Below are 55,718 nucleotides of genomic sequence, written 5' to 3' on the forward strand. Positions count from 1 at the left end.
GGGTGGGGGGGGGGGGGGTGGGCCCGGTGTAGCGGCGCGTGGGGGGGGCGCCGCCTTGAGGGGCGGCGACGCCTCACGGCCTCGGTCCGGTCAGTGGTTGACGAGCTCCGCGGGGAGCTGGTCGAACGTCATGAACTCGCGTAGCTGGGTGCCCCAGGGGGCCTGGTGGGCGAATCCCTGGGCGATACGGGTGCTGGTCTGGGAGGGCTGGGGGAGGTTCAGGGCGGAGTAGCCGAGCATGCCCGCGAAGGCGCGCCACACCCGGGCGTCGGGTACCGATCCGACCGCGGCGTGGTACGCGGCGAGCAGGTGGGCGGCGAGCGGGTCGCCGGCCCCGGCGGCGAAGCGCCACCAGTACAGGGCGCTCTCGCGGCGGTCGATCGTGTAGAGCAGGCACGCGAAGGTACGGGCGCCCGCCTGGTCGTAGTCCGTGTCGAAGGCCGTCAGCGCGTGCACGTCGTCCGAGCGCAGCACGGTGTCGCATAGCTGGCGGACATGGGCGAGGACCGCGCTGGGATGAGCGCTCGCGTCGCTGGTGACGATCGGGGTGGGACGCCGGCGCGGTTGCCGCCGGTATCGCGGGTGGGTGGAGCGCTGAGGCTGTGCGGTGAACGACGGTGGCGGTGCCGCCGGGCCGGACTCGCTGCGCACCCTGGGAGGGCGGGCCGCGTCCTGGGCGATACGGGTGGCCAGGCGGCTCATGAAGTCACCCGTGTCGTGGGTGCCGAGCATGTCGTGCAGGACCTGCGCTTCTGCGCGCAGGGTTTCTTCGAGCATCAGGAATCCCCTTCCTCGGTGAGATCCATGAAAGCCTGGAGTTTCTTCACTCCGAGATGAACGTTCGTTTTGGCCGCACCTTTGGTGATGTTGAGGTATTCGCCGATTTCTTCGAAACTCATGTCGGCGAGGTAGCGCAGCTGGACGCACTGGGCCTGCGTGGGGGCGCATTCGCCGAGGCTGGCCAGCGCCCGGTCGAGCCGGTCGTAGCCGCGCAGGGCGAGGATGTCGTCGACGGTCGGGATGTCGGTGTAGACAGGGTCCGCGACGGGGACCTCGTAGCCGGTACGGCGGGCGCGGGACCGGTAGAAGTCGATGATTGCCATGTTGACAATGCGGAAGGCGAGGGCCGCCGGGTTGGGGTGGGCCTTGATGCGGGGCCACTTACGGTGCATTTTTATGGCGGCGTCCATCAGCGCCTCGTCGGCGTCGTGCATGTTGCGGAGCTTGCTCATGGCGATACGCATGTATTCGCCTTTGTGTTCTGTGAAGAAGTCGGAGAATTCCCTGTCCAGCCCGGCTGGCCGCGTCAGGTCCTGCTCAGGGGAGTCGGTCACGACTGCGCCCCCTCGATCGGGGGACGGGCGAGCGCGGCGGCCCGGTCCGGCCCGCACGGAAGAACATGTCGCGGAGCCTGCGGCTGCTCGCGGACGGTACGGCGAGCGGTGGAACCGAAACCCGTCTCGGTCGTCCGGCAGGCGCCGGCTCGCGCCGGTGTGTGCCAGGCCCTGTGGAACCCCACGGACCCTCCTCGTTCCAAGTAGGTTCCCGGCGGGCTTCGTTGCGCGCCAGGTGCGCTGCGTTCTCACCCCTACACCGAGCAGGAACCCCGCCGGGGTTAACTCTGAGACATCCGTTCTTCGCGGAATGTGATCATCCAAACGTCCGCACGGTGCGTGACCTGCGATATCGAATCTGTGACGTGACCTTCATCACGCGTTCGGGAGAGAGGTCGTATAAATCTGGTCAACCACACCCGCATCACCCGTCACGCACACCCGTCGGCCAGCACCGCGCCGCCATACCCGCAACGAGACCTGCCGGGTCACGGCGGCGCCGTACACGCCGATGTGCGGGGACGGCCCAGCGGCCGGACGATGACAGGAGAGGTGATCTGCATGAGCAGGAACAGCAGAAGCGGCAGCGCGAAGAGCGGCGGAAGCAAGCACACCCCGATGACTCCGAAGGCCGCCTCGCGGGTCCAGTCCACAGTGAGTAAGAACGCGTCGAGCCGGTCCGCGAAGACGGGCTTCGGGCCACGGGCCCAGTCGTCCGGCGCGCGGAACGACAACGGGAAGCACGGCTCCTGACGTCACGTACGGATGAGTAGGAGACACGCGGAGCGAGCCCCGGACCGCGGATGGTCCGGGGCTCGCGGCTGTTCGGGGCGCGGCCTCTACAGCTGGAACTTCAGGTACGCACACCGCCTGGTCCAGGTGGGTCCGGCGGTGAAACGGCGAGCCTCCGAACGCGCGAGCGGGGACTCGGGGCGTACCTCTCGATCAGGCTCAGCGAGTCCGTGGTGAGTCCGGTAGCGCCCGAGACGCGTGAGCATCCGTCAAACAGCTTGCGCAATCTCGGGGTTGGTACGCCGCTAGCCTTGTCGTTCGGTTGCCTACTGGGTCGTACGAGGCCGGGAAGAGAATCATGGTGTCTGTTCTTATCGCCGGGGGAGCCGGTTACATCGGGAGCACCGTCGCGTCGGCCTGTCTGGACGCGGGCATCACTCCGGTGATCCTGGACAACCTCGTACGGGGCCGTCGGGAGTTCACCGATGGGCGGATCTTCTACGAGGGTGACATCTCGGACGGGGCCCTCGTCGACCGGATCTTCGCCGAGCACCCGGATATTTCCGCCGTGGTGCACTGTGCGGCGCTGATCGTGGTTCCGGAGTCGGTTGCGGACCCGATGGGCTACTACGAGGCGAACGTCGCCAAGAGCCTCGCGTTCGTCGGGCATCTTCACCGCAACGGCTGTGACCGTCTCATCTTCAGCAGTTCAGGCTCCATCTACCGGGCCGAGGACGGCTCCCCCGTCACCGAGGAGTCGCCGCTGGCGCCGCAGAGCCCCTACGCGCGGACGAAGGCGGTGTGTGAGGAGATGTTCGCCGACATCGCCGCGGCCGGGGCGATGCGGGTGCTGTCGCTGCGGTACTTCAATCCGGTCGGCTCCGATCCTCTGCTGCGTACGGGGCTCCAGCTCAAGAGGCCCAGCCACGCCCTGGGGAAGCTGATCCAGGCGCACCAGGAGGGCACGGCGTTCCCGGTGACCGGGGTGAACTACCCGACCCGTGACGGGTCGGGGATCCGGGACTACGTGCATGTCTGGGATCTCGCGGCGGCTCACATCGCGGCGGTCGACCGGTTCGACTCCGTTCTCACCGAGTCGAACCGGTCGGTCGCGATCAATTTGGGCACGGGTTCCGGCACCACCGTCCGGGAGCTGTGCGCGGCGTTCAACAACGTGGTGAGCGCGCCCTTGGCGACGGTCGACGCCGATCCGCGTCCCGGTGACGTCGCCGGCGGTTACACCCGCAGCGACCGGGCCGAGAAGCTGCTGGGGTGGACACCGAAGCTGTCCCTGGAGGAGGGCATCCGGTCCGCTCTGGACTGGATCCCGGTACGTGACGGGATGCTCAAGGACTGAGCCCCTCCCTCTTCCCGCCTTCACCTCTCGCCGGGCCGTGGTGGAGGCGGGTTTCGAGGGTGAGGAGGTGCCGCATGGCCGGAGCGAGCCATGCGGCGTCCCACCGGTGGTCGGCCGGAGCGTCCCGGTAGGCGTGGTGGGGAATGCCGAGCGAGTCGAGGAGACGGTGGCCGGCCGTCCAGTCGGCTTCCAGCGTGCCGATGCCCCCGAGCGCGATCCGGCAGGCCGCGCGCAGGGCCCCTCCGTGGCGGCGCAGGTTGAGCCGTACGTCGTATTCGTCGAGCCGTCCGGTGCTGCCGGCGGCGTCGGCGAGCTGCGGGTGGGGTGGCCGGTCGCTGAGGAGCGAGGGATCCCAGACGCTGGCGGCGGCGAAGAGGGCGGGGTGTCGTGTCAGCAGGTTGAGGGCTGCGAAGCCTCCCTTGCTGAACCCCAGCAGATGCACCGGCAGCCGGGCCGCCTGCGCGTCGAGCAGGGCGAGGACGGTGGGCACGACCACGCGGACCAGGTGGTCCTCCTGCCGCCGGTCGGTCCGGGTCGCGTGGTTGACCAGCCACGGCGATGCGCTGAAGGTCGGCGCGGCGAAAACGGTCCCCGCACGCAGAGCGGCGGGGAGCCGGCCGATTTCGGCGAGGGCGTGGCCGTACTTGTGCCCGTCGCCTTTCTCGACGGGCAGGGCGAGCACGATCCTGCGCGCGGGCTGCTCGGGCAGGATCACGGTGACCTGGGTGCCGGGCTCCTGGAACGGGCTCTCCAGCGGGACGGCGGTGCGTTCAGGCGGGGAGGGTGGCGACGGCATCGGTGTAAGTCTCCCAGTTGTCGCAGTTGAAGCGGAATTCGTCCGGCAGGAGAGGCAGTGCCCTGAGGCTGTGGCCTGTGCTGATCCAGTGCCGGACGGCGTCGATGAGGTACAGCTCCCCGCCCGGGCGCGGCGGGCATGCGCGCAGGGCGGGGAAGGCGAAGGGCCCGAGGACCCAGCGGGCGGCGCAGGCGTGGACCCAGCGGGCGCGGGTGTGGTCCAGGAGGTGGCTGCCGAAGTCGACGGCGCCCGGGCCGGGAGCCGTTGTGGGCGGGGTGGCCGCGCCCAGGAGGGTTTCGTGCGGGGGGATGCTGTCCGCGGGGAACAGCTGAGTCAGGACGGAGCACGGCGCCGCGGCGCTGCCGTGGACCAGGCGTCTGAGCGGCGTTTCGCCGCCGGTGGCCGAGCGGATCAGGTTGTCGCCGAAGGCGAGGACGAACGGCTCCCCCTGGGTCCAGGTTTCGGCGGTGAGGACCGGAGCGCCGGGGCCGGCGCCGTTGTCCTGGACGCGGTAGGAGAAGTCCATCCCGTACGCGGTGCCGCTGCCGAAGTAGGCGGGGATCTGGGTCTTGTGCGCGGGGATCACGAAGAGGACGTCGGTGATCGCGGCTGCCTGGAGTTCGTGGACGAGGTGTTCGAGGATCGGTGTCCGTGCGACGGGCAGCATCTCTTTGGGGATGATGCGGGTGATCGGGGCCATCTTGGTTCCTGCTCCACCGGCGGCCACGACCGCCCTGCTGATCGTGCGGGTCATGGGGTCCTCCCCGTGGGCCGGGCGCTCGGGTCGGTGAGCCAGTGGAGCCAGGTGCCGTAGACGTCGCAGTGGGCCACGACGTCGCAGCGGCTCACACCCCCGTCGTGGGTGGCCATGATCATGCGGGGGGTGTCGTGGCCGAAGTGGCCGATGGAGATTTCGTGGATCGGGCGGTGCCGGCTCAGTTCGGAGAGGGTGGCGGTGAGGCGGTCCCGGCCGCCGGGGGAACCGAAGATCTGGTAAATCGACCAGGAGAAGACGAGGCACAGGTGCTGGCCGGGCGGGGTCTGGGTGACGACGTCGGCGAGGTGGTCCTGAGCCCGGCCGGCCAGGATCGTCGGCGGGGTGCGCGCGGCGAGGGCCAGGGCACGGTTGAGGGTGTTCTTGCGGGTGGGCTGCTCCGGCCAGGTGAGGCTGAGCAGCCACTGGGTGGCCGCGGGGTCGGTGACGTCGACCGGGCTGGGCTCGATCCCGACCGGCCGGGCGAACCGCGTGGTGTCGAGGGACAGGGGCGGTGTTCCGCCCTTGATCTCGCAGGACAGGACCGTGTCCGGATCGCTGGCGGGCAGGGTGATCCGGTGTCCTGCGTAGTCGTAGGTGTAGCGGTCCCAGAGCAGGTTCAGTCCGGCGCTGGCGCCCACGTCCACGATCCTGACGGGGCGTTCGTCCAGCTGGCGCTGGAGCGTGGCGAAGGCGGGCAGGAGGACGGCGCAGCGGTTGACCTCGTTGGTCTGGACGGAGCGGGTCGAGATGATCCGGGTGATCTGTCCGGCGTGGCGTCGGCAGAAGTCGGTGAGCAGGATGTCGGCGCGGGCCGCGGTCAGGGTCTCGTGGCCGGTGAAGTACGTGGACAGCGGGTGGGGGACGCTGCGGCGCACGAGGTGGTGGATGGCCCCGAGCAGCAGGTTGGGGGCCGGTTGTCCCGGCCGGGCGCGGGCGGCGAGGTCGAGGAGCTCGGGCGTACGGGCGACGGTGCGCGAGAGGGTCTCGTACAGCGGGGAGGTGCCTGCGGCCTGCTGGGCGGCGAACTTCTCGAAGGTGCCGGCGAGCTGGGTGTGTCCGGTCATCGGCGGGGTGCTCCTCAGATGATCGTGTAGCCGGATTCGGTGAGCTGCTGGACGGCGCCGAGGCTCTTTCCGCGGCGGCTCCACCACTTGGCGGCCTCGGCGGTCAGGGCGGCCTGGGTGGTGGCGATGACGGCCGCGACCTGGTCGCGGGGGACGACCACGGTGCCGTCCTCGTCACCGACCACGACGTCCCCGGGGCTGATGAGGACGCCGTCGATGTCCACGGGAACGTTGACCGCGCCCTCCTGGCGGCCGGCGGGGTAGTCGTAGTTGAGCGGGGTGGTGCCGCGGGCGACCGTCGGGAAGGCGATGCGGCGCAGTTCGGCGGTGTCGCGGACCATGCCGTCGACCAGGACGCCGGTGATGCCCCGGCTGTGCATGTGCGCGGCGGTCACGCCCCCGAAGCAGGACCGTTCCTTGCCGCCGCCGGCCGCGACCACCACGATGTCGCCGGGCTGCGCGAGGTCGATGGCGGCGCGGCGCACGGTCACGTCCGGGCCGAGCGCGGTGACGGCGCTGCCGCACAGGATCAGGCCGGGGGTCTGCAGGCGCAGGCAGTGCGAGAGGGCGCCGGTCTTGCCCAGGGCGTCCACGATCGAGGCGACCGGGAGGCGGGACAAGGCGGCGATCTCACCCCGGGCGGGCCGGAGGAACTCGGTGTGGATCTCGCGTGCAGGCATGGTGGGGCCTTTCGTCCGGAGGGAGTTCGGAGTGGTGGAGAGTTCTCGCAGCGGCGCCAGGTCCTGCGCCATCAGGTCGTCGGGCGACAGCCCGGTGGCTGCTGGACGGCTGGGCTGCGCGGCGAGCGCGGCGCGGGTGGTCCGGCAGACCAGATGGGCGACCGACTGCACCAGAGCCGCCAGCGTGAAGTGACCAGCGGACGGCAGCACGAGGCGCGCGAGGCGGCGGTCTGGCCCGGCGGCCGGGCGGGCGGGACCGTGCGGGTGGAGGAGGAACAGCCGGGTGCCGGCCGCCGTGGCGGCGCTGACGGCTTCCCGGGTCGTGCGGCTGTCCCGGTCGTAGGACAGGAGGAAGACGACGTCGTGCGGGGAGGCGCTGCCCAGCTGGTGGCGGACGCCGTGCGCGGGGTCGGGGTGGTCGTTGTAGATCGCGCTCATGTCCGCGAGCGACGGATCACCGATGACGACCGGCGGCCGTACGCCCTCGACACCGAGCGGGGCGTCCCAGTTCAGGTTGTGGGCGAAGTGCTCGCCGGCGAGAGCCAGGGGCCCGCCGTCGGGGCACAGTACGTAGATATGGCGCCTGCCGCGGATCGCGTCGGCGACCGCCTCGGTGGCCTCCTCGAGGAAGCCCGCCAGCAGGACGGTGTCCACCGCGTGCAGGGTGTCCAGGTACCGCCCCCACCGGGTGGGCAGCGGCACCTCGTGCGGGTCGGGCACGGTGGCGGCCGCCAGGGTCAGCACGGCCAGCATGGCGTCCTCGCTGACCTGCTGGTCGGTGGTCCCCGTCGCCCAGACCATGCCGTCCACCAGCGCCATCTGGGTCCCGTCCCCGCCCACCAGCGCCAGCACCGGCACCGGTGGCCGGCCGGCCCCGCAGAGCCGCACGGCCTCCCGGACACTTTCGGACCGGCCGCTGACGCTGGCCACGACGACCAGGCCCGTCCGGTCAAGGTCCCTGCCCAGCGACCGGGCGAAGACCGTGCCGTAGCCATGGCGCTGAGCGCCGTAGGCCAGGGCCGCCGGGCTCATCATCGAGTCGTCGACCGCCTGCCCGGCGTGCTGGTGGAGCTGGAGAAGGGCGGACCGGACGATCGCCGAGGAGCCGCCGTTGCCGAACGCGCGGACCCTGCCCCCGCCGCCGGTGGCCTTCGTCAGCAGCTCGACGGCCTGGGCACCACCGGTGAGCATGCGCCGGACAGCGGCGGCCACCTCCGTCACATACGCGCGGGCGAAATCCTCGTACACCATGGACGTCACGCCCCCTCCCGGCTCGCGGCGGGCCGGGCGAGGAGCCAGGGCTCCACCACGGGCGGGAACTCCTCGCTGAACAGCCGGCGCCGGACCGGCCCCAGAACCTCGGGCAGACCCTGGCAGTCGAGGCGGCAGTCAACCGGCCGCTCCCCAGCTGCATCCGTCGCCCCGGCCCGTATGCGAGCGGACAGCCCGAACCTGCGCGCGATCAGCACACCCATCCGATACTTCGTAAAGCCCTGCTCCGCACTCCAGTGGACAACCGGCCCCAGCCGCCGCCCCTCCACCAGGGCCCCGGCGAGCCGGCGGCACACCTCGGCAGCCTCGTCCACGTGCGTCGGGTAGCGGACACACACATCGTCCAGCTCGACCGGGCCCCCCGCGCCCAGTCGGCGGGCGATCTCGGTCAGGTTCGTCTCGCCGGCGAACTGCACGGGACCGTAGAGCACGGGCAGCCGCAGGATCACCGCCCCCGGGCACGCGGCACGCACCGCCTGCTCGGCACGAAGTTTCCACCGGCCGTAGGCGTTCAGCGGATTCGGCAGGCTTCCCGGCCGGTAGGGCGCCGCCGTCCCGTCGAACACATAGTCGCTGGAGAGATGCAGAAGCCGGGCTCCGCACCGGGCCGCGCCCTCCGCGATCAGCCGGGCCGCCTCCACGTTCCTGCCCCGGGCGTCGCCGGGAGAGGCCGCCCACACATCAGGCCGGCGCTCCCCCACACAGTTGACGACGACATCCGGCCCATCCCGCCCGAGCAGACGCCCCACCCCGGCAGCGGACGTGGCGTCGACCCGGACCAGCCCACCGGCGGTCCGGCTCAACCCGGTACCCGTCACGGCCACATCGCCGAAGGCATGCAGCACGCTGCGCCCGAGCAGCCCGGAAGCGCCGAAGATCACTGCTCGCATAACCCGCCCCCACATGGTTCCGCAGGGCGCGACGGCCGGACGGCAGCGACTCCGTACCCGGCCTCGGTCACGTACGCCTTCCCACGGCGGAAAACAGCGCGCTGGGACACAGGAATCTCCTTCTCTCCGGGGAAAGTTCGGCACTCGCCGGACGGACCGCCCGCGCTCCGCGGGGGTCCGCGGCCCGGCCGCCCGGGGCTGCCGGGCGTCTCGCCGTGCGACAGGCAACCGCATCAGGGCCGCGGGGAGACAGAGGTGTACGGGGTGGACCGGGTGGATCCACCACGTGCGGTGGATCCACCCCAACCGGTGTACGTACACCAGCTGGGGCCCTTCCGGGTCTGCCGCAGCCCGGAGCCCGGTGCTACCGTCCGCCCACGGCCGTCCAGAGAGGGACGCGATGGAGGAGTTCATCGGGGCCACGGACAACCCGCTGGCCACGCTTCTGCGCCGCATCAAGATGCGGCCGCCACAGCTCATCGCACGGGTCAACGAACGCCGCCGGCGCCGAGGCTCCCAGCCCCTGGACCCCAAGAGCGTCTACGCCTGGATCCGGTCCCGTCCCGCGCACCCGACCCTGGAGAACCGGCTCGACGTGCTCGCCGTCCTCGCCGAGCGCGCCGGACGACGCGTCACCGCCGACGAACTCGGATGGACACCGACCACCGGCGCCCGGCCCTCGCGCCGGTGCATCGACGCTCCGGGCGACGCCTCGGCCGGCGACTTACTCCGCGAGATCAGCCAAGGAGGAAACATCATGGACCGCCGTACCCTGCTCATGCTCGCCGGGACCGCAGCCACCGCCCCGGCACTCGCCCTCCTCGTCGCCGACCGCGGCCCCCTCCAGGCAGCACAGAACGGCGAACGTCTCCCCGACCGGCTCGTCACCGGCATCGAGAACGCCATACGCGACCTGCGCCACCTGGACGACACCGACGGCAGCACGACCGGACTCGTGTGGGCCGGGGGATTGTGGCAGAACGTCAGCCGCGTCATCACCAACGCCACCGGCGCCGGGCACGGAACCCCCGCCGGCCGACGCCTGCACCGCGCCTACATCGAACTGTGCGAACAGTACGGCTGGATGCTGTTCGACGCCGACCGCCACCCCCAGGCCCAACGCGTCTACCAGACCGGCATGACCCTCGCACGGGAAACCGACCCCACCCCCGACATCCAGCACGCCACGGCCAACCTCCTGGCCAGCGCCGCCTACCAGGCATCCTGGCTCAACCAGAACGCCGAAGCGAAAACCTTCCTCGACATCGCCGAACGCCTCCCCGACCAGCCCCCGCCCCGGCTGAGCGCGGTCATCGCCCAGCGAGCCGTCTTCGCCGCCGGCCGCCGCCGCGACACCGACGCCCTGCGACGCGCCCGCGATACCGCCCACGACCAGCTGGAGCGCGCGGGCAACGACGATCCCTGGTGGTCGGCGTGGCTGTCCCACCGCGCGGTCGACTCCGCGACCGGACGCGCCTGGCTCGCCGCCCAGGCCCCCGACGCCGCAGAGCCCTACCTCACCCAGTCCCTCGCGGCCGTGGACGACGCCGGCCTCTACCCACGCGACCACATGCTTGCCGTCCTCGACCTCGCAGACACCCACCGCCTGCGCGGCGACCGCACCGCCGCCCTCGACCTCACCCGCCAAGCCGCCGGCCTGTCCGAACACGTCGAATCCCCCCGCGCCCGAATCCGCCTCCGCGAGATCACCCACGCACTCAACTGAGTCATGGCCAGGGCACTGGGCTTTCAGGCTGCCCGGATCTACAGCGAGCTGGTGCAGCGATCCGCTGACGGGCGGTCCAGCATGCCGGAAGTCCGTGCGTTCCTCGCTTGAGCTGCCGAGCCTGGGCTGCCGTACTTCAGGTGTCTCCGTGCTCCGGAAAGCGACCGGGCTCAGCCACTTCGACCGCACCTACCTCGACCGCTCGGCAGATCGAGTGTTTCATCGCGAGGACGCCCCACTCCGGGGAGTCCGCGTACGGGCGCCACCCGTGGCCGCAACTCGAGCAGACCATGTCCGCAGGGTGCCCCCATCGTCCCCAGATCTGGAGCTCCTGGCACTGGCAGGCCGGGCAGGCCAGGATTTCCGTGGTCGTCTCTGCCGCGCGGTCCTCCGCCGTCACCCGCACGTTGTTCCGCTCGCGAGCAGCGTGGATCTCCCGCAGGGTGCGGTTGTGGTGCGGGATCCGGATCTCGCCCGCGGGGATCTGCCACGTGGCGTCCAGGTCCACCCCCGCGGGCGGAGCGGGATGGGACCAGGGAGTCACAACCAGCGCCGAAATCCGGGCTAGCGGGCTGTCGTCAGGGTCATCAGCGGTCATGACACCGACTGTAGGCCGACCTGCGTTTCCCGCGCTGCCCCTCGTCGCACCGCGGAGCCCGGGGCGTACGATCCGCCCGTGGCGAAAGAGAAGAGACCCGAGGTTCCCGACCGTCTGATACAGCTCCAGCGCGTGTCGAACGCGGCGCGCCGGGCGGCGACGCGGGAGGCGTACACCCCGGAGGGCTGGCGGCCGTGGCGGGATGCGGCAGACGAGGTGCAGCTGGCCGTCACCGAGCATGCGGCGGAGGCCCGGGTGTCGCGGTACGAGCTGGAGATGGAGACGAAGCGGCTCGCCCGGCAGGCCGACGACGCGAGTCACACGTAGACGACGCGGACGACGGTCACCACCAGGACGTCCTGGCTGACGTAGTAGCGGATGACCGCGCCGGCGACCACGGCCTGGCGCCGGTCGTCGTCCTTGTCGATCGGCGCGGAATCCAGACCGTACGGGGCGGCGGCCAGGCGCTGCATCCCGGCGTCGAAGGCGGCCCGGAGCGCGGGCGGCATGGCGTGGCGGGCCTGGTCGGCGGGTGGGGCGTACTGGAGGCGGTAGCGACGGCTCACGCCACCTCCGAGCCGGGAGCGGCCGCCTCGGTCGCGCCGATGTCCTCGCCGCGGGCGAGGCGCTCGAAGAGGGCGTCGTCCTCCTCGATGGCGCCGGTGCCGGCGAGTGCCCAGCGCACGAGGGCGGCGGGGAGGTCGGCGGCGGGGAGGTGCTCGATCTCGCGGTCGAACTCGGCCGCCAGCTCGGTGTCCATGGTGGCGCGGATGGCCGCGATGGTGCCGGGCAGCTCCACGAGCCGGCCCGCGACGACGGTCTTGAGGGTGGCGTCCACGGTGGCCCTCCTTCCTCCCCCGTACGGTACGCGCGCCCGCGGCGCAGGTGCGGGGTTCACGGCGTACGGTTTTCCGCCGCGGCGTTGCCGCCGTCGCCGTCCAGGCGGTGCAGCGCGTGAACGCGTTCGTCGGGATGGCGTGCGAGGCGGGCCAGCTTCCACGCGGTATCGGCGTCCATGCCCGGCCCGAACGATGCCGCCAGCCGACGGGCCTGCCAGCTCGTTCCGGGGGCGAGTACCCACCGCCACAGCCAAAGCCGCCTCCCGCGTGCCCTGGCCGTCCCGCCGGTGCGGGGCTTCGCCCCGCCGTTCGCGGCGGGTCGTTCGGGGCTGCTCTCTCTGGTGTCGGCCACGGCGCGAGTCTCACGGCCGACCCCGACCACGCGGGCACGATCAGGCAGGAGCCACCACAACGAGTGAGTAGATGCCGCACTTGTCAGCGAACTCCGTACAGGCACACCAGGGAGGGAGGAACACGGCTGGCGACGCGATGCTGCGCATCCTCAATGGTCACCAAGCCGTTCTGTAGATATGGACCACACCAGCCAGATGGCCGTGCTTGCGCGCTGCGTCGAAGAACACAACCAGTTGTCGAACCGTGCACGCGAGATCTGGGCTCAGGCGCAGGAGACAAGTCAGAGGATCGGGGCTCTCGTGGGGAAGGCCTTGGAGTCAGGGATCCCTTGGCATGAACTCGGTAGCGTCCTGGAGGCCATGAACGATGCCCTGCCCCCGCCGGGACTCGCCCCGGGGCGGCAATCGGATGGCGAGGTCCGAGCTGAGCCGATTTCGTCCACCGGCAACGGACCGGTCGTCCCTTCGCCGGCACGAGAGGCTGCGCAGCAGTATCAGGCTGCAGACGACCGTGGGGAGGACGTTCCGGCGCTCCTCACGCGTGCGTACGCAATCGTTGACTCGGTACGGGAGAAGGAGATGGCGTCGCGGGACCTCGCAGTTGCGCTGGGGTGCAACCCGAATACCATCGGGCCGGATCTGTGCGGGCTGCTGCGTGAAGTAGGGGTTGCCCGGCCCAACAGAGGAAGAATCAACGCTCGATACGGAGAAGACGCGGGAGGGGGGCGCCTTCCCGGTTTCACGGCAGCCTGCCTGAAACAGGCAATCGACGCATACGCCGCGCGGGCCGCATCCCCGGTTCCCTGAGCAGAGCGGACGAGCTGTCGGCCGAGAACCAGCCCGACATCGGCTCCTGGAACAACCACTTGAAGCGCGAGACCTACCGCGCCTCGGCTCGGTGCCACCCCTTCCTCCTCGGCGTACACGGCCAGGCGCTGGCCGGTGATCCCGCTGACGGGGTGACAGCTTCCGTGACCGGGTGCGGTGACGGGATCGGTAGACGGAGGGGGCTCCCGTGGAAGCACGGATGGGGAACGCACTGGTCGGCGCGATGAAGCGCGCGGACTCGCAGGACTGAGGGTGTGCCTCAAGCTTTCGCCAGCTGATCTGGCGCTGTGAGGGGGAGGGCATGTCCCCGCAGTCTTGACGACGACGCAGCCAGGCCCCGGCGGGCGCCGGGGCTTTCGAACACAGGACATACCGGGATGGGGAGAAAAAGAACTCCCGCCCGGATGCGGGCAGGAGCCTTGGTCAGTGGAGTCGGCAGGGGATTTGGTGGAGCCAACGACCCTGCCGTAATGCCTGCACCGTCGTGAGGGAGCTTGGATCACCTCGATCCGCCCGTGCCTCTATATGCGATTGTGGGCCGCCACCGTGGCAGTGCCTGCGACGCTCGTCAAACCGGCAAGTCACCGTCAGATGGCCTCAGGCCGGACAATGAGGCGCGCCGAAGTCCCGGTCGGTAAGTGTCCCCAGCAGAGGCTTCGCAGCGACAGGTCGGGCTCCGGGTTCTCCGCACAGAGGTCCGCGCTCGCTGTCAGGAGTAACCCACACGCCAGGCCACTGCGGGTGGCTATCCGTGACGGGTTCGCCGCACTTCGCGCAGAGCACGGCCGGGACTCCGTGGTAACGCAGTAGGCGGGCAAGTTCGGCGGGCTTCAACTCGGGGACGTGATCGTAGTAGCCGAGCCCCGACATGGTCTGGGAAGTGTTCCACGTGGCGGTGTCGCAGGTGTCCTTCCAGGTGGTGTCCGGGCCGACCTGGTGGAGTAGGCGCCAGCCGAACAAAGGCATGCCTGCCCCATGCGCTTCTGGCTCCTCGCGGAAGGACTGCGGAACAGCAGCGGTGTAGTCGGGACGAACTTCGCGGATCTCAGCTTCTAGGACCGGCCGGACCGCCGTGTGAAGGTCATCGAGGGCAGCGAGCACTCCGGCCTCCAGCAAGTCCCGCTGCTGCTCCTCTGCCTGGTGCCAGGCACACAGCAGGATCGCCTCAAGAACACCGCCGACGAAGACTGCCTGTTCGACGGCCGCGGTGCCGCCGTCGGCCAAGAGGACACGGTGGCGCATCGTCGATCCGTCGATCTCACCTGTCCATTCCACGCGCTCGCCGGCCTGCACAGCCTTCACCGCGTCAGCAGGAGCGGGAAACCGTTCGGCGAGGGCATCGATCACGTCGATACCCTCCTCTGGAGCATCGTCCCAGTCCACCAGTTCCAGGCCTGCGCGCCGGGCCGGAGCGGTCCGAGCTGAGGCTCGCGTCCGGGGCGCCTTGCGATCCTTCTTGCGCTTCTTCGGCATCCTTGTCAGTCCCCTTCACCTTCTTGTGGCCTTTGATCCTTGCAGTCGGCGATGACGCCCCTGCGCCTGACCCGGCAGGCCGACGCGCGCACCTCGCGCTCGGAGACGTTGACGCCGCCGTACACACAGCCGGCCGGGCCGTGCAGATCCCTGGCGGCGTCGCCTCCTCCCGCGGAACCGCGATCTTCACCGGGCTGAAGACGAGACTCGCCGCGCGCCTTGAGCTGCATCAAGGGAGCACAAAGAGAGTTCTCCTTAACCGCTGCGAGGAGAAGATTTGTTATGCTGCTCGTGTCACTGAGAACAGAAGCGAAACTCAGCGATAGGGGCTTCGTACCCCACGACCGAGGAGGCCACATGCCAACACTCAAGATCGAGTTCGACTCCGCCCTCCTCGCGCACCTGACCAGCGCGAGCGGCAACGACACGATTCACGTCACTCTCTCTCTCGGTGGCGCCGAACGGACTGCCGCCGCACCCGCCCCCGTGGTTCCCTACGGACCACTTGCGGAGCTGATGAAGGCAAACCTGCTCGCAGCAGACACCGTCCTGACCTTCCATCAGCGTCGTGCCAACCGGTCGGGCCGGGCGGTGGTCACGAACGAAGGACAGATGATCGTCGACGGTCACGCCTCACCGTTCTCTTCACCATCCAAAGCAGCGGAAGCCGTGACCGGCAACGTCATCAACGGCTGGACGCTGTGGCAGCTCCGCGACGGAAGGACGCTCGATGACCTCCGGAAACTGTTGCAGAAGTAGCAGACAGCGGGAGCGGGCCCTCCTGGCCGATGACGCCGCACACAGACAGAACTGACCGGGCCCCGCCCCCAGGAGAACTGGTGAGAGAGAACGAGGTCGTCCCGGCTCTGCTGCCCGGTGACGAGCACGACGGTGTGCTGGCCCGGCTCATCCTGCCGGCAGGGGTCAAGCACGCGGTCCGTCAGGAGCGGCCGGTCACCGTGTACGTCGCCGGCCAGCCCGGCAGCGGCAAGACCCAGCTCGCCGATCTCCTGCACGCGGTCCTCGACCTGCGCGGCGGCGCGGTCCGGATCGGCAGCGACTTGTACAAGGCCGTGCACCGCCTCTACGCCGGGCTGCTGGCCGAGGACGTCCGTACCGCCGGGGTCAAGGTCCGTTCGGATGTGCGGCGCTGGCAGGCGGCGGTCGAAGCGTACGCCCGCGAGCAGCGGTTCGACGCCGTGGTGGAGACGGCGCTCGCCGACGCCGACGCGTTCCGTACGGCCGCGGCCGCGAGCCGGCGTGTGGGTGGGCGGATCGAGGTGGTGGCGCTCGCCACGGCCGAGGCGCTGAGCCAGCTCGGAGTCCTGGAACGGTTCCTGGCCGACGCGGCGGCGGGCGGCGGGAGGTACGTGTCCTGGGAGAACCACGACGGTTGCGCGAAGCAGCTGCCGCAGACCCTGGCCGTCATCGAGGCCGAGCGGCTGGCCGACCGGATCACGGTCCTGCGCCGCGACGGCCAGCTCCTGTACAGCAACGAACTCGTCGACGGCGCCTGGCGGCGGCCGCCGGGCGCGGCGGCGGCAGTGACCGGCGGGCGGGCGCGGCCGTGGACCGCACGCCAGACGGCCCTGTTCCACCGGGACCTGGCCCGTACCGACCGCCGGGTGCACGGCGACGGGCTCTGCGAGGACCGGCGTCTGGCCGTCCAGCGGGACGCGGCGCGCGCCGCCGCCCTCGCGGAGCCGGTGCGGCGGATCGCGCAGGCCCGCAGCACTCCGCCCGGCGTCGACTACCACCGTCTGTCGGCCGAAGAACACCAGTGGACGTTCGACGAGCTCATCGTCCCCTCCTACCTGTCCCGCGTCACCGCGCAGGAACGGCCCGTGGTCACCTACGTGCTGGGACAGCCGGGCGCGGGGAAGTGGCGGGCGACGAACCTGGTGAAGCGCGCGCTGAGCGGCCGCGGGGTGACCCGGCTCTCCGGCGACGACTTCAAGGCGCTGCACCCGGACTACCTGCAGCTCCTCATCGACGACCCGCGCGGCGCCGGAGCGGCGATCCGCACCGACTACCGGGCCTGGATGGCCCAGGCCGAGGCCTACGTGCGGGCGCGCCGCGGCGACATCCTGATCGAGGGCGCCCCGGGCAGTGTCGAGGAGTTCTGGTCCAGTGCCCGTCCATTCGCGCGGGACGGGCACCGGATCGAGGTGGTCGTCCTGGCGGTGCGGGCCGCGGACAGCCGCCAGGGCACCGCGCACCGCTACGCTCAGGTCACCCGCAGCGGCATGCCGGGCCGCTTCACGTCGCGGGCCGGGCACGACACCTGTTACCGGGCTCTGTCGGAGGTCGTACGGAGCGCGGAGTCGGATCCGGCGGTCACCGCGGTGACGGTGCTGCGGCGGGACTTCCACGCCCTGTTCCGCAACGAACGGGGCGCCGACGGCTCCTGGCGGCGGCCGGCCGGGGCGGCCCTCGCTCTCGTGCGGGAGCGCCACCGGCCCTACACCCTTCCGGAGGCCGCCCGGTTCCTCGCGGTGCACCGGGAGCTGGTGGCCGCCCTGCCGCAGTACCGTGCCGAGTTGAGGGACATCGTTTCCCTCGCCTTCCCGCTGCTGCCCGGCCAGCTCCAGCCACCGCCCCTCGCATGCGCCGGAGCCCCGGCGGGCCTGCCGCCCGTACCCGTACGGCCGCGTGTTGCGGGCCGGGGCTACTCCTCGCTGGTCAGCGCGGCGTAGCGATCCTGGTAGAGGCGGGCGATCCGGTCGGCTTCGTCTGGATCGGCTTCCTCCAGTGCCTGCTGGTCCGCGACGCACTCGAGCAGGCCGTCCATCAGCTCCCGCAGCCGCGCCGCGTCCGTTCCGGTGTAGCGCTCCTGGGTGATCGCGTGCCGGTACCAGCCCATGACCACCATCACCCGCTGCAGCGCCACGTCGTGGGCAGCGCCCTGCCGCCTCTCCTCCGGACGCAGCCGGCCGTGCGTGGCGGGCTCGGAAGCATCGGGTCCGAAGTTACCAGGCTCGGGCTGGGGGGTGTCGGGGTGGTCGTGCACGGGTGGAACCGCCTTGGTTTCGGAGCAAAAGGGCATTGTCCGCCGCGCAGACGGCCCGGCAAAGAACCGCCGTCCCGGCGCGGGCCCTGCGCGGAGCCCGAGTACGGAACGGACAAGCATCCGTGCCCGCCACCCTTTCGGGGGATGCTTCTCCCAGGCTCCCCCGACCGCGCGTAGGTTGAGGGGTTCAAGCTGATCACCAGGGGGTTTGCTGTGGCGGGTGCGGGTCGTCGGGATCTGAGGGCGCTGTTCGGCTCGAACGACCAGCGGATGGGTGCTGACGAGGCGTTCACGAACCGGCAGGACCAGTGGCAGATCCTCGCCGACGCGCTCACCGCACACCTGCACCACCTCGCGGAACCGGGTTTCGACGTCGAAGACCTCGAGGCGCCCCGCCGCAACGTGCTCGTCTTCCACGGTGTGGGCGGGATCGGGAAGACGACCCTGTCCCGCAAGCTGGAGGCCGCCCTGGCCAGTACGGAGCAGCGCCCCGCTCAGTGGGGTGAGCCGGCCTGGCCCGAGAGCCCCGCGGTCCTGCCCGTACGGATCGACCTGGCGCGGTCGGCCGGCACCGACTTCGAGCGCGTGATCCTCACGATCCGCCTCGCGCTCGCCGCCCGGCCGGGCCGGCCGCTGCCCGCCTTCGACATCGCGCTGCGCCGCTACTGGGAGCACCAGCATCCCGGCGAGCCGCTGGAGGAGTACCTGCGGCGCGGTGGTCTGGCGGGGCGGTTCGGGCAGGCGCTGCCGCAGCAGATGCAGTCCGCGCTCGCCGACGTCGCGGCGGCGCTGCTGCTGCCCGGCACGGTCGGCTCTATCCTCGGTGAGGTGACCGGCTCGCTGATCGGGGCGCTGCGCGAGCGCCGCCAATCGGTCCGCGCGCTGGCCGGGTGCCGGCGGCTGGCTGACCTCCTCCAGGCCGAGCCCGACGTTGACGCTCTCTCCTACTACCCGCACCTTCTGGCCTGGGAGCTTGCCCGGCTTCCGGCGGGGAAGCGGGTGGTGCCGGTGGTGCTGCTGGACACCTTCGAGGACACCGGTGACCGTACCCGCCGCGATCTGGAGCGGCTTGTTCAGCGGGTGGTGTGGCTGATGCCGAACGCGTTCTTCGTCATCACCGGCCGCAGCCGCCTTCCCTGGGCCGACGAGAGCCTTCAGGGCCAGCTCGACTGGACCGGCCCAACCGCCTGGCCCGGCCTCGCTACTCCGAGCCTCCCTCACCCCCGCCCCGCGGTGCCAGCCGGGCTCGTCGGGCCCGGGGGCCGGACGGCGGGCGGGCGTCAGGTCCTGATCGGTGACTTCAGCCCGGAGGACTGCGAGGACTACCTCGCCCGCCGGCTCACCCGCGACGGACAGCCCCTCATCGAGGAGCCGCTGCGTACGGTGATCACTGCTCGGTCGCACGGGCTGCCGCTCCACCTCGATCTCGCGGTGATGCGGTTCCTGGAGATCCGCCGCACCCGCACCCCTGAGCCGGCGGACTTCGACGTCGACTTCCCCGCACTGATCGCGCGCACCCTCAGCGACCTCACCCCCGACGAACGCCACGTCCTGCGCTCCGTCAGTCTGCTGGACGCCTTCGACGTGCCCCTCGCCGCACAGGCAGCGGGCACCGACCGTGAAGCACCGGTCCTGCGGCTGCTGGAGCGGCCCTTCGTCCGGGAGAACGCCTTCGGCCTGTGGCCCTTCCACCTCCACGCGCTGATCCGCTCCACCATCCGTACCGCCGACGACCGCACCGACGACCGCTGGTCACCCCGCGACTGGCACGACGCCGCCGTACGCGCCTTCACCGCGCTCGGAGACCAGTGGAGCACCAGCGGTACGAGCGGCATGCCGGGCCGGCTGCTGCTGGTCGGCTGCCTGCGCCAGGGCCTGGCCCTCGCCCGCGACTTCCGCCTCGACCTGGGCTGGCTCACCGACGCCACCTGGACCTACATCGGCGACTCCGTGTGGGAGCCCCTCGCCCCGCCCGCCCCAACCGTGCGGACAGCCGCGGGCGCGGAGACGGAGCTGGAGACACCGGCCGACGCCCTGGTCGAAACGCTCAGCGCGCTCGCCCGCCGCCAGCACGAGCACCGCGAACGCACCGTCGACCGGCTCACCACCGTCATCGACACCCGGCTGCTGCCCGCCGAGCTCCACGAGATGGCCGTCTACTACCAGGCCAAAGCCCAGCGCGACCTCGGACGCAGCGACGCATCCCGCCGCGGCATGCAGCTGGTCGCCGACGGCGGCGGCCGGCTCGCGCCCGCCGCGCGCCGCGGGCTCGCGCACCTGTCGCGCCTCGCCGGCGACTTCCCCACCGCCCTGGAAACCGCCCGGACCCTCGGCTGGGAAGGCCGACAGCAACGGATCCTGGGAGACGTGTGGTGGGTCCAGGCGGACATGGACCGCGCGGCCGCCGCCTATGAACAGGCACGCGTCGAAGCCGAACAGCACGGCGTCGCCGGCGAACGGGCGACCGCCCAGGCCCAGCGCGCCTTCGTCCTCGCCTTCACCGACCCCGCCCGCGCCGACGACGAACTCGAACTCGCCCAGCAGCTGCTCACCGGACTCGACCTGCGCGCCACGACCTTCACCACGGAGATCGCCGCCCTGGTCCGCGACGCCGGATGCGCCCGTGACGTCGAAGACCGCGCACGCCGGCTCCGCACCGACATCCGGGTCGCCGGGCTCGCCTCCGCAGAAGCGACCCTCGATCTGGCACTGTGCTTCCACCACGCCGTCCAGGACGAGCGTGCCGCGCTGGCCACCACCATCGCCCGGCTGCGCGAACGCACCCACTCCGGCGACTACGCCTACTACACCGACCTCACCCACTTCATGGCCGGCCTCCCCCTCCCCGCCCCCTCCCCGGCCCGCTGGCTCGACACCGAACAGGAGACCCGCGACCGCTGGCGCACCCTGGTCACCATGCGACGCGAGTACACGCGCGCCGCACGGTGAAACACCCCGCGCCCCGGCCGACGGGACGATACAACTGGGTGAAAGGCTCCGCCGGGGACTCATCTGGTCGTCAGTGCTCGTAAGCCCGCGACCTCGCTGCCGATAGCCACCCTGAATGTTCAAGGTGGCTCACCTCGAAGGTACGGGGAGACACCGGGGGTCCCTGTTCCCTTGAAGGCCGTTCGTGGGGGCTTGCTTCACGCCTGGAAGGGCGCGGCGGAAGCGTCGCCGCGGTATCCGTGGCGGCCCCGGGGGTAGGGGCGGGAGGCTCAGCCGTTGTCGGGGTTCTTGCCCACCAGTTGGCTCAGGAGCTCAATGATCTGGGCCTGGTTCCGGTCGATCTTCTGATCCATGCGTTCGAGCCGCTCATCCAGGCGGGCAACGTGCTCGCCGAGGTTCCCGACCTTCTGGTCAAGGTTGCCGACCTGGAGGCGGACCGCGGTCAGGTCGCTTTTGACGATGCCGAACTCGCGGTCGTTCTTCTGCGCGGCGTCTTCGTAGCGGCGGGTCAGCGCGGCAATCTCGCTCTGAGCGATGGGGTCTTCAGGCACGGTCTCGGCTCCCGGAAGTTGTGTAGCGGCCAGGCCGCGCCTCCGATTCTCGCAGAGACCACAGAGGGGCGGTAGCCACTCCAGAACCGCCGCCGGACGTTCGGCGTCCGGTGCCTCGGGCCGAGTGGTGGCCCACAGGTCCTTGATCTTGTTGAGTGGCCGGAGGGCCGGATCCAGTGTCGCAGGCGGGTCGGGCCGGGCTGGCGCTCCGAAGCAGGTGCACGAAAAGGGTGTGTGGATCACCGGGATGCCTGGGCTCCGCGTCCGGCGACTTCCCCGAAGCACGGCATGGCGAGGACCGTGGTGATCCCGATGACGGAGGACATGGAGAACGTGGCGGCGCCCAGAACGCACTGGCCACGGGGACAAGGGCTCAGCAAGGCTCAGAGGAACTGACGGGATGTCACACACGATGCCGTGTCACCTGGAACGTGAGTCGCTCATGGGTGGTGGGACCGCTGTAGCAGCCCGTCCTTGACGGGATGGGCCGCTACAGCGGATGCAGGTCATTCACTGGCATCTGGCATTGCACGTCGTTTTTCCGGGGAGTGGAAGGTTCCGTCGGTGGCGTCGACAGTTCCGCCCATGATGAGATCATCATTCTTGATTGTGAGTATCCAGTGAACGCGCCATGCACCGTCGCGGCGCGCTGCAAGCAGGACGGGTTCACCGCGTTCGGCTCCATCTGCGGCATTTCCGTAATGGTCATTCAGGACAGCCCACGCATTATCCTCGGAGATGTTCACCTTGGGAATTTCCGGGTCGTCGATGTTGCGTGCGATGAGATCGCGTACTCGACCGTCAGGTTCCACCACAACGTCCAGTCGCATGGGCAGCAGTACTTTGCGATCCCAGCGGCGCCAACTGATGATCCAGCCGAGGTCTGCTTGCTCGTCAATCCTTGAGACACTGATCTCGGATTCCCTGAGTCCCCAAGGCGCGAAGTTCTCCGCATAGGCGACAGCGACGCGTTCGGCTTCCTCGTTTGAGGAGACGGGTCCACTGACCCCTGGAACAGGGAACGTGTGACCTTTCTCAAGATCCGATGAAATGAGATTAACAGTGAATTGTTCAGGTTCTGGCCACGAGAGTTCAGCTGCACCCGCCTTGAAGTTCGCCATGATTGTCCCCGATTCCCCATCTCCCTGGGGCGTGAACTCGAATGAATCGGGCTTGAAGTACCCGCCGAACGCTTCATCGAGTGCATTCCTTATTGCGGATTCCTGAGCCGAACTGGTGGTCCGCTGGGTTACTGTCCTCTCCACTACGATGGGTTCCATCCACACTAGCCAACTGCCGGCCAGGATTACTGCGAGTGCCCCGCAGGCGATGAGTGGCCGACGGGAAACCTGGGTTGTTCGTGCAGTTGACGTCTTGAAAGCCTTGTTGGCAAGGAATCCAACAGCGACACCCAGTGCGGCTCCAATTGTGTTCGACACGAAGTCGCTGGTGTCACACAAACGGCTGATGAAAGGGGCGAGCCCCTGGAAGGTTTCGATCAGTGCGGGGAAGAGGGCGCAGAGAGGCGCCATAAGAGCCAGGCGGCGGGTGGCAAGGGCACCGAGCAGGCCAAACGGCACGAACATCGCTACGTTGAGCTGCCCCTGCACTGTTCCAAAGGGTTCAAGAATATCCTTGTTCACGACACACTGCGCAGCGGTGTCGCCTCCGGTCGTCCACAGCGTAAGAGAAATGGTGGCCGCGATGGACGCTACCCACAGGGCCATAGTGAGGGGGCGGTCAGCTCGTGAACGAGCTTGCATGTAAGCGATTCCGCCGACGACAAGAGTGAAAACGGCGGCAAGGAACACGAAGGATTCGTGCCCCCGAAAGACGGCTGTCAGCATGAGTGCAAGATTCCGATGGGATAGTTCGAGGGCCCGCCTTGTCGGCAGGCCCTCGAAGAAATCAATGGCAGGTCGTAGAGACTCTACTCGTCAGCACTGCGGAAGCGGCGGGGTAACGTACACGCTACCACTGGCGTTCAGCTTTCCGATGATGGGGTTGCAGCTTGCGTTCGGACCCCACTGGTTCGAATAGTGCAGGGGGACCGTGGACATGTTTCTGTTGGCTGCCCAGGTGGTGGTGCCGTTTCGCTCCCAGCCGAGACGCCCGGTGAGGCTACCGCCACTCGCGCGATAGTAGTTAACGTTGACATATGTGCCGTCACTCACGCCCGAGACCGCAAGAACTCCATTGCTGAGCGTAGTGCAGCGCTGGCCACCGCCGGGGTTACCGTTGGAGGGGCAACTGGTCACGTTGGCCATAGCAGGCCCCGCGGCTATCAGCGGCATGACGACTGCTATGCCGACAACAATCGCGTTTCGGATCTCTTTGCGCATGATTGTTCCTCCTGAATCAGGCATGGCTGGTCAGCGAATCCTCGTGTCGAGTGACCCGCTCATCGGTGCGTTCGTGATCTACATTCAAGAGAGTAACGTAACAGTAAAGAGTTATCCAGACCCTCTGAGTAACTGACCGTTTTGGGGTGAATGAAGTGAATTTTTCTTAATCTTCCACATGTGAAATATCCTCGTTTCTCTATGTTTTCTATTTGTTTGATCAATTACGTGGCAGACACTGCACGGATCCCCGGGGCGAGGACCAAATGGGCCCTGTTTCTCGACCGCTTTCGCCAGGCGATCGGCTGTGACCGCAACGAGCCGGGACGCACCAGACCGGTGGGTATGCACGCGGGCGACAGTTGGCTCGGTCTTGGGCGGCAGGACCCGTGCGGGAGCGGTCGTCCGACCGTCGGCTCGCTCTTGGTGAGGGAGCAGCGCCGTACTGTGCCGGACGGCAGGGTGACGAGTTGCCCGTGCGAGGTGGCGAGGAGACGGCCGCCTACCCGCTGGAGGGCAGGGGGTGTGGTCCTGGCCAGGGAAGGGCTGGAAAACGTCGCGTCACGCGGAAGGTTTATGGGGAGATACGAGCGGCCGCATGCACTGAGTAACTAGGGGGTTACGTGAAGTGGAGAGACGCGTTCGATGACGTGATGAAGGAACTGGAGGCGATACGGCACCAACTCGCGCGCCTTGACGACCCGACCGTAGGGCTGACCGCCCTGCACGGAGAGCTGGCGCAGGGCCGGCTGAAGATCCTTGAGGTCGTCCAGGGAGGCGTCACCGGACTGCGCGAGGAGAACCGGGAAGTACGCCGCCGCCAGGACCGAATGATCAGCGATCTGAACGAAACCCGTGGCGAGCTCCGGTAACTGCAGGACCTCCTCGACACTCTCCCTCCCCTCGCACTGCTCCACGAGACGGGCGCGGAACCCGCCGGCAAGGCACAGACATACACCGAAGAGACAGCACCGGCGGAGCCGGGAGCGGAGTCCCACCATGGCCCCGTCTCCTCCGCGGCCGCGCGGCCGCCCATCTCATCCGACACCGACCCTCAGGGGGGAACCATGGAGGACAGCGAGCGCCAGTCACAGCCGGAGCCCCAGAACAAGGATCAGGACCCCGCTCTCAAGCAGGCAATCGAGGCCGCCTACCAGGGCACCAGTACTTCCGCAGCACAGCCTGCCGCCGCCGCCCCGCAGGCTTTCACCGACGCGCAGGATCCGCGGATCGCCCACGGTGTCCTGCTGCTGAAGACCGCCGGCGTGGCCTCTGCGGAAATGATCGCGCACCGCGACACCTGGGAGTGGCTCACCGCCCTGGCCGTCGACCACAGCCACTTCCGCACCCCACCCTCGGTCGATGACTTCAAGGAGGGGCGCGTCCAGACCGTCCTGTCCGGCCGGTCCCTCATTGCCCTGCTGATCGAGCTGTGGAACACCCGCTCCACTGCCACCCCGCTGCAGGGCGACTGGGCGCTGGCTACGGCCTCCTACAACCGCATCGCGGCCGAACTCGCTGACGTCACCGGACAGGGCGAGACCATCCGCATCGTCCTGGACGACGGTCTCCCCCAGGGCACCGACTGATTCTCCGCACTCGGGGATTGGAGAGCTGGTGTCAACGGAACGCTGGCACCAGCCCCGGTCCGGGGCCTGCTCAGCCGTCGATGCGCACGGTCACGTGGAGGTCCCCGGGCGTGCCACCGTGCTTGCCGGGGCCGCCGATTCGGCGGATCCGGAGCTCCTGCCCGATCCGGACTCCGGCTACCCGGCACCCCGCTTCCGGCCACCGTGGACCCACCGCCCGGGCAAGCCCCTCCCTCCCGGCACGCAAACAGCACCTTGTCCGCCCGGCGGGATGAGTTGTCGAGCTCACCGGCCCGGCGTTGCGCGGGGACGGCCCCGTCGGCTTCCTGGTGGACATGGCGCTGGTGCCCGGGTATCGCCGTGGGCACGGGGCGCTGCACGGCGCTTTCGACCGCGGTCGGAGGGACGTCGATCGGCTGCGGAGCTTGCTCGCCGGGCTGCGGCTCGGGATACCGGTGCCGCAGTGGTCATTCCTCTGGACTGCCGGTGCGTTGAGCGGATCGTGTCGTTGTTGTGTCCGCGTGGCCCGGCAGGGAGGCCAGCAGTTCTGTCAGCGTGCTGGTGATTTCCTGGTCCCGCTGGTGGAGCAGGGCGGCCAGGAGTGTCGTCCGCAGGGGCAGGGGGTGGGTGCGCAGCCGGGAGGGGGGTTCGGTTTCGGCGCGGGTCCGCCATTCGGTGAGTGTGGCGGGTGCTATGCCGGTGAACAGGTCGGGTGGCAGTCCGAACGACCGGATGGCCAGGAGTCTGTCCATTTCCGTGAGCAGGGCCCGTACGCCGTGGCCGCGCGGTGATTCCTTGATGGTCTTCAGAGTCGGTGGTCCGTCGTTGCGGGCCGTGAGGGAAACGATTTTCCCTATGGTTTCCTTGGTCAGCCGTGAGGTTATCCGCCGTGCCAGTGATGTCTCGGCCGCGTGGAGGGCGGACTTCACGATTCTCTCGCGCCGTCGGGGTGCGGGCGGTTCGATGTTCCGGGCGCGGCACCATGCCAGCAGGTGGGCTTGTACCTGTTCGGGCTGTCGTTCCCGGTGGGCGACGTGTTCGCTCAGGTAGGCGGTCAGTTCCCGGGCGTCGGCGACCGTGCATTCACGGAAGCCGCGGTGCTCCCGGATCTGCGCCCGGTGGTACTCGATGGTCCGTCCCGTCCACTTGTAGGAGTGCAGTGCGGCAGGGGGGACCTGTACCTGCCGGGCGATGCTCTGCACTGCCGTGTCGGGGAGTTCGGACCGGTCCCGGGGAAAGTATCCGTGCCGGGTGTGGAATGTGAGGAGGAGGGCGAACCCCAGCCGGGTCGGGCCGCGTTTGCCCGCCACGAGTTCGCTCTCGTCTTCCCGCAGCGTCCACTGTCCGCCGAGTTCACCGGTGTCCGCGGGGGTAGGTGCCATGCTCGCCGATCGTTCCAGCCGTACTTCGTCCGGGCAATCGCACAGGGTCACTCGTACGGGCTGTAACCGGCGGGATCTCCCTGGTTTGCGGCTGGTGACACATTTATGAGCGGCAGTCTGTCCGGGTACACGGAATTTTCGGTCTCCGCCGGCAACCCCGGCCGCGACCGGATCCCTATGGCCCATGAGGAGTATTCCCATGTCGCAGCCGACGCCCGGCTACTACCCGCCCCCGCCGCCGCCTCCCGGTTACTACCCGCCGCAGCAGCCGCCGCCGGCCGGCTACTACCCGCCGCCGCAGCCCGGCTACTACCAGCCGCAGCAGCCGCCGCCCGGCTACTACCAGCCGCAGCCCGGCTACTACCCGCCGCCGCAGCCCTACTACCCGCCGCAGCAGCCGGTCGACCCCGAGGCTCCGAAGATCAAGAAGTCCACGTTCCTCGAGGCGAACACCGTCAAGGGCAGCGCGCTCCAGGGCAAGGCGAAGGCCAAGGTCGAGGCCTTCCTCACCGACGAGGACGGCCAGGGTCTGCCCAACCAGCTGATCCACTTCTACGTCGCCGGCGGCGGCCAGGAACTCGGCTCCGCCCGGACCAACGACCAGGGCAAGGCCGTGTTCGACACCGGCAGCCACATCAGCGACCCCCAGCTGATGGCGACCGCGGCACTGTCCGGCTACGTCGCCGAGTTCAAGGGCAGCCGCACCTACTACTCCGCCGAGGCCAAGGGCAGCTTCAACGCCACCCTCTGATCTCTTCACCCCTGGTCTGACGATGTGCGGGAGAGAACACATCCGTCCGCTCTCCCGCACATCCACCCAGCAGTACGGCTTCGCCAGGTGGCCTTCCTGGGCGTCGCATCAGGCGGTTCGGCCGTCACGACGTGCTGCAACACACGGTGACCGTCGCCTACTGCGCCATCTGTACGCGACCCGGCACCAGCCCACCCACGAGGAGCTCGCGCGGCGCAAGTATCCGGCCCCGGCTCGCCCTTCCTGCCGATCGGCGGATCCCTGCTCTGCGGCCGGTACGGTGCCCGGTGACAGGCTGGCAGCAGAACAGAGTGGAACGTGGCGGCAGAGCCGGTGCGAAGGCGCGCTCGGCTTCGGGCGGCGGCCGTGCTCTTCGTGCCCGGGGGCGCCTATCCCGGGATCACCAACGGACGCCGCTTCATCGACAACGCCTTCTTCGCCATCATCCCGAGCAGTACACCAATCAGGTCACCGCGGGCCCCGGCGGCGCCGACGAGTGGTACACCCTCACCGGCAGCCCCACACCCATCCCCCCCCGGACACAGGGCTGCAGGACCTGCACGCCCGGGTGATCGAGGCCGTACGGCACGGGGCCCAGGCCGTCGTACCCGGAAAGTGAACCCCGCACCGTCCGTACACAGAAGACATGCCTTTATGTGACAGGAGAGATCGCATGGCTCGAAAGTCAGGCCGCCTCGGCAGGCGCAGCGTGGTGGCTGCCCTGACGGGACTGTTCGCTCTGTTCGTGCCGGCTTCGGCGCTGGCCGCCGAGAATCCCGGCATCCGGTACACGACGAGCTTCCGCAGCGCGGCCATCTACGAACTGCGCGCTTCCGTCAGCGGGAAGTGCCTCGACCTCCGCGGCGGCGGCCGTCCGCAGCTCGGAACCGTCGTCCAGACCTTCGACTGCAAGAAGGCGCTGCACCAGCGCTTCCACTTCCAGAGCCTGGGCAACGGCAACTTCACGATCGGCGCTTTCGGCACCTACTGCCTCGGCCCGCAGGGCGGCAGCCCGACACCCGGCGCCCCGGTCATCCTGACCACCGGCTCGGGCTGCTCCACCTTCACCTGGAACTACCGCGGCACCCCGGAGCAACCCAACCGCTGGGAGATCGCAGAGGCGAGCACCGGGCAGTGCACCCGGGACACGGGACGGCGCTCCCAGGCCGTGCTGGGCGCCTGCGGCAGCACCACAACCCCGGGGCCCGAGGTGTGGACCCCGCAGTTCGACGAGTACTGGAACTACGACCAATTCTGAGCCCGGCCCCCGCTGAACCACGCGGTTCCGCTTCAGCCTTCGAGGCCGCCCTCGCCCCTGTCCCTCTGGACAGCTCGGGCCGTCCGCGGTCGCGGGCACGAGGGTTGGTACGTTCCCCCGCAGGCCATCACCTTTCGGGGCGGGGCATCGTTGGCCACTCGCGGAACACGGACGTACAGCCGCTGCGTCCTCAGCCCCGTACGGAGGATCCATGCCCACAGCCGACAGTCCCCTCGGTCGTCTCGTCAAGCACCTGAGTGCCGCCCCTGCCCCGCGGCACTACCCGCCGACGCTGGCCGGCAGACTGATCGCCGCGCTCGCCGGGCAGCCGCTCCCGAAGCGCGGCACAGATCAGGAGAGCGAGGCCGCCCGGGAAGAACATCCGCGCCCCTCCACCAGGCGACCGCCCCGGTAAAGGACGGCGCGCGGCCGGTGCGGACGGATGGGTGTTATCGGTGGGCTGTGCACCAGACCGGGGCCCGCAGCGGCAGGTGTGCGGTGCGACTTATCACTCGTTCGGGTGAGGTGATGGCCCGTCATGGGAGGTCAGGGTTCGGGGGCCGCTACGAAGGACGCGTACGCATGTGATCTTCGAAAGGGACCCGTTGTGCGTTTCCGTTCCGCTGTCGCTGTTCTCGCCACCGTGGGCGTGCTGTTCGCTCCGTTGTCCGCGGCGGCAGCCGCCCCGGCTTCCCGCCTGCTCGCTGCTCCCGGTGACGTCCTGGCCATGCCGTTGAACGATGCTCTGGGGGCTCTGATCGTTGAGGAGGAGGACCGTACCGGGTACAAGCGCACGCTGTTCCGTCACTGGGTGGATGCCGATCGTGACGGCTGCGACTCGCGTGCCGAAGTGCTGAAGCAGGAAGCGGTCGTCGCCCCTGTGCAAGGGGCGGGCTGCAAGCTGAGCGGGGGCCGCTGGTACAGCGCCTACGACGATAAGTACGTCGACGGGCCGAGCGGACTGGACATCGACCATCTGGTCCCGCTGGCGGAAGCCTGGGACTCCGGGGCGTCGCGCTGGTCACCGGCCGAACGGCAGGAGTACGCCAACGACCTCAGCGTGGAACGGAGTCTGATCGCCGTCTCGGCGAGGACGAACCGGTCCAAGGCCGACCAGGATCCGGCGACCTGGATGCCGCCCGCCGAGGGATACCGCTGCCAGTACGTCGCCGACTGGATCGCCACCAAGCTCCGCTGGCAGCTGACCATCGACTCGGCGGAGAAGACCGCGCTCTCGGAGAAGGCTACGGGGTGCCCCAACCTCCCCGTCCGGGTCGCTCTCGCCCGCTGACCACCGGCCCCTTCGCCTCACCGGCCTCCGGCCTCCGGGCTGCGGTGCGAGGATTGCGCCCTGCCTGAAGGTCACCCGCCGGCGGGCCCGGAGGCCATGAGGCCCGCCGACCGGCGGAAGCAGATCAGACGACGACGCGGGTCCGGCACACCGACGCAACTCCACGGTCGTTCCGGCGAACGCCAACGTTGTACGGGCGCGCAGAAGGCGCATGGGCTGTTCCCTTCGGTAGTTCTTCACGCGGCAAAGCACTGACGCGGTGCGTCAAGAGGGGTAAGAGGCGTGTTGGTCTGGGCAGTTGTCGGCGAGTTTGGTGAGGGCGGCTGTGAGCAGCGCACCGCCATGCCGACGGACCCCAGGTGTGGGGCAGGGCCCCGCGGAGGGTGTATCCAGGCCGATCGGTTCTGCATGCGGCCGGCCGCCGAGGTTCATCCGGATGGGTTAAGCAGTGACGCTCGGCCGGGCTCTGGCACCACAACCACCGTGTCGGGGACCAGGATCCGCAGGGAGCGGACGGGACGGCCACGGCGCGGCGCGGGACCGCGGCAGCCGGCGCGCGCGGCACGTCTGCGGCGCGGAACGACAGCAGGGCGAGGCACTGGTGCAGCGCGGAATGGCGGCGGGCCGCGCATCACCGCGGAGCCGTCCGGACTGCGCGGCGCCGGAGCGGCGCGCCCACGGCACGGAACCGCGGTGGTCGGACGTGGCGACTGCGGAATCGTAGGCCGAGGCGTTCAGCAGGAGGCGCCGAGCCGGCCGCTGTCGGAGGCCACGCAGGGGGCAAACGGAGGGTGGTGGCCGGGCGCCCTCGCCGAGTGCGCGGGAACGTGTCCGGGCCGTGGTACGGCGGGGTGGTGCTGATCGATGCCACGGGCGCGCCGGGGCTACGGGCGGGTCGGCAGTGGCAGTGTTGGCGACCGGGCTTGGGGAACATCGGTACAGCCGTTGACGCTGAGAACGATCATGGTTCGGTGAGCGGTTACACCAGCCCTTGCTCGCGGGCGATCCAGCAGGTGGCGGTGATCCGCCAGTGGAGTTCGGCGCCGGTTCGCTCCTGGAGTCCTTCGGGCAGGTCGTCCATGCTCTCGGTGAGGATCTGGTCGGCGCGGGCCATCGAATGGACGTAGAGCGTCAGCGCGGGCAGCGTCACCTCGCCGAACGCGGCGGTTACGGTGTCGGTCACGTCCTGCGCGTATAGCTCCAGGAGCTGCTTGCCGCGGTGTCCCTTCGCCAGGATGCACGCGATGTTGGCCCCGGCCGCGTTGTCCAGCCAGTCCCGAATGGTCGGCCACGATGTCTCGCTCATGCCCCACGAGTGTTGTCGCTGAGGTGGCCGTCTACTCGTCGCACTCGCGCAGCATTCGCATGACGGCGGCTTCCTTCGGTTCAGCGCCCGGTGTCAGCCCCGAGGGCGTTGACGCGGTTTGCGTACTCTCGGCGGGCCTTGCGCTGGGCCTGGATTGCCGAGGGGGCGTCGAGCGGCTGGCAGCGGCCGAGGAGTTGGCGGTGGACCGCGGGCGCCACGGGGACACGGAGTGTGTAGCCCTGGCCTCGCCGTACGGTCACGCCCTGGTCGAGTGCGTCCCGCTCGGCGGGCTCCAGTTCGGCGGCGCGCAGGAAGTCGGCGACCTTGCCCGGCACGTCGAGGGTGACCGGCAGTTCCGGGGCCTGGGGGTCTTCGCGGTCGGCGTCGGTGTGCTCGGGCAGGAGGTCGGCGACGGCCGTGCGGATGGCGCCGCGGCTGACGCCGTGGTCGCGGGCGAGGGCGGCGATCGAACGGCCCTCCAGGTAGGAAGTGCGGATGCTGTCGGTCTTCGCGGCCGGGACGGCCGGTCGGCGCCCGCCTTTGTTGCACTTGGCCTCGGCGGCGCGCAGTCCGTCGTAGGTCAGCTCGCGCTGGAGGTCGCGCTGGAGTGCGCCGGCGGCGGCGAGGGTCTGCACCATGAACTTCACGGTGGACAGCAGCTCATCGGTGCGCGGGCGGCGGGCGGTGAGGTCCATCGCGGAGAACGCGCCGTCGTGGATGCGCAGCGCCACCTGGTCGCGGTGAAGGACGTCGAGCACGTCGAGGATGTGCCCGGTGCCGCAGACGAGGCGGAACATCTCGGAGATGTGGACGGTGTCGCCCGGCCGCGCGTAGGTGGGCAGTTCGCGGAACTTCGGGCGCTGGAGAGGGTGGAGGCGACTGGATGTGCCCGGGGCCTCCTCGAAGACGACCGGGTCCTCGATCCCGGCCTCGGTAAGGACGAGGTTCTGCCGGGCGGTCGACTGCTGGTCGGTCGAGACCCGCTTGTAGACCAGGTTCGCCACCGAGGGCCCCTTCCGTACGGAGGATCGGACCCTATCTGTCGTCAAACCCTGTCAGCGATCACCATCGGATCTGATTGGATTCGAGCCGCCGCGAACCCCCGGATTGCACAGGTTCATTGGACGCGTCGACCACCTGTCGTCAAACGATCGTTTGACGACAGGATGGGCGACCGGGAAACCGGTCGAAGGTCATCTATAGGGGTTCCAGTAACAACGGACCCGTGAACACCGTTACGGCGTTCAGTTTTCTGAACAACGCAGCCATTGGGGAGGATGGGCACATGGGGACGGCACGTCACACGCGGTGGGGATGGTTGGTGCTGACGGTGGTGGCCGTGGGGGTGGCGGTCACCATAGCCGTTCGCGCGGCAACCGGGGAGGTGGACCCAGGCGGGTTGGCAGTCGGGCTGGTCAGCCTGATGCTGGCGATGGTGGGCCTGCAGCAGGCGGGGCGCTCCCGCGACCGGGAGGACACCGACACCGCCGGACTTGCCGACCGCCTCGCCGTCGGCATCAGGAAGCGCGAAAGAGAAGCCCGCCACAGTCTCCTCGGCGGCAGCGACCGCACCATCGACGTCGAGTTCACCCTCCTGTCCTCCCCCGCCCACCACGCCGCAGGCGCAGAACTCCAGGGCACATTGGAGGAGGCCGCTGCCTACTACCGTGATCTTCAGCCCGGCCGCCTCGTCATCACCGGCGCGCCCGGAGCCGGCAAGACCGTACTCGCCCTCCATCTCATGCTGCGTCTCCTCGCCGCCCGGGAGCCGGGTGACCCCGTTCCTGTACGCCTCTCGTTATCCACCTTCAATCCCAGCCGGAATAAGCTCGACGACTGGCTCGCCGAGCATCTCACCCGTACCTACCGGCTGCACCCCACCGAGGCAGCCGCCCTCGTCACCGGCCGACTGGTCATCCCCGTGCTTGACGGGCTCGACGAAATGGATGCCGATGGGACTCCCGGGTACGGCTCTCGCGCCGCAGCCGCTTTGGCGGCCATGAACACCTACGGAGACGACACCGCCAAGGGCCGGCTTGTCCTCACCTGCCGCAGGAGCCGCTACGAGGAGCTCGAAGCTGCGGGGCTGTGGGCGCAGGACGCCGCCCGTATCGACATTGACCCCGTCAGCCTGGTCGGGACCATGGCGTTCGTCACCGCCCGCGCCCGCAACCCGGCCCGCTGGGAACCCGTCCTGAACGCACTCCGCGCCGCCCCGACCGGTCCACTGGCTCTGGTCCTGTCCACACCCTGGCTGCTGACCCCGGCTCTCGCCGTCTACGACGAACGTCGCCCCGACGACGGTAGCTGGGTCCGTGATCCCGCAGACCTCCTCGCGCCCACCCTGCAAACCCCCGAGCAGATCCAGGACCACCTGCTGAATCTGTTCATCTACCTGCACGTCAACACCACCAGCGGCCGCGAAGTGGCCGGACGGCGTCTATCAGGCACCGAGGGCCACCGCCGCCAGCGGCACTGGAACCCGGACCGTGCTCAGCACTGGCTCGGCTACCTCGCGGTGCACATGCGGAATTTCCCCACCCACGACCTCGCCGTCGGCGGTGGGCTCGGGTACGGGCTCAGTTTGACCGCTTGGAGACGGTGGGTGGTGCCGCTGACAGGGCAGTTGCCCTGGGCACTGATCGCTTTCCTCGACGACGCCTGCCAGCGGGGTATTTTGCGACAGGCGGGAGCGGTCTACCAGTTCCGCCACGTTCAACTTCGAGATCATTTTGCAGCTCAATACCGGCGTCAACGCGAGGAAAATGTGACGGAGAACAGGATGGCCTTCCCTGGAAGGATGCCCCCCTGGGTATTTCGGTCTACCGTAGTTGCGCTGCTCTTGCTTGTCTCTTGGGTGGGCACTCGCGACATACTTGAAAAACTCCAAAATCACGGCAGCCTGGGGCCCTCTGATGCGCCTATCGTCATCACCACAATCGTCTCCCTGGCTACGGCTGTCGGCGCCTTGGTAGGGGGGGTACTTGCAGGACTCTCGAAATACGTGCAGGCTCAAGGTCAGGCTGACGCAGAGCGAACTCGGGCAAATGCGGACATGCTTCGCGCGGAGGCCGATATGGTGCGAGCCAGGAGAGGTTTGCCTCCGCTGGAAACTCCGCCGGATGGAGATGCTCCGCAACTCCTTCCCAATCCCTCGGAGTGAGGTTTCCGCAGAGCCTCCGACCAGCCCGGACCGGGTGCCATTAACGAACGCTGTTACTGCGGGGCACGAGGGCGGAGGCATCGGCCGCCTTCGTTGTCGGCCGCAGCGAGCTGGACTCGATATCGACAAGCGCGGTCATCTGGATCTGCTTCGTCCGCCGAACGTTGCGGAGCCGGGTGGTGGTCTTGTGGTGGTAACCGAGAGCGTCCGCGACCACACGGGGGGCGGGCATGTCGAGGAGCTGCTGGCGGATGGCGGCGCCACGGGCAGCTGCGGCCGGGACTCCGATCTGACCACGCTCGCGGAGAAGGTCGGCAAAGAGCGGTTCGACGCCGAGTTCGCCAAATTGATCAAGGGCAGCGACATCGCCCCGCGCGCTCCCCGGCAGCGGTGCGCGACGGCCGCGAAGCGGCTGACCAAGGCGAGAGCCCGCAAGCTCATCACCGCCCTGGTCGGCCACGACTAGTCAGGCCCGCTCCCGTCGTCGTCCTCGTCCAGCTCGGGGGCATCCGGGTCGCGCAGCGGGCGCAGGCCCTGGGGCGGGGCGGAGGGGGTGAAGCTGTAGCGGCCCAGGACGTTGAGGTTCTTGAACTTCAGCGGGGAGAGGCGGGCGGTGTCCTCGTCGCTGATCTCGTGGCCCTCGGCGCGCAGTTGGGCGACTGCGGCATCGATGTACTTCGTCGCCCAGAGCACGACGGCGTTCAGCACCAGTCCCAGCGAGCCGAGTTGGTCTTATCCGAACTGAGCAGGTTGGCTTCAGGCTGGCAAACACTCGCATCCTCGGTCACCCAAAGTAACGGTTGCACAGGTGTGCCGTGGGGGCGCGAGTTCGGTGTGCAAGCCCCCTCAGCCATGCCGCTCTGCGATAGAACAAGTGGTATGGCTGGTTTCGACTTTGAATTCACGTATACGGCAGCGCAGGAAGCGATCGTCCGCGTATGCCTGTCGGCCGGACGGGCCAGGGCTCACAGGCTCGGCCTCTCATGGCGGTGGCGACATCCCCAGTCACGCCGCTGTATCGTCCGCGTCGATGGCAACTCTCGCACGATTGATCTCCTGGGCTACCGCCTTGAGCGGGACCTTCCCCTCGTTGCCGAGGGCTGCCCGGTCGAAGGTCTCTCTCCAGCACAGCGTGCTCGAATAGGCCGCGGATTGGCTGAGATGATGCTGAGAGGTCGGCACGTCGAGCAGGACGGCCCCGTGGTCCTGAGAGGCGTCAGAGAGACCAGCTACTACTACCCGCCGTATGACTATGACTGTCCGTCGGCCCCGCGACTCCACGCCAGGCTCTCCGTCACAGAGGATCTAATCGTGGCCTGGAACTTCGGCGAGATCGCTCCCGAAGTGCTCCTTGAAGAACTCCACACAGCTTGCGAGCTTGTCCTGGAGGAGCTCGTGAACAAGCGGGCTAAGAAACTTAGCTTCGCCCAGCTCATCGCCGCGGCCGCCGAAGCTGGCCTCTTTCACGGAGCCCACGACGGCGAACCGTCCACGACCGAGCTTCTGGAGGACTTGAAGGATCTGCGTAAAAACGTGCGGCATCGGGCCGCCGAGGGTGCACGCCCCTGGTTGGAGAAGCGCTGGGAGCACGTGTCGGTGTGCCTCGAACGGCTTGTGAGGCACGTCAATGATCAGAACTCTCAGTCCCCGGTTACTCCGCGCTGAGGAGCCCCGCGCTGGTGCGGAAGTCGGGCATGCTCAGGTGGACAGTGGCGTGCCGGGCAGCGAGGTCGCGCATGGCGGCGAGCTTCTGCTCGGCGGCGGCGAGGCTGGCCTCGATCGCGGCGACCTCGCCGAGCCAGCCTTGTTCCTTGGCCTCCTGGAGCCGGTCGAGCAGGTTCGCGTGGATCTCCTTCAGGCGGGGCATCTGCTCGGGATCGGGCCGTAGGACGGGCCATCTGATGCAAGCGTGCTCATGGACGCAGGGGGTGCCGAAGTCGCGAGCGCAGACGCCCAGCGCCACCTTGCGCAGCTCGAAGTGGGCCAGGAAGTCCTGCCACTCCTGCGGGGTGGGCTCGCGGTACTCCTCGCTGGGCCGCAGCGTTCGGCGGCGGGCGATGAAGGACCGGTGGTGGTTGATGACGTCCTCGGGGCAGATCGCGGCATATCCGAGTGTCGTGTCGACCGTCCGGTGGCCGCAGATGCGGAGGCGGGGCCACATCCGGGTCCTGCTGCCGCAGCAGGGCCAGGATTGTGTCCGCTCGGTGAGTCTGCGCACCTTCCACGAGTAGTGCCTCCGCGCTGGTGACCACGTCCTGCTCTCTCTGGTGTCGGCTACGGCGCGAGTCGCGGCCACCCCGGGCCACCCAGCACGATCGGGCGGGAGCCACCGCAACGAGTGAGTCAGCGCCGTACCTGTCAGCGAACCCCGCACAAGCGCGCCGCCAGCCAGGACGTACGCCGGTCATACCCATGTGCCGCTCGGCAAGAGCGCGACCCGGGCCCGGGCACCGCGCTCGCTGGACGTTCTACAGTCCCGTCGACTTTAGTGTCTTTCGCCCAGTCGGCAATTGGCATAGGCCACCATGGAGGAATGATGGTCGTGGATGGTCGAGAACTGTGGGTGCGTACAAGAGGTACGGATGATCAGCTGCGTTCGCTTCTAGAGTGGTTGCGTCGTGAGGACGGCCTGCGAGGCCGGGTTCGGGTACAGCAGACTCCGCTGCGGCCAGGGGAGATGGGCGGTGCGCTGGACGTCCTTGTCGTGGCGGTCGGCTCGGGCGGCATGGGCGCGGTCTTTGCTAACTGCCTCTCCACCTGGATTTCCCAGCGACGCTCAGACGTACGGATCACGGTAACCAGCGAGAACGGACGCACTGTGGAGGTGGACGCCAAGGGTGTCGACCCCCAAGCCCTCGTGCAGGACATTGACAGGCTCCTGAACGGGGAAGGCGGGGGACAACCTCGGTGACCCGGTCCCCGGACCCCGATCGCTCACGCATCGTCCTCATCGGCACCGAGAGCCATCCTGAAGACGGCGAGCTTCACGACCTTCCCGCGGTACGAGCCAACCTCGCCGACCTGGAAGAGGTGTTGGCCGGTACCACCACGGGGGTCGTACCGCCCGGGAACTGCGCAGTCATCTTCGACCCAGCCACCTCATCTGCAGTCGGGGAGACGCTGGCCACCATCGCACAGCAGGCGACCGACCTGCTGCTCGTGTACTACAGCGGTCACGGCCTGGTCGACGAGCGTGGCCGACTGCATCTGTCCCTCGCTCACACCGAGGTCTCACAACCACGCTGGACCGCTCTACCCTTCGAGACACTGCGCGAGGAACTTCTCGAAAGCCCTGCGGCCGTGCGCGTTCTGATACTGGATTGCTGCTTTTCCGGCCGCGCGTTCGAAGCAATGGCCGACGGACAGAGCACTGTGGCCGGGCAGATCGATATCGATGGCACATACACGCTGACCTCCACCTCTGCCAACACGACGTCCTACGCACCGCTCGGCGCCAAGCACACAGCCTTCACCGGCGCTCTCCTCGCTGCCCTGGGCTCCCCGAACCCGCTGACCCTGGATGGACTCTTCGATCGTATTCGGCGCGACCTCGCTGTCCGTGGCCTGCCCAGGCCCCAGCGCCGTGTGGTCAATGCTCCCGGAGACCTTCTACTCACCCGCGCCAGGGACACCATGGAGGACGCCCAGCGCACGCCTGCCACAGCGGTCGCCTCCACTGCGAGACCGGAAGCGCCACCGGCTCTGGCAACTGGGCTGTCCTCGGTACCTCGGCTCCACGGCCTCGCCCTGGCCGCAGTACTGGCTTTCCAGTTCCTCGTTGGCCTTCTGGCACCAGTGCTGAACGTCGCACTGCCCGCCGTCACGGCCGATCCGCATAGTGCCGCGGCGTCGCTGGACTGGGTCGGCACCCTCTACCTGGTGTCGTTCGCCGCTCTCCTGCAACCGGCCGGCCACATCGGTGACCTGTGGGGCAGGCGGCACGCCTTCGTGGCGGGCGCGCTGCTGTTCGCCGCCGCATCCTTGTTCGCTGCGCTGACCTTCTCTGGCATGCCCCTGATGGTCGCCAGGGTTCTTCAAGGCGTTGGCGCGGCCTTCGGTACGGCCAACGGCCTAGCCCTGGTTGCCGGACGGTTCCGGCCCGCCCTGGCTATCGCCGTCGCAGGCGTCATCGCCATCGTGGCCCCAGTGTTCGGCGTGCTCCTTGGGAGCGGGGTCACCTCGGCTGTGAGCTGGACGGGTGTCCTGACCATCTACGCTTTCCTGGCCGCGCTCCTTGCACTGGTCGGCTGGCACTACATCGACCGGGAAGAGCCAAAGGGGCATGCGCTCACGCTCGCAGCCCGGACCGGCTGGTCCACTGTGGGCGCGGCGGCGATCTGGGCAGGCGGGCTCGCCTTCGTCCTCGCTCAGGCAAGGATGGAGGGCTGGAGCGACACCACGGTCGTCAACGCCTTGCTGGCCTCTGCCCTCGCCCTGATCCTCTCGCGGGTACTCGCCGGCCGACCGGAGCGACCCGCCACGCCGTTCGCGCTCCTGGCAGATCGTCGGCAGACAGGTGCACTCCTGGGCATACTGTGTGTCAGCGCCGGGCTGGGAGCTATGGGCGAGTTCCTCTTTGTCGCCCTTCGTGCTGTCGAAGGTTTCCCGTCAGCCTGCGCGGCCGTCCATCTCCTGCCCATGACGGCGGCAGCGCTCGCCGCTGGCCTGTTCGGCCCAGTGGCGCTGCGCAGGCTCGGAAGCGGACCCTCCGCGCTCCTCGGTACGCTCCTTGTCGCCCTCGCGCTGTACTGGCTGGCCAGCCTCGGCTCGGACGGCGGTTACACCGATGGAATGCTCTGGCCGCTCTTGCTGGGTGGTGCCGGTGGCGGCCTGGCCATGGCCGTACTGGCGATGACCGCCCTGGCGGACATCTCCTTCCACGACCTCGGAACCGGCGCCGCACTGTTGGGAACGAGCCAGTGGGTAGGTGGTGCTCTGGCCCCAGCCGTGCTGACTCCCGTCCTTCAAGCCGCCGTGAAGCGGCCCGGCATCGATCCCGACTGGTACACGTACCCAACGGCGTACCACTCCTCGGCCATGCCTCCTGTCCTCGAAGAGTGGTTCGCCGAAGGCTTCAGCCGTGTCTACTTGATCGGCGTCTCCTTCCCGTTGCTGGCCGTGCTGGTCGTCGGCATCACCTTCAGCCGCGCCGCAGGCAAGCGGCCCGGCAAGTTCCGGTAGATAGACCAAGGGCACATTCAGCACTGAGCAGGAGCGCGACGGGGCTGGCCCAGAGGCGCGCTCCCGCACCATGGATAGCGCGAATGGACCGCGGGCCGCGTCGCCAGCCGAGCAGGGCCGCTCTTGCGATTAAGACCCGTAGCTGGCGCATCGCTCATTGCAGTCGCATTGCTCGCTTTTACCGTTCCGACCGCGCAGGCCGATCCGCCGCCGAATTCCGGGCCACCCGAGCTGACGCTGTCGGTCGATGACAGCCCGTCCCTCAAGGCGGCCATCTCCTGCACTCTCTACTCCTCGAAGCCCAACCAGCGGCAGCAGGATCACCGGCACGGGCGGCCTCTCTTCCTGCGCTGGCGGAACCCCGGCCAGCTGCAACAGTGAAGTCGACGTCGAGTTCTACAGCAATTCTCCAACCAGTGGATGGCGGGCGGATCAGGGTCGTGTCAGAACCAGTGCCCGCCCCCACTGCGCTCAAGTTCGGCTTCGGCAACCTGCACGAACAAACCGGGCGCCCTGAATACCGGCTGGCGAACCGTGACGGTGGAACCATCGTCTCCCCGGTCGGCATCGCCGGATCCTCTCTCAGCTGCGCCGCCAGGCCGTTCCCGGGGTCGCAACACCCAGAATTGAGAGGGAAATCCGCAACATCAACCAGCGTTTTCGCAGGTCAGAGGCCGTGAGTTGGTTGCGATGCGTGCAGTGGAGGGGGGTGCGCTTGCGCGCCCCCCTCAATTGGATTGAACTCAGTCAACTCAACCCGTAGAGCGACTATCAGAAATGCGTAGAGGAAGCCATCATCACCCCGGCAGTGTCCCGGACTCCTCGGCGGCCCGGACGCCGGCGGCGGTCATCAGCGGCGGCAGCGAGAACGGCGGCCGCGACAGGGACGCATGGATACGCCGCTGGAAGTGCGCGGCCTCGACCTCGTCACTCTGCTGCGGCTCTGCATGCTTCGGGCGGGTGTCAACGTTCTCTACGGCACGGCGGCTCATGTCATCAGTCATGTGCGGAGCGTAGTAGTCGGACCGGCCCGGTCACCGCCGTCGCCTGGTCACGGACACGTTGCCACCGTACGCCGGGAGGTCGGGGCCAGCAGTCCGTACGGCGCGTGGGGCTCGGACAGTGCAATCACTCAGCCGAGGGCGTTGACGCGGTTCTCGTACTCGCGGCGGACCTTGCGCTGTGCCGGGATCACTGGGGTGTCCGAGGTGCCGTCGAGGAGCTGGCAGCGGGCGAGGAGCCCGTGGTGCACGGCGGGGACGGCGGTGACGCGCAGGGTGGCCCTGGCCGCGCCGCACGGTCACCACCTGGTCGAGCACGGCACGCTCGGCCGGCTCCAGCTCGGTGGAGCGGAGGAATTCAGCGACCTCGCCGCTTCCCGGGCCGCGGCCAGGGCCTGGCGCGCGAGGTCCACGCCGCTCAGCTCCGACTCGGTGGTCATGCGATCACCGTCCCGGTGACGTCGCCGTCCAGCGGGCGCGCCGCGAGCTCGGGCAGCCGGTCCGTCCACGGCGCGGCCGCGACCGTCTCGGTGCGCAGCGCCTGCTGCTCGCGCAGCTGCTCCAGGCGCACCGTCAGCAGGTACTGCGCGGCGCGTTCCCGGGCTGCGTCGGCGGCCTTCGTCGCTGCAGCCCGGGCGTCCGCACCGTTCGGGTTGTGCTTGAACCAGTGACGGCCCTGCTCGGTCTTGTACGCCCGCCGGGCCTCGGCTTTGGCCTCCTCGCTCCGGCCCAGCACCGCCAGGGCCTGGCGCTGGTACTCCGGGAGGGCTTGCTGGGCGGTGTGGAGGGCGCCGTAGGCGAGGACGGACGCGGTGCCCGCCAGATCGCTGTCCTGGTCCGCCGGGTCCATGGCGCGCAGGTAGTCGGCGCGGACAGCAGCGATCTCGCGCTCCATCGACACCCGCACATCGGCGGTGACGGCAGCGACGTCGCCCGGGTCGGTGAAGTCAGCGGACCAAGTGGCCGCGACCAGCCCGGCCTCCACGATCACGGCCTCGGTCCGGCGCCGGTAGCCGCACGCCTCGCACAGCCCGGCCGCCCGCTTCTGCCCGCAGTCCTCGCAACGCAGCGCCTGACGGACCACATCGGCAGCCGCTGCGGCCTCGCGCTCGCGCTCCGCCTGCTCCGCCGCTGCCGCACGGGCCTCATCGCGCCGGGCCTGCTCCGCGCGGGCCTGCTCACGGCGCCACACGTAGTCCTCCGCCTCGATGGACGCCTGCTCGCGCAGCCGCTCCTCGAGGACGCGCCGGCGTTCGTCGTCACCGAGGCCGGGCAGCTCCCGGTCGACCTCGGCCGCGATCCGGGCACGGCGACGGCGACGGAAGTGGATGATGTTGCCGCAGTTCTCGCACTTGCCCCCGGTGTCCAGGCGGATCCCGTCATCGCACCGCAGGTCCGAGCAGGAGGGCCGCTGGGCCAGGCCCCGCCGGATCAGCCACGGGAACGGGCGGTCGACCAGGGCCTCGCCGCCGGTCTCCGCCAGGCGGTCGGAGAGCCGGTCGGCCAGCAGCCGCGGCGCGCCACCCGGCAGCGCGAGCAGCCCCTCCAGGCGGGCCAGCTCCGCCTTCGCGGCCTCCTCCACCTGGTCCTGCTGCCATCCGGACAGCCGCTCCCACAGCCACGAAACCGGCCCCAGCGCCACCCGCAGACGAGGACCATCCGGAGGGCCCACCCTCCGCTGCTGCTGCGCCTTGTCCCAGCCCACGGCCTTCGGTCGCCCACCGGACCGAGCCCCGGCAGCGCGCTGCCCCACTCGCTCATCGACCGGGGACTTCTTCGGCTTTTCCCCGCGGAGCGGGCCGCCCTCAGCCATCGGCGACCCGGTCGCGGTAGCGCCGGTCTCGCCGGTGACGGCCTGGTCCTCGCGCACGCACGCGCGGTCCGGCAGATCACCGGACCGATCACGGCCTTCGCCGGAAAACCCACCAGAGAGCTGCAGAGGAAGAACGGGAGTAACCAGGTGAGGGTGATCAGTGTGAAGGGCTGCCGTAACGTCGGGCTCTGCAATACCAGCCCCATCCGCCATCAGTACGCTGCTGACCCGCGATTCCGTCTCCGTCACCGGCGCCTCACCAGGCCCTGCCGCAACATCGGGGTCTGAAAACTCGGGTTTCAGGGCCTCCGCACGGTCCTCCTGGACGTCAGCGGCGACCGTCCGGCCGTGCGCGGCGGCGATCGCCGGCACCATCAGCCGCGACCGGTTCGGCATACCCGAGGCCGTCCGTAGACGTACCCGCAGCACCAGCTCCCGGTCCTCCAGACGCTCCAGCACCCGCTCCCCCGCCGACGCTGTGCACCCCAGCAGCCGGGCCACCGTCGCCGCCGCGCGGCCGCGCTTGGTGTCCACCGTCCCGCCGCACTGCCGCACCCGCCCGTTCTCCCGCGTCTCCAGTACCAGCAGCAGCAGCGCCAGTCGGTCCGTCGCCGCGCCCCGACCGGTACGCGTACCGATCAGCCCGGCCGGAGTGACCGAGCCGTCCCGGTGCGTCCAGCCAGGCCCCATCACGGCCTCCATCAGGCGCAGCAGGGTCGCGTACTCCTTCTTCGCGAGGTTCAGCGGGTGCCCGGCCACGTCCTGCGCGGCCCACAGCGGCAGCACCTTGCACCGCAGCCCGGCGTCCTGGCCGAACTCGCCCTCCAGCGTCTCGACAGAGACCACGCGGGACCGGCGCAAGACCGGGATCACAGCGGAGGCCACGTAGGACGCGGACACCCCGATCCACCGGCCCAGCTCACTCGTACGGATCTCCACGACACCGTTTTCCGACGGCGTCCGAGACGCGAGTACCACCACAGCCAGCCGCGCCGCATCCGACGCACCGTCCAGGCCGGCCATGTCCAGCAGGGCGTGCAGCGCACCGCCCAGCCGGACACGAGCGTTACGGCCAAGCGCCAGCGGGTGCCCCGCCCCACGCTTCGGCTTCCGCCCACCCCGGACCGGAACAGGCCCGAGAGGCGTCCACGCCAGGCCAGGCCCCGGAGCCCACAGCCCGCGAGCGGCCACCGCCGCGCCCGCGCTCACCGGCCCACCCGTGCCAGCCGCAGGGAGGACAACTTGTCGCCGGGCCGGTCGTTGCAAAGACCATGGCACGCAAAAAGACCGATCCCGCAGTCCGCTGAGTCCGGGAGTCCGCTCGCAGGACCGCCGCCGCACAACGCATCGGCCCCCGCACAGCGAGGACCCCGCGCCCCCGGCAGCCCAAGTCCCTGTACGACCTGCAGCCGCCCGGCGCCTTTTACCAGGACTGGGAGCGTCCGGTTGGCACGGACGACGACGTGATGGCCACCGTCACCGACGTATTCGGGCCTGACTCGGATGAGGCCGTCACCATGCGGATGATGCTGGACTACCGCAGGATCTACGGTCCGCACATTCCGCTGGGCGCCGCCGGCCAACTCGACCTGATCCTGGCGGACACAGCCCTGGCCGCCGAGCTCGCCAGATCCGCCGGTTCCACGCACGACGACGCCCGCGACTCGCTGCATTCCCTCCACGCGCAGGGAATGCTCCTCGTCGCTGACGACGGTTCCCTGTGGATGACGGTCCCACCGGGAACTCCGTACTCCGCGCCGAACGGCCAGTGGGCGTTCATCGAGAGGAAAGCTGAAGCACCGCCGCAGCCCGCGGCCAGCTGACCCGTAGGGTCCACGCCGTTCCCGCATCTGCAGCACGTCGGAGGCGACGTGCGCCGTCGTCGTCATCGGCCCGGTGTACACGCCAAACCGGACACCCCTCGGACCTGCGCTCTGTACCCCGCTCTTCTTCATCAAGCGAGCCTCTGACGGAACGCCTGTGGACAGAGGACCAGAAGCGGCGAGACCCCCGATCCCTCCCGCCCAGCGGGCAGCAACTTCAAAATGCGTCCCGCCACACGGGACGGTCTCCTCGAGGACGTCGTCGACGGAGGTGTCGATGACCTCCCGCGCGGGCTGGATCAGCGCGGCGGCCGACGTAACCTCCGGGACTCCCGAGGTCGGACGGCCCGCGGACACGGCGACGTCCGTACGGCGGTCAAGGGCGGTCACTTTCGGAAGCTTCATCGCAGAGCTGGCGTACGCGCCAACCCGGACAGTCGTGCTGGTCCCCTCGCGCGCGCTGGACGCCAAAACAGCCCAGTCAGTGAAACCTATGGCCAACGATTTTTCTGGGCGAAAGCCTCGAAACGGTGAAATAGGGCGAGTGAATCCCGTCGCGCAGGAAGCCGGAACTACTACAAACGACGTGAAACAGCCGGACTCGCGCTGGCAGGGGGACACCAGATCGGGCATCATGACGACAGCACCGTTCAGATTCATGGCCGCACCCCACCCGCAACACGGGCGGAGCGACCGATGGAGATGGCGGTTGCCCCCTCCGGGAGGAGCGGGCGTCGTGCGAAGAACCAGGGGCGGTCCTTTCCCTTTGGCGATTCGGACGGGCAGTTCCGAAGGCCCTTGCAGGGGCTGACGGAACGGTGCAGAGGCCCCCTTGCAGGGGGGCGACTGCGCGGTTGTGGCGCTAGTCCTCGCGGACCGGTGCTGCGGTACTTCGGTGCTGCGGTGTGTGTATGTGTGTATTTGTGTGATGGATCAGCTCGATGAGCTGGAGCTCAGAACCGGCGTCAACCGGGAACTGGGCGGCCGACCTGGACGGTGAGTCTGGTCGGCGAGACGGGCCGCGCGGCCAGGTGGATTGCAGTCCACCTTTTGGTGCGCGTGGCCGGTGGCGGCTACGTCACCCCGACCCCCTCGAATCAGATGGCGGCGTCGGCCTGCCCGAATCCGGCTGTGCCGCATCGGGAAACCGTTCTGCGAGCGCCTTCAACAGGCGCAAGTAGTTTTCGCGGTGGGGGCGCCGAGGCCGGGTTTGACCCAGCTCCCAACGCGTGACAGCCACTCTCTTCACACCCACCGCGTCAGCCACGTCCTGCTGCGTGAGGCCGGCCGCGAGGCGCAGCCGCGTGCACACCGCCGGAGGAGGTAGCTCCTCCGGCAAATTGCGCAACAGGGCATCAATCCGCTGCGAGCGGTCAGATTCGGGCATCGTCAGGTTCTCCATGATCGCTGTAACCATGAAAGATACACGACATGATCTCTGGACGGTGCACCCCATGCGTGCGAACCGCGCCTCGTTCCACGCCCGGTAGGGTCCAGTTCCGTGTCCCGTCTCGTGCTTTTCGATCTGGACGGCACGCTGGCCGACCGTCAGAAGGCGCTCAGCGACGCCGTGACCGGCCTGTGCCACGCCCACGAACTCCCCGCAGCTGCCGAACAGTGGCTGCGCACCGAACTGGCCGACCGCGCGACCGCCTCCGACTTCGCTCGGCTGCGGAACGTCTTCGGCCTCGAGGCGTCCGGCGCCGACCTGTGGCAGGAGTACGTCGACCTCATGGCGGCCGCCGTCACCTGCCGCCCCGAGGTCCTCGAGGGCCTGGCCCGTTTGCGCGCGGCCGCATGGACGATCGGCATCATCACCAACGGGGCCAGCGACATCCAGCGCGCCAAACTCGCCGGGACCGGGCTCGACGCCCTGATTGACGGCGTCGCGGTCTCGGGCGACCTGGAGATTCGTAAGCCGGACCTGCGTCTCTTCGAACTCGCGGCCACCCGCTGCGGGGTCAGCCTCGCGGACGGCGGCTGGATGGTCGGGGACAACCCGGCCGGGGACATCGGTGGAGGTCGCGGGGCGGGCCTGGGCACCATCTGGCTGCGTGGTCGCCCCTGGCCTGACGGCCTTCCCTCCGCGCACCATGTCGTCGACGACGTCACCGAGGCCATCGCCATCCTGCTCAACGAGACGGAGTAGCACCGTGGACCAGCCGACCATCGGCATCCTCCACCCCGGCAGCATGGGCGCCGCCGTAGCGGCCTGCGCCGCGACCAACGCGAGCGAGGTCCTGTGGTGCGAGACCGGGCGCAGCGTCGCGTCCGTGGAGCGCGCCGCCCGGTTCGGGCTGACACCCGTGGCCACGCTGACCGAGTTGCTGGACCGCAGCGACATTGTCATCAGCCTCTGCCCGCCGGCCGCTGCCGAGGACCTGGCCCGCGACGTCGCCGGGCACCGCTTCGCTGGGGTGTACGTGGAGGCGAACGCCATCAATCCCACGCGCGTGCAGCGGATCACCGCGCTGCTCGAACCCGACGCCACCGTCGTGGATGGCGGTGTCGTCGGCTCCCCGCCGGTCGGCGACAAGACGCCGACCCTGTACCTGTCCGGCCCGGCAGACGAGACCGACCGCATCGAGGCGCTGTTCGCAGGAACCGTTGTCCGAACGGCGTTGCTGGGCACGGAAATCGGGAAGGCATCCGCGCTGAAGCTGTCGTACGCCAGCTTCCAGAAGACGTCCCGCGTGCTGGTGGGGCTCGCGCTCGGCATGGCGCGCGAGCACGGCGTCGACCAGGAGCTCGTCGACATCGCTTCCCGGCGCACCGACTCGTACCTGGCAGAGCCTGAGTACGTGGCCAAGACCGCAGCGCGCGCCTGGCGCTGGGGCCCTGAACTGGAGGAAGCCGCCGACGCGCTCGCGGCGGCTGGCCTTCCACCGGAGATGCTGCGCGCGGCTGCATCCACGCTGGCACGGTGGAACGACGCCAAGGACGACCGCGAGCTCACACTTACCGACGCCCTGGACCGACTCGCCCACCCGTAGCCCGCGCTCATGCCGTCGCCACTCCCGCCCGCTGCGCCAGCAACTGGTCGATGAGCCGCGCCGCATCCTGCGGCGCCGACGCCGTGGTGTCCACCGTCAGGTCCCAGACCATGCCCGAGTGCGCGTCCAGGTCCTCGAAGGTCGCGTCCCATGCCGCCAGACGCGCTCCGATGTCGCTGTCGCCGCGTCCCGCCGACCGCTGCTCGGTTACCTCGCGCGGGCACCACAGCAGCACCACCGACCAGTCGGCCGGGTAGCCACCGACCAGCCTTTGGACGCCGTCGACCTGCCCAAGGTGCACCACCGGCACTTCCTCTGCGAACGCTGCGTCCAGGCCGGGTGCGTCGATGACGTACGTGTTGCCGTAGCGGCTGTTCGCGTAGACGACGTGGCCCGCAGCTTCCAGCTCGTTCAGGTCCTCCGCTGTACCCATCCGGTAGCCGGCTGACTTGCCCGTCCCCAGCTTGAGCCGCGCGAACTGCACGTACTTCGGATTCAACGCGGCGAGCGCGGAGGTGACGGTGTCCTTGCCCGCAGCCGGCGGACCGTACAGGATCACGCCCGCCTTCAACTTCACGCGTACATCGCTCCCATGGCCTGCCGGGCCTGGTCCGCGAGACTCACTGCGGTCCCCATCCGGTTGTCGACGACCAGATGCGGCACCGCCGGACGCAGGTCCAGGTCGATCGTGGCCATGTACTCCTCCCAACGCTGGAGCTTCCACGCGTCCCGGGCAGCGGAACGAAACGTGATGTACTCCTGCATCGACTCCTCATCACAGCGGACCCACACCGGGAAGACATCGACACCCAGGGCCGCAGCCCGGTTGGACAGGCGCTGCATCCAGGCCGCGTCCGTCAGCTCCGCTATGAACGGCGCGGACAGCACGGTGCTGATCCCGCACTTGATGTTCGCCATGGCCGACTGCATGAGGCAGTCATACTCGACCGACCGGACACGCTCCCTGTAGAGCTCGGTGTGCCGGTCGTTGGGGTCACCGCCCAACGCGACCAGCAGCCGCTCCACCAGCGGCCGGGTGAGCGGGTCTTTGTCGAGCAGCGGCCAGCCAGTGAGCTGGACGAAGAACCTTGCCAGCTCGGTCTTGCCGCTTCCGGCGTACCCGCCGACCAGGATCAGCACAGGACGGTGCGGGTCACCGCCGGTGTGCCTCCGCTTCCAGGCGTCGATGATGCGCTGCTGGAGAGCGAAGTGTCCGGCGTCCTCGCTGCCGGGCGAGATGCGGTGCACCGCCCGCTCGACGGCCAGAACGTGCGAGCCGTTGAGGCGGTCCTCTATAGGCGTGAGCTTGAACGAACTCTCCTCACCGGGCAGAGCGGTTCGGAAGCCCAGGTCTGGCTCGGTGGCCCGGTAGAGGAGGCAGTAGGCGCGCCGGTAGTGCGGGCCCGGGTAGACCTCGCCCTGCTCGTGCTGCCACAGAGTCTGCGGATTCGCGGCCGGGATTCCCTTCAACTTGGCCTGCCCAGCGACCTCCCGCAGCCTCTCGCCAGCCTTCTCCAGGGTCAGGCCGTGAGCCTCCCGCTGCTCGCGTAGCTGGTCCGGCCGCCACCCTGCTCGCTGCTTCCCCACCCCGTGCCTCTCCGTCATCGTCATGGCCGCGAGCCTAGGGCTCAGGCCTCAAATCCCATGTGTACGTGGATGTTGAAAACCCGTGAACGACAGTGCGTACAGGCTTCGACAAGCCGCTGTGATGTTCCGTTTCGCTCGGCGCGAGTGTGATTGCCCCCACAAACAAGCGGCTGCGAGGGGGCACAGTGAGCGGGTCCGAGGGCTCAAGCATCGAACGCGTACTCCAGGACGTACGCCGCGCTGTCCATGGTCATCTCATTGACTTCGACGGCGCGAAGGCCTCCGTCGTAGGCCGTTCGGCACAACTTGATGACGGGACGTTCCAGGGGCATGGCAAGCCCTTCGGCTTCTTCAACGACGGGGAGCCGGCAGCGGATCTCCTCGCGGAAGTGCACGGGCCCGTGGCCAATCTCGGCGAGCCGGGCGTACACGCCGCCTTCTCCGGTGTCGACGCGCATGATCGCGGTCTCCTCAACCAGTCCGAGGGGAAGGTAGGAGGTCGCGAGCATGACTGGTCTGCCGTCCAGTACGAAACGGCGGGACCGAGCGCAGACGGGATCGTTCTCGTTCAGCTCCAGCATGCGGGCGACGTGCACTGGAACCGCCACGATGTCGACGCGGACGTCAATGGTGACGGGCCGTTCTTCGTCGGCGGACCAGATGGACTTGCCAGCACCCCACTGATCGTGCGCGAGTCGCTGGATGCCGTGACGCCGGATCGGGCGGAACTCGATGACGCGGGCACCCGCGCCCTTCTTCGATTCCACCAGGCCCTCGATCCGAAGGATCTTGAGCGCTTGACGGGCCGTGAGTGCAGCAACTTCGTACTGAGCGGCGAGCGCACTCTCACCCGGCAGTCGATCACCGGGGCCGTACTCGCCGGACTCGATCGCCGCCTTCAGGTCATCGGCAATCCGTTGGTACTTGGGCCGCTGCGCGCCCGTCTCACTCGCCATACGTCTCCCTACCTCGTTAGCGATCCTACGGCCGCTGGCTATCGAGGGACCGGCAAGGGCGCCCCAGGTACGCGGAGAATCCACTGGAAGAGTGTACCTCGCTAGCGAGCTTCTTGACATCGCTAACGAGGAAGGCTGTACTGAAGGTCCGCTTGAACCTCGCTAACGAGGTTGGGGCGGCGGTGTCGAAGAGGCGCTGTCTCGCCCTGCCCACCGCGATCGGGACGCCTCCCGAGCCCGCCACATACGAGAGGAGCACCACCTCATGAACGTCGTCCGTCGCCCCGCTGCCAGCCTCGCCACCGAGGCTTTCGACGCGGAGACCCAGGCGCTGCTGAACGCGATCGACGTGGACGTGGAGCTGCCGGGTTTCGGCGGCGACCTCGACCTCGACCTCGCTTTCGGCACCCCGCTGGACATGTACGAGGCCGGCCTCCTCCCTCACGAGCAGGTCACCGGCGAGATGGGCCGGGAGGAGTTCCTCGACGCGCTCATCGCCGCGGACTCCGCCCGCCGGGCCCGCATGCAGGCCGCCCGCGACATCGTCGCCGCCGACCTGGCCATCACCGAGCTGGTCCGCGAGCGCCTGGTCGACGTCCTGCTCCCCTACGCCGCGCAGCTGCGGCCCGTCCCGGTTGTGGTGGAGCGGATCGAGGGCCGCGCGTGCGGGACGGATGCCTGGTACACCGCCCGCCGTGACGCGGAGGGCTTTCCCGCCGACTCGGTCATTGACCAGGTCTTCGTCACCGTGACGAAGCGCGGCCACTGGTACCGGTCGGACGACGTCCGCAATGGCAACAACGACTCGGTCTGCCGCGGTTGCCCCGCTGCCGGTCACTTCGACTACATCCTCAACGGCCAGGGCTTCTGCCCGCGGCCCGCCACGGCTGATGACATCCGCACCGCACTCCGCGTGCCCAGCACGGTCCGCGTCGACTTGCGTGCTGTCCCCGCCTCGCTCGCGGCTTAGCTCCAGCCGGGTCTACGGACCCGGCTCCTTCACCCGGAACCGCCCCGCGGCGGCGCCGGATGTGGGAGCCGGACCCTCGGTCCCCTACACACCGCCCGGACTCCGAAACGCGCAAAGCGGGTCGGGATGGAAAGGCAGCGGTCGTTCCTTGAGAACTGCATAGCGTGATCCACCACCGCAGTACCGGCCGTGACCGTACCGGCCGGGGTGAGTGGAAACCCGTCGTGAGGCGCCATTACCCCTGGTGGTGGCAGTCGGCACGTGCCACGACCCATCAGGCGCTCAGAACCTGGGGCGGCCCGGTGCAGTACCAACCGGGTGCTCATTACTGATGGCGAGCACGGAGGGCCGGCACCCCACGACGTAAAGAACGACGCGACATGTTCCCAGACCCTCGGCACCCAGTCCCAGCCGAGGCGAGGAGCCGCGTCGGGACCGAGGGCACCTCGCCTCCCTCCAGTACGGCAAGGCGAGCAGCGCGGCGGCAGAGGCCGCGCCCCCTGTTTTGCAGCCCTGCGCTGCCCAGTCGCTCACCGCTCGCCCTCGGGCGGTCGGTGAGCGGTGGAGAGCGCTGGGAAACCCACCGCCCGCCCGTGTCCGACACCCCACTTCCACGGAGGAACTGCCGATGATCGGTACCGAGCTCATCAAGCAGGACAACAACCCGGAGCGCGTGTTCACGAGCGCCGACGGCCACACCGGGCCGGTCCTGGCGGACATCACCTGCCCGGACGGCGTCGTGCGCGTCACCGTCGACCCGGCCGCGACCGTCGCCCGTGTCCAGGTCCGCACCGACGACCCGACGGGGCCGGCCGCTGCGGCCGTGAAGGACACCCGCATCCACCAGACCGCGGAGCGGCTGACCATCGTCGTCCCGCCGACCCCGCCCACCACGCAGACGTTCAACCGCGGCGTGTTCGTCAGCGGAAACAGGCACTCCACCGTGCAGATCAACGGCGTCACCTTCAACAACTACGGCGGCCGGGGGACCACGGTCGTCGGGTCGACCGGTGTCGAGGTACTCGTCACCCTGCCCGCCGGGTCGGCCGTCAAGTACGTCAGCGAGAACGGCAGCATCCACACGTACGGCGCTCTTGCCGCGCTGAAGGCCGTGGCCACCAACGGCTCCGTCAAAGCCGAGAGCGTCGGCCGGATCGAGGCCGAGGCGGACAACGGCTCCGTCAAGGTCGGCACCGTCACCGAGTGGATCGACGCGGAGGCCAGCAACGGCAGCGTCAAGGTCGACAACTACGAGGGCAGCGAGGCGCGGCTCCGTGCGGGCAACGGCTCGGTCACGCTGACCGTCGCGCCCGCGGCCACCGGCCGGATTGTCGCCAAGGCGGGCAACGGCAGCGTCAAGCTCCACGGCGTTCGCCACCGCGGCGACCTGAACGTCCAGGCATCGGCCGGCAACGGCACCGTCAAGAAGTCCTGAACCACACGTTGCCCAGTCGCTCACCGGCCTCCCGCTCCGGGCGAGGCCGGTGAGCGGTGGAGAGCGTGGAGGTACCCACCCGCTCGATCCCACTGATGACCTGGAGGAAACCAGCCGTGACGACGATTCCGATGCCGCGAGACCCCCGCACGCCGCTCCAGCAGGCCCAGGACCAGCTGACCGCGACCCGCACACAGCTGATCGGCACACACCTGTCGCGCGCTCAGCGGACGCGGCTCGCCGACCGTATCCAGGACCTCACCGTCAAGGTGCACAGCCTGAAGCAGCAGCCCGCCGCCTGAGCTGGCGCCTTTCGCCGGAACCGCGCCCTTGAGGCGCGGCGCCGGTAATGGGCGCCGGACCGGCCGGCCCCTGCACCACCACGCAGCGCGGCGCCCGGGAGGTCAAGTCCCGGGCGCCGCAGACAGGCAACCCCCTGAAAGGAAAAGCCTGATGCGAACGATGATCGCACGGTCCTTACGGGCCGTCACTACCCCCGCCGTAGCCTCGGAGGACAAGTGCCCGACCTGTAAGGGCAACTTCACCACCTGCGGATGTGGCCAGTACCCCAAGCCCGTCATCACCTCGGTCGGTGTCGCCCGTACGGTCCGTGCCGGGCTGTACGACGACATGGACGACATGACGAAGGACGACGACCAGCGTGGCTTCGAGCGGGACGAAACCGACGAGGCAGCCAGCCGACTGGTGAGTCACCGTTTCCGGAGCGGGCAGGACACCTCGCCCCCGGAGCCAATGCCGAAGCGCGAGCCCGGCGAGACGATCCCGCCCCTGCTGCGCCCCCGCAGGCGCGTCCGCGCCGTGCGCACCACCGTGGTCCGGGAGGTCGCGGCGTGAGTGCCTGCGGACGCCGTGTCGTGGCACGGCTGGCGACTCTGGGCTGGAAGTGCTGGGTCTGCAAACGGGAGGTTGACGACTACCTCACCCGCTGCCCGACCCGACACTGATCCAGGAGTCTTGATCTCCACCCAGCACATGAGGATCGCCCGTGCCGCGCAACGTCGTGCAGCACGGGCGATCGCCCGTCTCGGGCTCACCCATCCACTGACCAGCCTGCTGCTGACCGCTGCCGCGATCACGGCGGCCTCCGCGTACCGGGCCGGTCACTCCGTAACTGAGATCCACCCGCCCCGGCCTGAGGCGATGCGCGACATCGACACCGCGTCACTCGACGACGACAACTGATCCCCTGCCCTCCGGCATTGCCCGTCGTCCAACTCGTAGACCGCATCACGCTGTTCAACCAGGCCGGCCGCCCGCCGTACGGGCGGCCGGCCTTTCGAACCTCTCCAGCCCGGGAAAGCCCCGGACTCGCTTCCTTTCCTTACGGAGAGCCCATGAACCGCACCACCCAGATCGGCACGCCCCGACGGCTGCCGACCTCGCTGTGCACCCACACGCCGACGTGCCCGGTGGCCGACAGCCCGGACCGGGAGGCCGCGCACACCGTGGCCGGCCACCCGGAGCAGGGCTGGAGCCTGCTGTGCAACGGCGTCCTGCTCTTCGACGACACCGGCGAGCTGCTCCCCGACGGCCAGGTCATCGCCCCGCACCGGCCCCTCGCGACCGCGGCCTGACGGCTGCCTGATCCGCCCGCACCGACCGCAGAACCACGACGGCCGGGACGGGCGGTGACGGGGAGCTGTCAGGCCGCTGCCGCCGGTGCCGCCGTTTCGGCATCACCGCCGCCGACTTCCGCTTGCTTCGGCACGGCGTGCAGTTCCTGAGAGCTGGTTTCGCTCCCGCCCGGCGGGAGCCCCAAGCAGTTTCGTGCCCGACCCCGGGGCCGCTTCGGACCGGCTGCCCGCACCACGGACAGCCGGTCTTTCCGCACGGCTGGGACCGGGAAGGCACCGGTCCCCCTGGAGCTGTTTCGGTTCCACCGACCGCCGTTTCGGGAGCAGCGGCCCGCGCTTCGGATACGGCTCCCGCTGTTTCGCTCACCCCCTGATCCGCCCTTTCGGAGGCCCGCATGACGATCACTGAAGTGCCGCAGAAGGCGGCTGAAGACACCCTCGTTTCGCATCCACCGACCGTCGTTTCGGACGCGCCCGGGAGGGTTTCGGAAGGGGCCTCCGCCGGTTCGCGGACGCGTAAACGGAAGACGATCAAGCCCGGTCGTGACCGGCTGATGACCGGCCTGTCGCTCGCTGCCGCGCTCGGCGGCACGCTGGTCGGTGCCATCGGCTTCGCGATGTCCTACAGCACCCTTGCGAAGGTCGCGTTGAGCTGGGGGTTCAGCGCCGGGCTCGCCCCGTGGTTCCCGGTCGGCGTGGACGCGTCGATCATCGCGTTCCTTGCGCTGGACCTGTACCTGATCAGGAAGAACACTCCGTGGCCGCTGCTGCGGATGGCCGCGCACGCCATGACCGGCGCGACGATCTGGTTCAACGCGTCCTCGCAGGGCGAGATCTCCGCGGACCCGGTGAAGGCTGCCTCGCACGGTGTCATGCCGGTCCTGTTCGTGATCGGTGTGGAGGCCGCCCGCCGCCTGATCATCCAAAAGGCCAGGCTGGAGGCGGGTACGGCGGCTGACCGGATCCCGCTGCACCGCTGGATCCTCTCTCCGGTCGCGACCCCGCGTTTCTACCGGCGGATGCGGCTGCACGGCGTCATCTCCTACCCGGAGATGATCCGGCGTCAGCAGGACCTCACCGCCTACGAGCAGTGGCTCAAGCGCAAGTACGACGGCGACCTGGGCAGGGCGAGTGAGGATGAGCGGCTGCCGATGAAGATGGCCGCCCACGGATACACCGTCGCGCAGGCTCTTGAGATGCCTGAGCGGCAGGAACGCGACGCTGAGGTCCGCGCGGAGGAAGCCGAGCGCCGGCGCCTGGAGGCGGAGACGCGTCAGGAGCTCGCGCGGACGCAGGCCGAGGCCGACCGGCTGGAGGCGGAGGGCAAGCTCGAAGCTCTCCGTGCCCGGGTGGAAGGGGAGACCGGTCAGGCCCGCGCGCACGCCCGGGCGCAGGTCAGCGCGGCCGAGCGGGCCGCTGAGCTGGAGGAGGCGGCGCTGGAGACGGCCGTCATCGCCGAGGCCCGCGCCCGCGAGGCCGAGGCCGACCGCAAGGCGGCCGACGAACGTGAGGCCGAGGCCGACGCGGACCTCCGCGCGGCGGAGCTGGAGCGCCAGGCGGCGGATAAGCGGAAGGAAGCGGCGGAGGCCGACCGGGTCGCCGCGGCGGAGGCTCAGGCGGTCGAGACAGCGGAGATCGCGGAGGCCCGCAAGCGTGCGGCCGAAGCCGATCGGGCCGCCGCCGAAACGGAGCGGGCCGCCGCCGAAACGCGGCGCCGTGCCGCCGAAGCCGACCGGCTCACGGAGGAGGAGAACGCGCGCAAGGCGATCGTCACCGCCGACACCCAGGCGGTCAGGAAGCGCGCGGCCGAAGCCGATCAGGCCGCCGCCGAAGCACGTCTCGCCGCTGCCGAAATCGAGCGGCGCGCTGCCGAAATCGAGGACGCCGCGAAGCTCAGCCCGCGCGAGCGGTCGGTTCGCAAGGTCGCCCGCATGGCGCTCGCGGCCGGCCTCGTGCCCGAGGGCCTGGCAGTGGAAGACATCCACACCGGGCTGTGCGAGCGGATCTCCATCGCCGACGTCCAGCGCCAGTGCGACGTGTCGTCCACGGACACCGCGTCCAAGTACCGCCAGG

The 55,718-nt window shown here is 69.3% G+C and carries 56 protein-coding genes and 1 pseudogene (1 of these 57 running past the window's edge); 28 read left to right on the forward strand and 29 right to left on the reverse strand.

Translation table 11 applies throughout. The annotated features are described in order from the left end of the window. Positions 1-90 precede the first annotated feature (90 nt). The 3 genes from ACFXKG_RS30430 to ACFXKG_RS30440 form a co-directional block, all read right to left on the reverse strand. Positions 91-777 carry a hypothetical protein gene (locus ACFXKG_RS30430; protein WP_384845888.1) on the reverse strand — a complete coding sequence of 229 codons (687 nt, stop codon included), beginning with the start codon at positions 775-777 and terminating at the stop codon, positions 91-93. Next, positions 777-1,334, reverse strand: a complete 558-nt coding sequence (locus ACFXKG_RS30435; protein ID WP_384845890.1) for an RNA polymerase sigma factor — start codon at positions 1,332-1,334, stop codon at positions 777-779. The genes ACFXKG_RS30430 and ACFXKG_RS30435 overlap by 1 nt, the downstream gene beginning before the upstream one ends. A 488-nt stretch (positions 1,335-1,822) precedes the next feature. Beyond that, positions 1,823-2,068 carry a hypothetical protein gene (locus tag ACFXKG_RS30440; RefSeq protein WP_384845892.1) on the reverse strand — a complete coding sequence of 82 codons (246 nt, stop codon included), beginning with the start codon at positions 2,066-2,068 and terminating at the stop codon, positions 1,823-1,825. 356 nt (positions 2,069-2,424) lie between these two features. Here ACFXKG_RS30440 and galE point away from each other — a divergent pair, with 356 nt between their 5' ends. Next, on the forward strand, positions 2,425-3,423 hold the full coding sequence (gene galE, locus ACFXKG_RS30445; RefSeq protein ID WP_384845894.1) for a UDP-glucose 4-epimerase GalE: 999 nt from the start codon (positions 2,425-2,427) through the stop codon (positions 3,421-3,423). Here the strand turns inward: galE and ACFXKG_RS30450 are convergent. From ACFXKG_RS30450 to ACFXKG_RS30470, 5 genes are read right to left on the reverse strand one after another with little or no spacing between them, the layout of a single operon-like run. Next, the gene (locus tag ACFXKG_RS30450; RefSeq protein WP_384845896.1) at positions 3,413-4,219 is read right to left on the reverse strand and encodes an alpha/beta hydrolase-fold protein; all 807 of its coding nucleotides are present in this window, start codon (positions 4,217-4,219) and stop codon (positions 3,413-3,415) included. The genes galE and ACFXKG_RS30450 overlap by 11 nt on opposite strands. Then, complete coding sequence (locus tag ACFXKG_RS30455; RefSeq protein WP_384845898.1) at positions 4,194-4,973, reverse strand: sugar phosphate nucleotidyltransferase; 780 nt, start codon at positions 4,971-4,973, stop codon at positions 4,194-4,196. The genes ACFXKG_RS30450 and ACFXKG_RS30455 overlap by 26 nt, the downstream gene beginning before the upstream one ends. Then, positions 4,970-6,040, reverse strand: coding sequence for a DUF2332 domain-containing protein (locus tag ACFXKG_RS30460; protein ID WP_384845900.1), 1,071 nt, complete (start codon positions 6,038-6,040; stop codon positions 4,970-4,972). The genes ACFXKG_RS30455 and ACFXKG_RS30460 overlap by 4 nt, the downstream gene beginning before the upstream one ends. Positions 6,041-6,054: 14 nt before the next feature. After that, positions 6,055-7,971, reverse strand: coding sequence for a hypothetical protein (locus ACFXKG_RS30465; protein ID WP_384846118.1), 1,917 nt, complete (start codon positions 7,969-7,971; stop codon positions 6,055-6,057). 5 nt (positions 7,972-7,976) lie between these two features. After that, a complete protein-coding gene (locus ACFXKG_RS30470) occupies positions 7,977-8,882 on the reverse strand; it encodes a dTDP-4-dehydrorhamnose reductase family protein (protein WP_384845902.1) in 906 nt (301 codons plus the stop codon). Between the two features lie 400 nt (positions 8,883-9,282). Here ACFXKG_RS30470 and ACFXKG_RS30475 point away from each other — a divergent pair, with 400 nt between their 5' ends. Further along, positions 9,283-10,608, forward strand: a complete 1,326-nt coding sequence (locus tag ACFXKG_RS30475; protein WP_384845904.1) for an XRE family transcriptional regulator — start codon at positions 9,283-9,285, stop codon at positions 10,606-10,608. 136 nt (positions 10,609-10,744) lie between these two features. On the opposite strand, the gene ACFXKG_RS30480 is transcribed toward ACFXKG_RS30475, so the two are convergent. Beyond that, positions 10,745-11,206 carry a hypothetical protein gene (locus ACFXKG_RS30480; protein ID WP_384845906.1) on the reverse strand — a complete coding sequence of 154 codons (462 nt, stop codon included), beginning with the start codon at positions 11,204-11,206 and terminating at the stop codon, positions 10,745-10,747. Positions 11,207-11,284: 78 nt separating this feature from the next. On the opposite strand from ACFXKG_RS30480, the gene ACFXKG_RS30485 reads away from it, so the two are divergent. Beyond that, positions 11,285-11,533, forward strand: coding sequence for a hypothetical protein (locus ACFXKG_RS30485; RefSeq protein ID WP_384845908.1), 249 nt, complete (start codon positions 11,285-11,287; stop codon positions 11,531-11,533). On the opposite strand, the gene ACFXKG_RS30490 is transcribed toward ACFXKG_RS30485, so the two are convergent. From ACFXKG_RS30490 to ACFXKG_RS30510, 5 genes are all read right to left on the reverse strand, one after another. Beyond that, positions 11,524-11,772: a hypothetical protein gene (locus ACFXKG_RS30490; protein ID WP_384845910.1), complete on the reverse strand. Its 249-nt coding sequence runs from the start codon at positions 11,770-11,772 to the stop codon at positions 11,524-11,526. The genes ACFXKG_RS30485 and ACFXKG_RS30490 overlap by 10 nt on opposite strands. Then, positions 11,769-12,044, reverse strand: coding sequence for a hypothetical protein (locus ACFXKG_RS30495; RefSeq protein WP_384845912.1), 276 nt, complete (start codon positions 12,042-12,044; stop codon positions 11,769-11,771). Before ACFXKG_RS30495 ends, ACFXKG_RS30490 begins: the two co-directional genes overlap by 4 nt. Before the next feature lie 56 nt (positions 12,045-12,100). Next, complete coding sequence (locus tag ACFXKG_RS30500) at positions 12,101-12,397, reverse strand: hypothetical protein (protein ID WP_384845914.1); 297 nt, start codon at positions 12,395-12,397, stop codon at positions 12,101-12,103. A 1,426-nt stretch (positions 12,398-13,823) separates the two neighbouring features. Beyond that, positions 13,824-14,609 (reverse strand): hypothetical protein, encoded by a 786-nt coding sequence (locus tag ACFXKG_RS30505; protein ID WP_384845916.1) that lies wholly within the window; start codon positions 14,607-14,609, stop codon positions 13,824-13,826. A gap of 95 nt (positions 14,610-14,704) precedes the next feature. Further along, the gene (locus ACFXKG_RS30510; protein ID WP_384845918.1) at positions 14,705-14,929 is read right to left on the reverse strand and encodes a hypothetical protein; all 225 of its coding nucleotides are present in this window, start codon (positions 14,927-14,929) and stop codon (positions 14,705-14,707) included. A 127-nt stretch (positions 14,930-15,056) separates the two neighbouring features. Between ACFXKG_RS30510 and ACFXKG_RS30515 the strand changes: the two genes are divergently transcribed. Both ACFXKG_RS30515 and ACFXKG_RS30520 read left to right on the forward strand, forming a co-directional pair. Continuing rightward, positions 15,057-15,458, forward strand: a complete 402-nt coding sequence (locus ACFXKG_RS30515; protein WP_384845920.1) for a DUF4357 domain-containing protein — start codon at positions 15,057-15,059, stop codon at positions 15,456-15,458. A gap of 80 nt (positions 15,459-15,538) precedes the next feature. Next, on the forward strand, positions 15,539-17,395 hold the full coding sequence (locus tag ACFXKG_RS30520; RefSeq protein WP_384845922.1) for a zeta toxin family protein: 1,857 nt from the start codon (positions 15,539-15,541) through the stop codon (positions 17,393-17,395). Here the strand turns inward: ACFXKG_RS30520 and ACFXKG_RS30525 are convergent. Further along, positions 17,368-17,709 carry a hypothetical protein gene (locus tag ACFXKG_RS30525; protein WP_384845924.1) on the reverse strand — a complete coding sequence of 114 codons (342 nt, stop codon included), beginning with the start codon at positions 17,707-17,709 and terminating at the stop codon, positions 17,368-17,370. The genes ACFXKG_RS30520 and ACFXKG_RS30525 overlap by 28 nt on opposite strands. A 270-nt stretch (positions 17,710-17,979) precedes the next feature. Between ACFXKG_RS30525 and ACFXKG_RS30530 the strand changes: the two genes are divergently transcribed. After that, a complete protein-coding gene (locus ACFXKG_RS30530; protein WP_384845926.1) occupies positions 17,980-20,658 on the forward strand; it encodes an ATP/GTP-binding protein in 2,679 nt (892 codons plus the stop codon). A gap of 269 nt (positions 20,659-20,927) precedes the next feature. Here ACFXKG_RS30530 and ACFXKG_RS30535 read toward each other — a convergent pair whose 3' ends face one another. The 3 genes from ACFXKG_RS30535 to ACFXKG_RS30545 all read right to left on the reverse strand — a co-directional run bounded on the left by ACFXKG_RS30535 (position 20,928) and on the right by ACFXKG_RS30545 (position 23,551). Beyond that, entirely contained in the window at positions 20,928-21,209 is a 282-nt protein-coding gene (locus ACFXKG_RS30535) for a hypothetical protein (protein WP_384845928.1), read from the reverse strand. A 506-nt stretch (positions 21,210-21,715) separates the two neighbouring features. Next, positions 21,716-23,056, reverse strand: coding sequence for a VanZ family protein (locus tag ACFXKG_RS30540; RefSeq protein ID WP_384845930.1), 1,341 nt, complete (start codon positions 23,054-23,056; stop codon positions 21,716-21,718). Positions 23,057-23,146: 90 nt separating this feature from the next. Continuing rightward, a complete protein-coding gene (locus tag ACFXKG_RS30545) occupies positions 23,147-23,551 on the reverse strand; it encodes a hypothetical protein (protein WP_384845932.1) in 405 nt (134 codons plus the stop codon). 623 nt (positions 23,552-24,174) lie between these two features. Between ACFXKG_RS30545 and ACFXKG_RS30550 the strand changes: the two genes are divergently transcribed. Together ACFXKG_RS30550 and ACFXKG_RS30555 are read left to right on the forward strand one after the other, a co-directional pair. Continuing rightward, positions 24,175-24,423 carry a hypothetical protein gene (locus ACFXKG_RS30550; protein ID WP_384845934.1) on the forward strand — a complete coding sequence of 83 codons (249 nt, stop codon included), beginning with the start codon at positions 24,175-24,177 and terminating at the stop codon, positions 24,421-24,423. 195 nt (positions 24,424-24,618) lie between these two features. Then, the gene (locus ACFXKG_RS30555; protein WP_384845936.1) at positions 24,619-25,140 is read left to right on the forward strand and encodes a hypothetical protein; all 522 of its coding nucleotides are present in this window, start codon (positions 24,619-24,621) and stop codon (positions 25,138-25,140) included. A 467-nt stretch (positions 25,141-25,607) separates the two neighbouring features. On the opposite strand, the gene ACFXKG_RS30560 is transcribed toward ACFXKG_RS30555, so the two are convergent. After that, entirely contained in the window at positions 25,608-26,522 is a 915-nt protein-coding gene (locus tag ACFXKG_RS30560) for a DUF4158 domain-containing protein (RefSeq protein WP_384845938.1), read from the reverse strand. Between the two features lie 199 nt (positions 26,523-26,721). Between ACFXKG_RS30560 and ACFXKG_RS30565 the strand changes: the two genes are divergently transcribed. From ACFXKG_RS30565 to ACFXKG_RS30580, 4 genes are all read left to right on the forward strand, one after another. Next, positions 26,722-27,273: a hypothetical protein gene (locus ACFXKG_RS30565; RefSeq protein WP_384845940.1), complete on the forward strand. Its 552-nt coding sequence runs from the start codon at positions 26,722-26,724 to the stop codon at positions 27,271-27,273. A 673-nt stretch (positions 27,274-27,946) separates the two neighbouring features. Then, positions 27,947-28,531 carry an RICIN domain-containing protein gene (locus tag ACFXKG_RS30570; RefSeq protein WP_384845942.1) on the forward strand — a complete coding sequence of 195 codons (585 nt, stop codon included), beginning with the start codon at positions 27,947-27,949 and terminating at the stop codon, positions 28,529-28,531. A gap of 211 nt (positions 28,532-28,742) precedes the next feature. Beyond that, complete coding sequence (locus ACFXKG_RS30575; protein WP_384845944.1) at positions 28,743-28,946, forward strand: hypothetical protein; 204 nt, start codon at positions 28,743-28,745, stop codon at positions 28,944-28,946. 192 nt (positions 28,947-29,138) lie between these two features. Next, the gene (locus ACFXKG_RS30580; RefSeq protein ID WP_384845946.1) at positions 29,139-29,822 is read left to right on the forward strand and encodes an HNH endonuclease family protein; all 684 of its coding nucleotides are present in this window, start codon (positions 29,139-29,141) and stop codon (positions 29,820-29,822) included. Between the two features lie 979 nt (positions 29,823-30,801). Here ACFXKG_RS30580 and ACFXKG_RS30585 read toward each other — a convergent pair. Further along, positions 30,802-31,128, reverse strand: coding sequence for a hypothetical protein (locus ACFXKG_RS30585; RefSeq protein WP_384845948.1), 327 nt, complete (start codon positions 31,126-31,128; stop codon positions 30,802-30,804). An 80-nt stretch (positions 31,129-31,208) separates the two neighbouring features. Further along, the gene (locus ACFXKG_RS30590; protein WP_384845950.1) at positions 31,209-32,132 is read right to left on the reverse strand and encodes a recombinase family protein; all 924 of its coding nucleotides are present in this window, start codon (positions 32,130-32,132) and stop codon (positions 31,209-31,211) included. Positions 32,133-32,353: 221 nt separating this feature from the next. Between ACFXKG_RS30590 and ACFXKG_RS30595 the strand changes: the two genes are divergently transcribed. After that, complete coding sequence (locus tag ACFXKG_RS30595) at positions 32,354-34,291, forward strand: NACHT domain-containing protein (RefSeq protein WP_384845952.1); 1,938 nt, start codon at positions 32,354-32,356, stop codon at positions 34,289-34,291. Positions 34,292-34,481: 190 nt separating this feature from the next. Next, positions 34,482-34,757: a hypothetical protein gene (locus ACFXKG_RS30600; protein WP_384845953.1), complete on the forward strand. Its 276-nt coding sequence runs from the start codon at positions 34,482-34,484 to the stop codon at positions 34,755-34,757. Here the strand turns inward: ACFXKG_RS30600 and ACFXKG_RS30605 are convergent. Beyond that, positions 34,754-35,023 (reverse strand): annotated as a pseudogene (locus tag ACFXKG_RS30605) (Tn3 family transposase); the annotation flags it as partial. The gene ACFXKG_RS30600 and the pseudogene ACFXKG_RS30605 overlap by 4 nt on opposite strands. A 147-nt stretch (positions 35,024-35,170) precedes the next feature. Between ACFXKG_RS30605 and ACFXKG_RS30610 the strand changes: the two are divergent. Continuing rightward, positions 35,171-35,956, forward strand: coding sequence for a hypothetical protein (locus ACFXKG_RS30610; RefSeq protein WP_384845955.1), 786 nt, complete (start codon positions 35,171-35,173; stop codon positions 35,954-35,956). Here ACFXKG_RS30610 and ACFXKG_RS30615 read toward each other — a convergent pair. After that, positions 35,943-36,452 carry an integrase gene (locus ACFXKG_RS30615; protein ID WP_384845957.1) on the reverse strand — a complete coding sequence of 170 codons (510 nt, stop codon included), beginning with the start codon at positions 36,450-36,452 and terminating at the stop codon, positions 35,943-35,945. The two genes, ACFXKG_RS30610 and ACFXKG_RS30615, sit on opposite strands and share 14 nt — an antisense overlap. 375 nt (positions 36,453-36,827) lie before the next feature. Here ACFXKG_RS30615 and ACFXKG_RS30620 point away from each other — a divergent pair, with 375 nt between their 5' ends. Continuing rightward, a complete protein-coding gene (locus ACFXKG_RS30620) occupies positions 36,828-37,202 on the forward strand; it encodes a hypothetical protein (protein WP_384846120.1) in 375 nt (124 codons plus the stop codon). Further along, positions 37,199-39,472: an MFS transporter gene (locus tag ACFXKG_RS30625; protein ID WP_384845959.1), complete on the forward strand. Its 2,274-nt coding sequence runs from the start codon at positions 37,199-37,201 to the stop codon at positions 39,470-39,472. Before ACFXKG_RS30620 ends, ACFXKG_RS30625 begins: the two co-directional genes overlap by 4 nt. Before the next feature lie 797 nt (positions 39,473-40,269). Here ACFXKG_RS30625 and ACFXKG_RS30630 read toward each other — a convergent pair. Next, on the reverse strand, positions 40,270-40,476 hold the full coding sequence (locus ACFXKG_RS30630; protein ID WP_384845961.1) for a hypothetical protein: 207 nt from the start codon (positions 40,474-40,476) through the stop codon (positions 40,270-40,272). A gap of 261 nt (positions 40,477-40,737) precedes the next feature. Between ACFXKG_RS30630 and ACFXKG_RS30635 the strand changes: the two genes are divergently transcribed. Further along, positions 40,738-40,932, forward strand: coding sequence for a hypothetical protein (locus ACFXKG_RS30635; RefSeq protein WP_384845963.1), 195 nt, complete (start codon positions 40,738-40,740; stop codon positions 40,930-40,932). Here the strand turns inward: ACFXKG_RS30635 and ACFXKG_RS30640 are convergent. Further along, entirely contained in the window at positions 40,910-43,225 is a 2,316-nt protein-coding gene (locus ACFXKG_RS30640; RefSeq protein WP_384845965.1) for a hypothetical protein, read from the reverse strand. The two genes, ACFXKG_RS30635 and ACFXKG_RS30640, sit on opposite strands and share 23 nt — an antisense overlap. A 527-nt stretch (positions 43,226-43,752) precedes the next feature. Here ACFXKG_RS30640 and ACFXKG_RS30645 point away from each other — a divergent pair. Further along, positions 43,753-44,109, forward strand: coding sequence for a hypothetical protein (locus tag ACFXKG_RS30645; RefSeq protein WP_384845967.1), 357 nt, complete (start codon positions 43,753-43,755; stop codon positions 44,107-44,109). A gap of 1,078 nt (positions 44,110-45,187) precedes the next feature. On the opposite strand, the gene ACFXKG_RS30650 is transcribed toward ACFXKG_RS30645, so the two are convergent. Then, positions 45,188-45,511 (reverse strand): helix-turn-helix domain-containing protein, encoded by a 324-nt coding sequence (locus ACFXKG_RS30650; RefSeq protein WP_384845969.1) that lies wholly within the window; start codon positions 45,509-45,511, stop codon positions 45,188-45,190. Between the two features lie 99 nt (positions 45,512-45,610). Between ACFXKG_RS30650 and ACFXKG_RS30655 the strand changes: the two genes are divergently transcribed. Then, the gene (locus ACFXKG_RS30655; protein ID WP_384845971.1) at positions 45,611-46,258 is read left to right on the forward strand and encodes an HAD family hydrolase; all 648 of its coding nucleotides are present in this window, start codon (positions 45,611-45,613) and stop codon (positions 46,256-46,258) included. A 4-nt stretch (positions 46,259-46,262) separates the two neighbouring features. Beyond that, positions 46,263-47,102: a DUF1932 domain-containing protein gene (locus ACFXKG_RS30660; protein WP_384845973.1), complete on the forward strand. Its 840-nt coding sequence runs from the start codon at positions 46,263-46,265 to the stop codon at positions 47,100-47,102. Positions 47,103-47,109: 7 nt separating this feature from the next. Here ACFXKG_RS30660 and ACFXKG_RS30665 read toward each other — a convergent pair whose 3' ends face one another. From ACFXKG_RS30665 to ACFXKG_RS30675, 3 genes are all read right to left on the reverse strand, one after another. Continuing rightward, the gene (locus ACFXKG_RS30665) at positions 47,110-47,679 is read right to left on the reverse strand and encodes a guanylate kinase (protein ID WP_384845975.1); all 570 of its coding nucleotides are present in this window, start codon (positions 47,677-47,679) and stop codon (positions 47,110-47,112) included. Beyond that, positions 47,676-48,713 (reverse strand): AAA family ATPase, encoded by a 1,038-nt coding sequence (locus tag ACFXKG_RS30670; RefSeq protein WP_384845977.1) that lies wholly within the window; start codon positions 48,711-48,713, stop codon positions 47,676-47,678. The genes ACFXKG_RS30665 and ACFXKG_RS30670 overlap by 4 nt, the downstream gene beginning before the upstream one ends. Positions 48,714-48,892: 179 nt before the next feature. Continuing rightward, complete coding sequence (locus tag ACFXKG_RS30675) at positions 48,893-49,645, reverse strand: GntR family transcriptional regulator (protein ID WP_384845979.1); 753 nt, start codon at positions 49,643-49,645, stop codon at positions 48,893-48,895. Between the two features lie 265 nt (positions 49,646-49,910). Here ACFXKG_RS30675 and ACFXKG_RS30680 point away from each other — a divergent pair, with 265 nt between their 5' ends. From ACFXKG_RS30680 to ACFXKG_RS30710, 7 genes are all read left to right on the forward strand, one after another. Then, complete coding sequence (locus ACFXKG_RS30680; RefSeq protein ID WP_384845981.1) at positions 49,911-50,615, forward strand: hypothetical protein; 705 nt, start codon at positions 49,911-49,913, stop codon at positions 50,613-50,615. Positions 50,616-51,243: 628 nt separating this feature from the next. Then, positions 51,244-52,050 (forward strand): DUF4097 family beta strand repeat-containing protein, encoded by an 807-nt coding sequence (locus ACFXKG_RS30685; RefSeq protein WP_384845983.1) that lies wholly within the window; start codon positions 51,244-51,246, stop codon positions 52,048-52,050. A 116-nt stretch (positions 52,051-52,166) separates the two neighbouring features. Continuing rightward, complete coding sequence (locus ACFXKG_RS30690) at positions 52,167-52,352, forward strand: hypothetical protein (RefSeq protein ID WP_384845985.1); 186 nt, start codon at positions 52,167-52,169, stop codon at positions 52,350-52,352. A gap of 151 nt (positions 52,353-52,503) precedes the next feature. Then, positions 52,504-52,905: a hypothetical protein gene (locus tag ACFXKG_RS30695; protein WP_384845987.1), complete on the forward strand. Its 402-nt coding sequence runs from the start codon at positions 52,504-52,506 to the stop codon at positions 52,903-52,905. 120 nt (positions 52,906-53,025) lie between these two features. Continuing rightward, positions 53,026-53,253, forward strand: a complete 228-nt coding sequence (locus ACFXKG_RS30700) for a hypothetical protein (protein ID WP_384845989.1) — start codon at positions 53,026-53,028, stop codon at positions 53,251-53,253. A gap of 200 nt (positions 53,254-53,453) precedes the next feature. Then, on the forward strand, positions 53,454-53,645 hold the full coding sequence (locus tag ACFXKG_RS30705) for a DUF5999 family protein (protein WP_384846122.1): 192 nt from the start codon (positions 53,454-53,456) through the stop codon (positions 53,643-53,645). A gap of 554 nt (positions 53,646-54,199) precedes the next feature. Further along, on the forward strand, positions 54,200-55,718 hold the 5' portion of the coding sequence (locus tag ACFXKG_RS30710; RefSeq protein WP_384845991.1) for a DUF2637 domain-containing protein. The gene runs 44 nt beyond the window's last position; 1,519 of the gene's 1,563 nt are visible here — the first part of the coding sequence; its start codon is at positions 54,200-54,202; the stop codon falls past the right edge of the window.

It is taken from the genome of Streptomyces sp. NPDC059255 (assembly GCF_042752355.1).
In the GTDB taxonomy this organism is placed as follows: Bacteria; Actinomycetota; Actinomycetes; order Streptomycetales; family Streptomycetaceae; genus Streptomyces.

Excerpts from the sequence above, each read along its gene's own strand:
- ACFXKG_RS30465 (WP_384846118.1), bottom strand. The coding sequence starts at position 7,971 with ATGGTGTACGAGGATTTCGCCCGCGCGTATGTGACGGAGGTGGCCGCC.
- ACFXKG_RS30620 (WP_384846120.1), top strand. The coding sequence starts at position 36,828 with ATGGTCGTGGATGGTCGAGAACTGTGGGTGCGTACAAGAGGTACGGAT.
- ACFXKG_RS30615 (WP_384845957.1), bottom strand. The coding sequence starts at position 36,452 with ATGTGGCCCCGCCTCCGCATCTGCGGCCACCGGACGGTCGACACGACA.
- ACFXKG_RS30430 (WP_384845888.1), bottom strand. The coding sequence starts at position 777 with ATGCTCGAAGAAACCCTGCGCGCAGAAGCGCAGGTCCTGCACGACATG.
- ACFXKG_RS30540 (WP_384845930.1), bottom strand. The coding sequence starts at position 23,056 with ATGCTGACAGCCGTCTTTCGGGGGCACGAATCCTTCGTGTTCCTTGCC.
- ACFXKG_RS30675 (WP_384845979.1), bottom strand. The coding sequence starts at position 49,645 with ATGGCGAGTGAGACGGGCGCGCAGCGGCCCAAGTACCAACGGATTGCC.
- ACFXKG_RS30575 (WP_384845944.1), top strand. The coding sequence starts at position 28,743 with ATGCCCACAGCCGACAGTCCCCTCGGTCGTCTCGTCAAGCACCTGAGT.
- ACFXKG_RS30450 (WP_384845896.1), bottom strand. The coding sequence starts at position 4,219 with ATGCCGTCGCCACCCTCCCCGCCTGAACGCACCGCCGTCCCGCTGGAG.
- ACFXKG_RS30695 (WP_384845987.1), top strand. The coding sequence starts at position 52,504 with ATGCGAACGATGATCGCACGGTCCTTACGGGCCGTCACTACCCCCGCC.
- ACFXKG_RS30515 (WP_384845920.1), top strand. The coding sequence starts at position 15,057 with ATGCCAACACTCAAGATCGAGTTCGACTCCGCCCTCCTCGCGCACCTG.
- ACFXKG_RS30670 (WP_384845977.1), bottom strand. The coding sequence starts at position 48,713 with ATGACGATGACGGAGAGGCACGGGGTGGGGAAGCAGCGAGCAGGGTGG.
- ACFXKG_RS30555 (WP_384845936.1), top strand. The coding sequence starts at position 24,619 with ATGGAGGACAGCGAGCGCCAGTCACAGCCGGAGCCCCAGAACAAGGAT.
- ACFXKG_RS30560 (WP_384845938.1), bottom strand. The coding sequence starts at position 26,522 with ATGGCACCTACCCCCGCGGACACCGGTGAACTCGGCGGACAGTGGACG.
- ACFXKG_RS30680 (WP_384845981.1), top strand. The coding sequence starts at position 49,911 with ATGAACGTCGTCCGTCGCCCCGCTGCCAGCCTCGCCACCGAGGCTTTC.
- ACFXKG_RS30470 (WP_384845902.1), bottom strand. The coding sequence starts at position 8,882 with ATGCGAGCAGTGATCTTCGGCGCTTCCGGGCTGCTCGGGCGCAGCGTG.
- ACFXKG_RS30455 (WP_384845898.1), bottom strand. The coding sequence starts at position 4,973 with ATGACCCGCACGATCAGCAGGGCGGTCGTGGCCGCCGGTGGAGCAGGA.
- ACFXKG_RS30565 (WP_384845940.1), top strand. The coding sequence starts at position 26,722 with ATGTCGCAGCCGACGCCCGGCTACTACCCGCCCCCGCCGCCGCCTCCC.
- ACFXKG_RS30460 (WP_384845900.1), bottom strand. The coding sequence starts at position 6,040 with ATGACCGGACACACCCAGCTCGCCGGCACCTTCGAGAAGTTCGCCGCC.
- galE (WP_384845894.1), top strand. The coding sequence starts at position 2,425 with ATGGTGTCTGTTCTTATCGCCGGGGGAGCCGGTTACATCGGGAGCACC.
- ACFXKG_RS30585 (WP_384845948.1), bottom strand. The coding sequence starts at position 31,128 with ATGAGCGAGACATCGTGGCCGACCATTCGGGACTGGCTGGACAACGCG.
- ACFXKG_RS30545 (WP_384845932.1), bottom strand. The coding sequence starts at position 23,551 with ATGCGCAAAGAGATCCGAAACGCGATTGTTGTCGGCATAGCAGTCGTC.
- ACFXKG_RS30685 (WP_384845983.1), top strand. The coding sequence starts at position 51,244 with ATGATCGGTACCGAGCTCATCAAGCAGGACAACAACCCGGAGCGCGTG.
- ACFXKG_RS30570 (WP_384845942.1), top strand. The coding sequence starts at position 27,947 with ATGGCTCGAAAGTCAGGCCGCCTCGGCAGGCGCAGCGTGGTGGCTGCC.
- ACFXKG_RS30630 (WP_384845961.1), bottom strand. The coding sequence starts at position 40,476 with ATGACTGATGACATGAGCCGCCGTGCCGTAGAGAACGTTGACACCCGC.
- ACFXKG_RS30480 (WP_384845906.1), bottom strand. The coding sequence starts at position 11,206 with ATGACCGCTGATGACCCTGACGACAGCCCGCTAGCCCGGATTTCGGCG.
- ACFXKG_RS30510 (WP_384845918.1), bottom strand. The coding sequence starts at position 14,929 with ATGCAGCTCAAGGCGCGCGGCGAGTCTCGTCTTCAGCCCGGTGAAGAT.
- ACFXKG_RS30475 (WP_384845904.1), top strand. The coding sequence starts at position 9,283 with ATGGAGGAGTTCATCGGGGCCACGGACAACCCGCTGGCCACGCTTCTG.
- ACFXKG_RS30650 (WP_384845969.1), bottom strand. The coding sequence starts at position 45,511 with ATGGAGAACCTGACGATGCCCGAATCTGACCGCTCGCAGCGGATTGAT.
- ACFXKG_RS30610 (WP_384845955.1), top strand. The coding sequence starts at position 35,171 with ATGGCTGGTTTCGACTTTGAATTCACGTATACGGCAGCGCAGGAAGCG.
- ACFXKG_RS30530 (WP_384845926.1), top strand. The coding sequence starts at position 17,980 with ATGGGTGCTGACGAGGCGTTCACGAACCGGCAGGACCAGTGGCAGATC.
- ACFXKG_RS30645 (WP_384845967.1), top strand. The coding sequence starts at position 43,753 with ATGGCCACCGTCACCGACGTATTCGGGCCTGACTCGGATGAGGCCGTC.